The 52,343-nt window shown below is 49.8% G+C and carries 65 protein-coding genes, 1 pseudogene and 2 other annotated features; of the genes and pseudogenes, 65 read left to right on the plus strand and 1 reads right to left on the minus strand.

Annotated features, from left to right (window positions below):
• Nucleotides 1-152 precede the first annotated feature (152 nt).
• From CCE92_RS06535 to rpsI, 65 genes and pseudogenes are all read left to right on the plus strand, one after another.
• The gene (locus CCE92_RS06535; RefSeq protein WP_088006721.1) at nt 153-398 is read left to right on the plus strand and encodes a hypothetical protein; all 246 of its coding nucleotides are present in this window, start codon (nt 153-155) and stop codon (nt 396-398) included.
• Nucleotides 399-511: 113 nt separating this feature from the next.
• Entirely contained in the window at nt 512-976 is a 465-nt protein-coding gene (locus CCE92_RS06540) for a CtsR family transcriptional regulator (RefSeq protein ID WP_088006722.1), read from the plus strand.
• 19 nt (nt 977-995) lie between these two features.
• A complete protein-coding gene (locus tag CCE92_RS06545) occupies nt 996-1,535 on the plus strand; it encodes a UvrB/UvrC motif-containing protein (protein ID WP_088006723.1) in 540 nt (179 codons plus the stop codon).
• Nucleotides 1,525-2,613 (plus strand): protein-arginine kinase McsB, encoded by a 1,089-nt coding sequence (gene mcsB, locus CCE92_RS06550; protein WP_088006724.1) that lies wholly within the window; start codon nt 1,525-1,527, stop codon nt 2,611-2,613. Before CCE92_RS06545 ends, mcsB begins: the two co-directional genes overlap by 11 nt.
• On the plus strand, nt 2,610-5,063 hold the full coding sequence (clpC, locus tag CCE92_RS06555) for an ATP-dependent protease ATP-binding subunit ClpC (protein WP_088006725.1): 2,454 nt from the start codon (nt 2,610-2,612) through the stop codon (nt 5,061-5,063). The genes mcsB and clpC overlap by 4 nt, the downstream gene beginning before the upstream one ends.
• A gap of 158 nt (nt 5,064-5,221) precedes the next feature.
• The gene (radA, locus tag CCE92_RS06560; RefSeq protein WP_088006726.1) at nt 5,222-6,592 is read left to right on the plus strand and encodes a DNA repair protein RadA; all 1,371 of its coding nucleotides are present in this window, start codon (nt 5,222-5,224) and stop codon (nt 6,590-6,592) included.
• A gap of 94 nt (nt 6,593-6,686) precedes the next feature.
• The gene (locus CCE92_RS06565; protein ID WP_088006727.1) at nt 6,687-7,784 is read left to right on the plus strand and encodes a PIN/TRAM domain-containing protein; all 1,098 of its coding nucleotides are present in this window, start codon (nt 6,687-6,689) and stop codon (nt 7,782-7,784) included.
• Nucleotides 7,785-7,798: 14 nt separating this feature from the next.
• Nucleotides 7,799-8,494, plus strand: coding sequence for a 2-C-methyl-D-erythritol 4-phosphate cytidylyltransferase (gene ispD, locus CCE92_RS06570; protein ID WP_088006728.1), 696 nt, complete (start codon nt 7,799-7,801; stop codon nt 8,492-8,494).
• The gene (gene ispF, locus CCE92_RS06575; RefSeq protein WP_088006729.1) at nt 8,491-8,973 is read left to right on the plus strand and encodes a 2-C-methyl-D-erythritol 2,4-cyclodiphosphate synthase; all 483 of its coding nucleotides are present in this window, start codon (nt 8,491-8,493) and stop codon (nt 8,971-8,973) included. The genes ispD and ispF overlap by 4 nt, the downstream gene beginning before the upstream one ends.
• A gap of 61 nt (nt 8,974-9,034) precedes the next feature.
• The gene (gene gltX, locus CCE92_RS06580; RefSeq protein WP_088006730.1) at nt 9,035-10,495 is read left to right on the plus strand and encodes a glutamate--tRNA ligase; all 1,461 of its coding nucleotides are present in this window, start codon (nt 9,035-9,037) and stop codon (nt 10,493-10,495) included.
• A gap of 46 nt (nt 10,496-10,541) precedes the next feature.
• Nucleotides 10,542-10,763: a binding site (T-box leader), on the plus strand.
• A gap of 47 nt (nt 10,764-10,810) precedes the next feature.
• Nucleotides 10,811-11,458: a serine O-acetyltransferase gene (gene cysE, locus CCE92_RS06585; RefSeq protein WP_088006731.1), complete on the plus strand. Its 648-nt coding sequence runs from the start codon at nt 10,811-10,813 to the stop codon at nt 11,456-11,458.
• 11 nt (nt 11,459-11,469) lie between these two features.
• Nucleotides 11,470-12,870, plus strand: coding sequence for a cysteine--tRNA ligase (gene cysS / locus CCE92_RS06590; RefSeq protein ID WP_088006732.1), 1,401 nt, complete (start codon nt 11,470-11,472; stop codon nt 12,868-12,870).
• A gap of 4 nt (nt 12,871-12,874) precedes the next feature.
• Nucleotides 12,875-13,294: a Mini-ribonuclease 3 gene (locus CCE92_RS06595; protein WP_088006733.1), complete on the plus strand. Its 420-nt coding sequence runs from the start codon at nt 12,875-12,877 to the stop codon at nt 13,292-13,294.
• Entirely contained in the window at nt 13,291-14,040 is a 750-nt protein-coding gene (rlmB, locus tag CCE92_RS06600) for a 23S rRNA (guanosine(2251)-2'-O)-methyltransferase RlmB (protein ID WP_088006734.1), read from the plus strand. The genes CCE92_RS06595 and rlmB overlap by 4 nt, the downstream gene beginning before the upstream one ends.
• 3 nt (nt 14,041-14,043) lie before the next feature.
• On the plus strand, nt 14,044-14,553 hold the full coding sequence (locus CCE92_RS06605; RefSeq protein ID WP_088006735.1) for an NYN domain-containing protein: 510 nt from the start codon (nt 14,044-14,046) through the stop codon (nt 14,551-14,553).
• Nucleotides 14,554-14,622: 69 nt separating this feature from the next.
• Nucleotides 14,623-15,273, plus strand: a complete 651-nt coding sequence (sigH, locus tag CCE92_RS06610; RefSeq protein WP_088006736.1) for an RNA polymerase sporulation sigma factor SigH — start codon at nt 14,623-14,625, stop codon at nt 15,271-15,273.
• A 127-nt stretch (nt 15,274-15,400) separates the two neighbouring features.
• Nucleotides 15,401-15,586, plus strand: coding sequence for a preprotein translocase subunit SecE (secE, locus tag CCE92_RS06615; protein WP_088006737.1), 186 nt, complete (start codon nt 15,401-15,403; stop codon nt 15,584-15,586).
• A gap of 103 nt (nt 15,587-15,689) precedes the next feature.
• Nucleotides 15,690-16,223: a transcription termination/antitermination protein NusG gene (nusG, locus tag CCE92_RS06620; protein WP_088006738.1), complete on the plus strand. Its 534-nt coding sequence runs from the start codon at nt 15,690-15,692 to the stop codon at nt 16,221-16,223.
• Between the two features lie 136 nt (nt 16,224-16,359).
• Nucleotides 16,360-16,785 carry a 50S ribosomal protein L11 gene (gene rplK / locus CCE92_RS06625; protein WP_144390983.1) on the plus strand — a complete coding sequence of 142 codons (426 nt, stop codon included), beginning with the start codon at nt 16,360-16,362 and terminating at the stop codon, nt 16,783-16,785.
• 108 nt (nt 16,786-16,893) lie between these two features.
• Nucleotides 16,894-17,595 (plus strand): 50S ribosomal protein L1, encoded by a 702-nt coding sequence (gene rplA / locus CCE92_RS06630; RefSeq protein WP_088006740.1) that lies wholly within the window; start codon nt 16,894-16,896, stop codon nt 17,593-17,595.
• A 41-nt stretch (nt 17,596-17,636) separates the two neighbouring features.
• Nucleotides 17,637-17,777: a sequence feature (ribosomal protein L10 leader region), on the plus strand.
• A gap of 30 nt (nt 17,778-17,807) precedes the next feature.
• Nucleotides 17,808-18,311 carry a 50S ribosomal protein L10 gene (gene rplJ / locus CCE92_RS06635; protein WP_088006741.1) on the plus strand — a complete coding sequence of 168 codons (504 nt, stop codon included), beginning with the start codon at nt 17,808-17,810 and terminating at the stop codon, nt 18,309-18,311.
• A gap of 54 nt (nt 18,312-18,365) precedes the next feature.
• Nucleotides 18,366-18,728 carry a 50S ribosomal protein L7/L12 gene (gene rplL / locus CCE92_RS06640; RefSeq protein ID WP_088006742.1) on the plus strand — a complete coding sequence of 121 codons (363 nt, stop codon included), beginning with the start codon at nt 18,366-18,368 and terminating at the stop codon, nt 18,726-18,728.
• A 74-nt stretch (nt 18,729-18,802) separates the two neighbouring features.
• On the plus strand, nt 18,803-19,405 hold the full coding sequence (locus CCE92_RS06645; RefSeq protein WP_088006743.1) for a class I SAM-dependent methyltransferase: 603 nt from the start codon (nt 18,803-18,805) through the stop codon (nt 19,403-19,405).
• 208 nt (nt 19,406-19,613) lie between these two features.
• Nucleotides 19,614-23,165, plus strand: coding sequence for a DNA-directed RNA polymerase subunit beta (rpoB, locus tag CCE92_RS06650; protein WP_088006744.1), 3,552 nt, complete (start codon nt 19,614-19,616; stop codon nt 23,163-23,165).
• Nucleotides 23,166-23,269: 104 nt separating this feature from the next.
• Nucleotides 23,270-26,872 carry a DNA-directed RNA polymerase subunit beta' gene (rpoC, locus tag CCE92_RS06655; protein ID WP_088006745.1) on the plus strand — a complete coding sequence of 1,201 codons (3,603 nt, stop codon included), beginning with the start codon at nt 23,270-23,272 and terminating at the stop codon, nt 26,870-26,872.
• 290 nt (nt 26,873-27,162) lie between these two features.
• Nucleotides 27,163-27,582 (plus strand): 30S ribosomal protein S12, encoded by a 420-nt coding sequence (rpsL, locus tag CCE92_RS06660; RefSeq protein WP_077587632.1) that lies wholly within the window; start codon nt 27,163-27,165, stop codon nt 27,580-27,582.
• A gap of 41 nt (nt 27,583-27,623) precedes the next feature.
• Complete coding sequence (gene rpsG / locus CCE92_RS06665) at nt 27,624-28,094, plus strand: 30S ribosomal protein S7 (RefSeq protein ID WP_088006746.1); 471 nt, start codon at nt 27,624-27,626, stop codon at nt 28,092-28,094.
• Nucleotides 28,095-28,147: 53 nt separating this feature from the next.
• Nucleotides 28,148-30,226 (plus strand): elongation factor G, encoded by a 2,079-nt coding sequence (fusA, locus tag CCE92_RS06670; protein ID WP_088006747.1) that lies wholly within the window; start codon nt 28,148-28,150, stop codon nt 30,224-30,226.
• 116 nt (nt 30,227-30,342) lie between these two features.
• Nucleotides 30,343-31,530 (plus strand): elongation factor Tu, encoded by a 1,188-nt coding sequence (gene tuf / locus CCE92_RS06675; protein ID WP_088006748.1) that lies wholly within the window; start codon nt 30,343-30,345, stop codon nt 31,528-31,530.
• Nucleotides 31,531-31,713: 183 nt separating this feature from the next.
• Nucleotides 31,714-33,036: a Na+/H+ antiporter family protein gene (locus tag CCE92_RS06680; RefSeq protein ID WP_088006749.1), complete on the plus strand. Its 1,323-nt coding sequence runs from the start codon at nt 31,714-31,716 to the stop codon at nt 33,034-33,036.
• A gap of 237 nt (nt 33,037-33,273) precedes the next feature.
• On the plus strand, nt 33,274-33,582 hold the full coding sequence (rpsJ, locus tag CCE92_RS06690; RefSeq protein WP_088006751.1) for a 30S ribosomal protein S10: 309 nt from the start codon (nt 33,274-33,276) through the stop codon (nt 33,580-33,582).
• Between the two features lie 58 nt (nt 33,583-33,640).
• Nucleotides 33,641-34,267 carry a 50S ribosomal protein L3 gene (gene rplC, locus CCE92_RS06695; protein ID WP_088006752.1) on the plus strand — a complete coding sequence of 209 codons (627 nt, stop codon included), beginning with the start codon at nt 33,641-33,643 and terminating at the stop codon, nt 34,265-34,267.
• A gap of 28 nt (nt 34,268-34,295) precedes the next feature.
• Nucleotides 34,296-34,919, plus strand: a complete 624-nt coding sequence (rplD, locus tag CCE92_RS06700; protein ID WP_088006753.1) for a 50S ribosomal protein L4 — start codon at nt 34,296-34,298, stop codon at nt 34,917-34,919.
• The gene (gene rplW, locus CCE92_RS06705; protein WP_088006754.1) at nt 34,919-35,203 is read left to right on the plus strand and encodes a 50S ribosomal protein L23; all 285 of its coding nucleotides are present in this window, start codon (nt 34,919-34,921) and stop codon (nt 35,201-35,203) included. The genes rplD and rplW overlap by 1 nt, the downstream gene beginning before the upstream one ends.
• A 42-nt stretch (nt 35,204-35,245) precedes the next feature.
• Nucleotides 35,246-36,076 (plus strand): annotated as a pseudogene (gene rplB / locus CCE92_RS06710) (50S ribosomal protein L2); the annotation flags it as partial.
• A gap of 59 nt (nt 36,077-36,135) precedes the next feature.
• Nucleotides 36,136-36,414: a 30S ribosomal protein S19 gene (gene rpsS / locus CCE92_RS06715; RefSeq protein ID WP_077587651.1), complete on the plus strand. Its 279-nt coding sequence runs from the start codon at nt 36,136-36,138 to the stop codon at nt 36,412-36,414.
• Between the two features lie 19 nt (nt 36,415-36,433).
• On the plus strand, nt 36,434-36,778 hold the full coding sequence (rplV, locus tag CCE92_RS06720; protein ID WP_088006756.1) for a 50S ribosomal protein L22: 345 nt from the start codon (nt 36,434-36,436) through the stop codon (nt 36,776-36,778).
• Nucleotides 36,779-36,781: 3 nt separating this feature from the next.
• Nucleotides 36,782-37,444 (plus strand): 30S ribosomal protein S3, encoded by a 663-nt coding sequence (rpsC, locus tag CCE92_RS06725; RefSeq protein WP_088006757.1) that lies wholly within the window; start codon nt 36,782-36,784, stop codon nt 37,442-37,444.
• A gap of 2 nt (nt 37,445-37,446) precedes the next feature.
• A complete protein-coding gene (gene rplP / locus CCE92_RS06730; protein ID WP_088006758.1) occupies nt 37,447-37,881 on the plus strand; it encodes a 50S ribosomal protein L16 in 435 nt (144 codons plus the stop codon).
• Complete coding sequence (gene rpmC / locus CCE92_RS06735; RefSeq protein WP_077587655.1) at nt 37,871-38,074, plus strand: 50S ribosomal protein L29; 204 nt, start codon at nt 37,871-37,873, stop codon at nt 38,072-38,074. The genes rplP and rpmC overlap by 11 nt, the downstream gene beginning before the upstream one ends.
• A gap of 21 nt (nt 38,075-38,095) precedes the next feature.
• Nucleotides 38,096-38,359: a 30S ribosomal protein S17 gene (rpsQ, locus tag CCE92_RS06740; RefSeq protein ID WP_088006759.1), complete on the plus strand. Its 264-nt coding sequence runs from the start codon at nt 38,096-38,098 to the stop codon at nt 38,357-38,359.
• Nucleotides 38,360-38,411: 52 nt separating this feature from the next.
• The gene (gene rplN / locus CCE92_RS06745) at nt 38,412-38,780 is read left to right on the plus strand and encodes a 50S ribosomal protein L14 (protein WP_077587657.1); all 369 of its coding nucleotides are present in this window, start codon (nt 38,412-38,414) and stop codon (nt 38,778-38,780) included.
• A 35-nt stretch (nt 38,781-38,815) separates the two neighbouring features.
• On the plus strand, nt 38,816-39,127 hold the full coding sequence (gene rplX / locus CCE92_RS06750) for a 50S ribosomal protein L24 (protein ID WP_088006760.1): 312 nt from the start codon (nt 38,816-38,818) through the stop codon (nt 39,125-39,127).
• 27 nt (nt 39,128-39,154) lie between these two features.
• Nucleotides 39,155-39,694 carry a 50S ribosomal protein L5 gene (gene rplE / locus CCE92_RS06755; RefSeq protein ID WP_088006761.1) on the plus strand — a complete coding sequence of 180 codons (540 nt, stop codon included), beginning with the start codon at nt 39,155-39,157 and terminating at the stop codon, nt 39,692-39,694.
• A 19-nt stretch (nt 39,695-39,713) separates the two neighbouring features.
• A complete protein-coding gene (locus CCE92_RS06760) occupies nt 39,714-39,899 on the plus strand; it encodes a type Z 30S ribosomal protein S14 (RefSeq protein ID WP_088006762.1) in 186 nt (61 codons plus the stop codon).
• A gap of 29 nt (nt 39,900-39,928) precedes the next feature.
• The gene (gene rpsH, locus CCE92_RS06765; RefSeq protein WP_088006763.1) at nt 39,929-40,327 is read left to right on the plus strand and encodes a 30S ribosomal protein S8; all 399 of its coding nucleotides are present in this window, start codon (nt 39,929-39,931) and stop codon (nt 40,325-40,327) included.
• A gap of 30 nt (nt 40,328-40,357) precedes the next feature.
• Nucleotides 40,358-40,897: a 50S ribosomal protein L6 gene (rplF, locus tag CCE92_RS06770; RefSeq protein ID WP_088006764.1), complete on the plus strand. Its 540-nt coding sequence runs from the start codon at nt 40,358-40,360 to the stop codon at nt 40,895-40,897.
• Between the two features lie 34 nt (nt 40,898-40,931).
• A complete protein-coding gene (gene rplR, locus CCE92_RS06775; protein ID WP_088006765.1) occupies nt 40,932-41,294 on the plus strand; it encodes a 50S ribosomal protein L18 in 363 nt (120 codons plus the stop codon).
• A gap of 20 nt (nt 41,295-41,314) precedes the next feature.
• Nucleotides 41,315-41,815: a 30S ribosomal protein S5 gene (gene rpsE, locus CCE92_RS06780; RefSeq protein WP_088006766.1), complete on the plus strand. Its 501-nt coding sequence runs from the start codon at nt 41,315-41,317 to the stop codon at nt 41,813-41,815.
• A 13-nt stretch (nt 41,816-41,828) separates the two neighbouring features.
• Complete coding sequence (gene rpmD, locus CCE92_RS06785) at nt 41,829-42,011, plus strand: 50S ribosomal protein L30 (RefSeq protein ID WP_088006767.1); 183 nt, start codon at nt 41,829-41,831, stop codon at nt 42,009-42,011.
• 33 nt (nt 42,012-42,044) lie between these two features.
• Complete coding sequence (gene rplO / locus CCE92_RS06790) at nt 42,045-42,485, plus strand: 50S ribosomal protein L15 (protein WP_088006768.1); 441 nt, start codon at nt 42,045-42,047, stop codon at nt 42,483-42,485.
• A complete protein-coding gene (secY, locus tag CCE92_RS06795; RefSeq protein ID WP_088006769.1) occupies nt 42,485-43,780 on the plus strand; it encodes a preprotein translocase subunit SecY in 1,296 nt (431 codons plus the stop codon). Before rplO ends, secY begins: the two co-directional genes overlap by 1 nt.
• A gap of 59 nt (nt 43,781-43,839) precedes the next feature.
• The gene (locus CCE92_RS06800; RefSeq protein WP_088006770.1) at nt 43,840-44,493 is read left to right on the plus strand and encodes an adenylate kinase; all 654 of its coding nucleotides are present in this window, start codon (nt 43,840-43,842) and stop codon (nt 44,491-44,493) included.
• A 296-nt stretch (nt 44,494-44,789) separates the two neighbouring features.
• Nucleotides 44,790-45,008: a translation initiation factor IF-1 gene (gene infA / locus CCE92_RS06805; RefSeq protein WP_006828950.1), complete on the plus strand. Its 219-nt coding sequence runs from the start codon at nt 44,790-44,792 to the stop codon at nt 45,006-45,008.
• A gap of 37 nt (nt 45,009-45,045) precedes the next feature.
• Nucleotides 45,046-45,159, plus strand: coding sequence for a 50S ribosomal protein L36 (gene rpmJ, locus CCE92_RS06810; protein ID WP_088006771.1), 114 nt, complete (start codon nt 45,046-45,048; stop codon nt 45,157-45,159).
• A gap of 24 nt (nt 45,160-45,183) precedes the next feature.
• Nucleotides 45,184-45,549 carry a 30S ribosomal protein S13 gene (gene rpsM, locus CCE92_RS06815; RefSeq protein ID WP_088006772.1) on the plus strand — a complete coding sequence of 122 codons (366 nt, stop codon included), beginning with the start codon at nt 45,184-45,186 and terminating at the stop codon, nt 45,547-45,549.
• Nucleotides 45,550-45,574: 25 nt separating this feature from the next.
• Nucleotides 45,575-45,964 carry a 30S ribosomal protein S11 gene (gene rpsK, locus CCE92_RS06820; protein ID WP_088006773.1) on the plus strand — a complete coding sequence of 130 codons (390 nt, stop codon included), beginning with the start codon at nt 45,575-45,577 and terminating at the stop codon, nt 45,962-45,964.
• Between the two features lie 98 nt (nt 45,965-46,062).
• Complete coding sequence (locus CCE92_RS06825; protein WP_088006774.1) at nt 46,063-47,007, plus strand: DNA-directed RNA polymerase subunit alpha; 945 nt, start codon at nt 46,063-46,065, stop codon at nt 47,005-47,007.
• Nucleotides 47,008-47,049: 42 nt separating this feature from the next.
• Complete coding sequence (gene rplQ / locus CCE92_RS06830; protein WP_088006775.1) at nt 47,050-47,424, plus strand: 50S ribosomal protein L17; 375 nt, start codon at nt 47,050-47,052, stop codon at nt 47,422-47,424.
• A gap of 278 nt (nt 47,425-47,702) precedes the next feature.
• Nucleotides 47,703-48,542 (plus strand): energy-coupling factor ABC transporter ATP-binding protein, encoded by an 840-nt coding sequence (locus tag CCE92_RS06835; protein WP_088006776.1) that lies wholly within the window; start codon nt 47,703-47,705, stop codon nt 48,540-48,542.
• Nucleotides 48,518-49,390 (plus strand): energy-coupling factor ABC transporter ATP-binding protein, encoded by an 873-nt coding sequence (locus CCE92_RS06840; protein WP_088006777.1) that lies wholly within the window; start codon nt 48,518-48,520, stop codon nt 49,388-49,390. Before CCE92_RS06835 ends, CCE92_RS06840 begins: the two co-directional genes overlap by 25 nt.
• The gene (locus tag CCE92_RS06845; RefSeq protein ID WP_088006778.1) at nt 49,387-50,184 is read left to right on the plus strand and encodes an energy-coupling factor transporter transmembrane component T family protein; all 798 of its coding nucleotides are present in this window, start codon (nt 49,387-49,389) and stop codon (nt 50,182-50,184) included. The genes CCE92_RS06840 and CCE92_RS06845 overlap by 4 nt, the downstream gene beginning before the upstream one ends.
• A gap of 21 nt (nt 50,185-50,205) precedes the next feature.
• Nucleotides 50,206-50,940 carry a tRNA pseudouridine(38-40) synthase TruA gene (gene truA / locus CCE92_RS06850; RefSeq protein ID WP_338152463.1) on the plus strand — a complete coding sequence of 245 codons (735 nt, stop codon included), beginning with the start codon at nt 50,206-50,208 and terminating at the stop codon, nt 50,938-50,940.
• A gap of 199 nt (nt 50,941-51,139) precedes the next feature.
• Nucleotides 51,140-51,577 (plus strand): 50S ribosomal protein L13, encoded by a 438-nt coding sequence (gene rplM / locus CCE92_RS06855; protein ID WP_088006780.1) that lies wholly within the window; start codon nt 51,140-51,142, stop codon nt 51,575-51,577.
• A 28-nt stretch (nt 51,578-51,605) separates the two neighbouring features.
• Nucleotides 51,606-51,998, plus strand: a complete 393-nt coding sequence (rpsI, locus tag CCE92_RS06860; protein WP_088006781.1) for a 30S ribosomal protein S9 — start codon at nt 51,606-51,608, stop codon at nt 51,996-51,998.
• 71 nt (nt 51,999-52,069) lie between these two features.
• Here the strand turns inward: rpsI and CCE92_RS15950 are convergent.
• The coding region (locus tag CCE92_RS15950; RefSeq protein WP_479459114.1) for a glycosyl-4,4'-diaponeurosporenoate acyltransferase CrtO family protein at nt 52,070-52,343 on the minus strand (274 nt) is incomplete at its 5' end.

Consider the following 52,343-nt stretch of genomic DNA (forward strand, 5'->3'; position numbering starts at 1 on the left):
GCCGAAGCAATTTTGCTTCGGCGGCTGCTTTTTTGTATTAACTCCACCCCATTCCCACAACTTGAAAATCAAAAAGATTAATTTCTGTTAAAATTTGAAACTAGAGGTTGAATTTCATTACTTCCGGGGAAAGTAAAGATGAGGTGAGAAAAATGAGAAAAGGAAAATATAAAGTGGAAAAACTCGATGGAGACACCGCTGTTCTTCAATCATTAAAAGCCGAGCATGAAAGATTCACATTTCCGGTGGCCCAGTTTCTCCATGATCCTGCCGAAGGAGATGTAGTCGAAATATGGGAAGAGGATGGGGAATATAAGACAAGGTATATGGAAGAAGAAACAAAGTCAGTGGGCAGTCACATCAAAGACTTTATCTCCCGTATATCTAATGAACATTGATCGTCAGCAAAGTAAGCATTCTAATTGATAAAATGTATAGGTCGCGCTATAATTAAGTCAAATATAGTCAAAGTCAAAAAATGACTGCGGCATGTCTCAGTGAGGTGAGGCCTATGCGGAATATTTCAGATATAATTGAAGGATATTTAAAGCAAAGAATTGAACGTAGTGAAAGAGAGCACGTAGAAATTAAACGAAGTGAAATCGCGGAGAAGTTCCAATGCGTTCCTTCTCAAATTAACTACGTCATTAAAACCCGTTTCACCGCTGACCGCGGTTATATAGTCGAAAGTAAGCGGGGTGGTGGTGGGTATATCCGAATTAAAAGAGTTCGCCTTCACGAAAAGTCAGAATTAATCGAAGGAATTCTTGAACGCCTTCGAGAGGGAGCAGCTCAGAATATTGCTAAAGACATCATTTTTAGGCTTCTGGAGGAAGATATTATTTCAGAACGTGAGGCGAAACTCATGATGAGCGCAGTGGACCGTCAAGCGTTACTTCTGCCCTTACCGAAACGTGACGAAATTCGCGCGCGTATTTTGACAGCTATGCTTTTTACTGTTTTGTATAGAGACTGATTGTTAAGGGGGTACGGGAATGGTTTGTGAGCAGTGCCATGAGCGTCCTGCAACTGTGACAGTGACACAGAACCAGCAGGGAGAAGTGACAGAACGTCACTTATGTCACGTATGCGCAGCGGAAAATCACCATATCTTTAGCCTGTTCGATCAAAGTCCGTTTGGGATAAATGACTTTCTATCGAACTGGCTGCCGGTTCAGCATCATCCGGCGATGAGTCCGAGAAAAAGCGAGACAGTCACCTGTCCGGCATGCGGCTTTTCTTTTGCAAAATTCATGAAACTGGGTAAGTTCGGCTGCGCAGAATGCTATGAGACATTTTCTCCTCAACTCGATGATATGTTCCGACGGCTTCATAATGGCCATGCAGAACATAAGGGAAAGGTTCCGCTTTCCTTCGGAAGAACAATAAAAATCCGTAAAGAAATAGACGAGCTTCGGCGGCAGATGCAAGAAGCCATAGCTGATGAACAATTCGAAGAAGCGGCAAGCCTTCGGGATCGGATCAAGGGATTAAATGCGCAGCTCGACGCAGGGGGTGAAGCAGATGGCAATTGACCATTTCCTGAGAAACAGTGCGACAAGCTGGATGTCCAATGAAGGGGAACATTCAGACATTGTGATGAGTACGCGAGTGCGCTTGGCAAGAAACTTAGCGGAATTCAGATTTCCATATGCATTCACGGATGAAGAAGCGAAAAAAGTGGATGAGAGGGTATCTGCCATACTTAAAGAAGACAGAGAACCTCCGGAAGATTTCACTCATATCGATATTCAGGAAACTCCCGACCTAAAACGTCAGATTTTAGTTGAAAAACATCTGATCAGCCCATTACTGGCAAAAGGGGAGCATTCCGGTTCAGTGCTGCTCTCAACCAATGAAGAGTTGAGCGTCATGATCAACGAAGAAGATCATTTGCGGATTCAGAGCCTGCAACCCGGTTTCCGGCTACAGGAAGCTTATGAAAAAGCAGATTCATTGGATACATTTCTTGAAAAAAAGCTTGCGTATGCTTTCCATGAAACATATGGATTTTTAACAAGCTGTCCGACAAACACGGGAACCGGTATGCGGGCATCAGTGATGGTTCACTTGCCCGCTCTCACTATGACCCGGCAAATCGACCGTATCATTCCTGCTATTTCCCGCCTTGGTATGGTAGCCCGTGGCAGTTACGGAGAGGGCAGCGAAGCTCTCGGGAACGTTTACCAGATATCGAACCAGACAACGCTTGGTATGTCAGAACACGAGATTCTGCAGGAGCTAGAAAATATAACATTACAATTGATTGAACAAGAACGGCGTGCACGCCGAGCCATACTGGAGCAGTCGCCTTCCGCACTGGAAGACCGGATATACCGTTCCCTCGGCATACTGACACATGCCCGTCTCCTTTCGACTGAAGAGGCGGCAAAGTGCCTATCGGATGTCCGTCTTGGAATCGATCTGGATTTGATAAATGATATGGACATGTCCGTATTGAATGAATTGATGATTTTTATGCAGCCGGCTTTTCTGCAGCATTATGCAGAGCGTCCGCTGCAGCCGAACGAACGTGACCGGGCACGGGCGAAATTATTCCGTGAACGGCTTGTGAATGACCATGATAAACAAGAGGGAGAGGATTCAGCATGATGTTCAACCGTTTTACACAGCGAGCGCAAAAAGTTCTTCAGCTGGCCCAGGAAGAAGCTATCCGCTTGAAGCATGATGCGATCGGCACCGAGCATATCCTGCTTGGATTGATCCGTGAGGGCGGAGGCATCGCAGCCAAAGCACTGGAAGCCATTGGGGTGAACCCGCAACTGATTGAAGACGGCATTAAAGAATTGATCGGTGTTGGTGAAGAGGAAGTAGGCCCGATCGTACATTATACACCGCGGGCAAAGAAAGTGATTGAACTGTCGGTCGATGAGTCACGGAAACTCGGCCATTCTTATATTGGTACGGAACACTTGCTGCTGGCGCTGATTCGTGAAGGAGAGGGCATTGCAGCTCGCGTACTGGCGAATGCGGATGTCAGCTTGAATAAAGCCCGTCAGCAGGTTCTGCAGCTGTTGGGAAGCAACGAACAATCACCGTCAACGGGCGGCAGCAATCCGAATGCTTCTGCAAACACGCCGACCCTTGATGGTCTGGCACGGGACTTGACGCAGATTGCGCGGGAAGGAAGCCTTGATCCGGTGATCGGCCGCAGCAAGGAAATTACACGTGTTATTGAAGTGCTGAGCCGAAGAACGAAGAACAATCCGGTTCTGATCGGGGAACCTGGAGTCGGGAAAACAGCCATCGCAGAAGGTCTTGCCCAGCAGATTGTCAGCAATGAAATTCCAGAGACGCTGCGGGATAAACGGGTCATGGTATTGGATATGGGGACAGTCGTGGCTGGAACCAAATATCGAGGCGAATTTGAGGATCGACTGAAAAAGGTGATGGATGAAATCCGTCAGGCAGGAAACATCATCCTTTTCATCGATGAACTCCATACCTTAATCGGTGCAGGCGGCGCAGAAGGTGCAATCGATGCTTCCAATATCCTCAAACCATCACTTGCCCGGGGAGAATTGCAGTGTATCGGTGCAACAACACTTGATGAGTATCGAAAATATATCGAGAAAGATGCAGCGCTTGAACGTCGTTTCCAACCGATACAAGTGGATGAGCCTACGGTGGAAGAATCCATCCAGATCATCAAAGGGCTGCGTGACCGCTATGAGGCACATCACCGCGTGAAAATCACGGATGAAGCGATTGAAGCGGCAGCAAAGATGTCCGACCGCTATATTTCAGATCGTTTTCTTCCGGATAAAGCGATTGATCTGATTGATGAAGCAGGCTCTAAAGTACGTCTTCGTTCGTATACGGCCCCACCGAATCTAAAGGAGCTTGAACAGCGTCTGGAAGCAGTACGCTCCGAAAAGAATGCTGCAGTCCAGAGCCAGGCATTCGAAAAAGCCGCTTCTTTACGTGATTCAGAACAGAAACTGAAAGACGAATTGGAACAGACGAAAAAGCAGTGGAAAGAGAAGCAAGGAAAAGAAGAATCAGAAGTGACAGTGGAAGATGTAGCGAAAGTCGTGGCTATGTGGACCGGTATCCCGGTTTCACGTCTTGCTCAGACAGAATCTGATAAACTTCTTAATATGGAAGGCATCCTCCACGAGCGTGTCATTGGCCAGGAAGAAGCGATCAAAGCGATTGCCAAAGCGGTCCGCCGGGCCCGTGCCGGTCTGAAAGATCCGAAACGGCCAATCGGTTCATTCATTTTTCTCGGTCCCACTGGTGTCGGTAAAACAGAACTCGCACGTGCACTGGCGGAATCGATGTTCGGCGATGAAGACGCTATGATTCGGATTGATATGTCCGAGTATATGGAAAAACACTCGACTTCACGGCTTGTCGGTTCACCTCCAGGATATGTAGGGTATGAAGAAGGCGGTCAACTGACGGAAAAAGTCCGCAGAAAGCCTTATTCAGTCATCCTGTTGGATGAGATCGAGAAAGCACATCCTGATGTTTTCAATCTGCTGCTGCAGGTGCTTGAAGATGGCTGGCTTACAGATTCAAAAGGCCGCCGCGTCGATTTCCGCAATACCGTCGTCATTATGACATCCAATGTCGGGGCGCAGGCAATCAAATTCGATAAACATGTCGGTTTTAATCTCGGCGATACAAAGTCTGAGTACCGCGATATGAAGAATCGGATGATGGAAGAGCTGAAGAAAGCGTTCCGTCCGGAATTCCTGAACCGGATCGATGAAACCATCGTCTTTCATCCGCTTGAAAAAGAGCACCTTACGGACATCGTCACACTTATGTCCGAACAGCTGACAAAACGGCTGCAGGAACAGCACATTGACCTCGAACTGACAGATGCAGCAAAACAGAAAATTGCTGAGGAAGGCTACGATCCTGATTATGGTGCTCGTCCACTCCGCCGGGCTCTCCAGAAGCATGTGGAGGATCGGCTGTCTGAGGAACTTCTTAAAGGCGAAGTCCTTACCGGTCATCGTGTTGTATTCGATGTGGAAAACGATGAATTTATTATCCGCACGAAAGAAGCTGTTACTAGCAATAAAAAATAAAACGGATTATCCGCCAGAGAACATTCCCTGGCGGATTTTTTGATTGAGCTCCGACTTCTGGTGTGATGAGTAGCGGCAGGCAGATTAAATTCCAGAAGGTAGAGAACTTCTGTTCGGTTTGATACAATGAAAGATAGAGAAATTGCAAGGAGGATCCTATGGCAAAGAAAAAAACAAAGTTCATGTGCCAGACGTGCGGATACGAGTCCCCGAAATGGATGGGGCGCTGTCCGGGATGCGGAAGTTGGAATACGATGGTTGAAGAGGTGGAAGTGACCCAGACGAAGGGACCACGGGGAGCTTTTCAGCATACAGTGACGTCACAGAAAGCGACACCGATTACGGCGGTGGAGACGAAAGAAGCGCCGCGCGTGACCACTGAACTTGGGGAGCTGAACCGGGTTCTGGGCGGCGGAATTGTGCCCGGCTCACTTGTACTGATCGGCGGGGACCCTGGAATCGGAAAGTCGACGCTGCTGCTCCAAGTCTCGGCTTTACTGGCAAATAGAGGAGAACGGGTTCTTTACATTTCCGGGGAGGAATCCATCCGGCAGACGAAGCTGAGGGCAGAACGGCTTGGGGTCACGTCGCCAGATCTGTTCATTCTTGCAGAGACAAATCTGGAGATGCTGCACAACACTATCGAAGAAATGAATCCGAAATTTGTTATCGTCGATTCGATCCAGACGGTTCACCATCCGGAAGTAACTTCTGCACCTGGAAGCGTGTCACAAGTGCGGGAATGTACAGCCGAGTTAATGCGGATCGCCAAAACGAAAAACATCGCCATTTTTCTTGTTGGTCATGTAACGAAAGAAGGGCAGATTGCAGGACCGCGTCTCTTAGAACATATGGTGGATACCGTCCTTTACTTTGAAGGGGAACGGCATCATACATTCCGTATTCTCCGGAGCGTAAAGAACCGGTTTGGATCGACAAATGAAATTGCGATTTTCGAGATGCTGCAGAGCGGGTTGAAAGAAGTATTGAATCCTTCAGAGCTTTTCCTCCAAGAGCGGGCGGATGGAGCATCCGGGTCTGTCGTCGTCGCTTCAATGGAAGGGACACGTCCGATTCTTGTTGAAATCCAGGCGCTTGTTACGGAGTCGAGTTTTAATTATCCAAAACGCATGGCGACGGGACTTGAACAAAACCGGGTCTCACTTCTTATGGCGGTTCTTGAAAAGCGGGCCGGTATGCTGCTTCAGACACATGACGCTTACATTAAAGTAGCTGGAGGAGTGAAGCTTGACGAGCCTGCGATTGACTTGGCGGTTCTTGCCAGCATTGTTTCGAGTTTCCGCGACAAGCCTTCCAAGGTTGATGATTGTATTATCGGAGAAGTGGGGCTGACCGGGGAAATCCGCAGGGTTTCCCGAATTGAACAGCGTGTCCAGGAAGCGGCGAAGCTCGGCTTCCGCAGGGCGATCGTTCCGGCTTCCAATTTAGGTGGATGGGATTATCCGGAAGGGATCGACGTGGTCGGTGTCGAAAATGTGGGAGAAGCGCTGCGGGAGATCTTTTCTTGAAGAAGGAGGCGACAGCCTCCTTTTTAAGTTCAGATAGACACTGTAAGCCTTTCATTCCCAAAACGTGTATAATCGAGAAAAAGGAGGTGGAACTATGCTGAAACGGATTATTCAAGTAGTGTTTCTGTTGATTGGAGCGGCTGTCGGAATTTTATTTCTTCCTTATGCTTTTGAACTCATTACTGTTCTCGATAACCCTTGGATCAACAACCCGTATGTTGCCGCTGTAATCGGCGCAGCTGTATTTTTGCTGCTGTCGCTTCTTCTTGTCGATTACCTCGTCAATTTTATGAAGTGGATGGAAGATTGGCTCCTGCGGACACCAACCGGTGATTTGCTGTTCGGGACAGTCGGGCTGATCATCGGGCTTACTGTCGCCTTCCTGATCGGCTTTGCGCTCAGCGCAATTGACGTCCCGATAATTGAGACAGCGGCTCCGATTGTCCTGTCTGTTGTACTCGGTTATCTCGGTTTTCAGGTAGGATTCAAGAAGAAAGAGGAAATTGTAGGTGCTTTTACATCGGCAAAAGTAGCTGCAGTAAAAAAGAAGGAAACTGAAGAACCGGAATCCGCTCCGTTATATAAGTTGCTCGATACGAGTGTGATCATCGATGGACGTATCGCTGATATTTCGGCAACCGGGTTCATGGAAGGCATTCTTGTCATTCCGCAATTTGTGCTGGCGGAACTTCAGCACATCGCCGATTCTTCCGATACCTTGAAACGGACGCGCGGACGCCGGGGGCTCGATGTGCTGAAGCGCCTGCAGGATGAACGGGCAGAGAAAATCACCATTACCGATCTTGACTTCGAAGACGTGCAAGAAGTTGATATGAAATTGATGCGTGCTGCGCAAAAGATGGGCGGGCAGGTTGTGACGAATGATTTTAATTTAAATAAAGTCTGCGAGCTCCATGGAGTCCCGGTTCTGAACATCAATGACTTGGCAAACGCCGTCAAACCGGTTGTCATTCCGGGCGAAGATTTGTATACCTCGGTTATCAAGGATGGTAAAGAGCCGAATCAAGGTGTAGGTTATCTTGATGACGGAACGATGATCGTAATTGAAGACGGCAAGGGATATATCGGACAAGCGATTCATGTAACGGTGACGAGCGTCCTCCAAACATCTGCAGGCCGCATGATTTTTGCAAAACCGCGTGAAGGACAGCGGAAAACAGCCAATGGATGAAAGGTGCAGGTTAAATGAACTATACAGCCATATTGCCCGCTGCAGGAAGCGGACGACGGATGAAAGCAGGAAAAAACAAACTGCTTCTTGAACTTTCAGGCAAACCGGTGTTTATTCACACCCTAGAAGTGTTTGAACAAGACCCGGCATGCGAAGCCGTGTGGCTTGCTGTTAAACAGGAAGAACGGGACGTAATCGAATCAGAGATCCGGCGGCTTGGCTTAAAAAAGGTAGCGGGGTTTGCAGATGGCGGGACGGAGCGGCAGGACAGCGTAAGAGCTTGTCTGGAAGTGATTCCGGAATGTGAAGTCGTTCTTGTGCATGATGCGGCGCGTCCATTCGTCAGCCAGGAAGTCATTACTCGGCTCGCGGAAGCAGCCCAGGAGCAAGGCGCGGCGATTGCAGGAGTCCGAGTGAAAGACACTATCAAGAAAGAGAAAGAAGGCTTCGTCTCTGAAACTATTGATCGGGAGAGCCTGTGGATGATCCAGACGCCGCAGGCTTTCCGTTATGGCTTGCTGCTGGAAGCAGTGAAATCGGCAGCAGAGCAGGGGTTTTTGGGGACCGATGAAGCCATGCTTGCAGAAAGGATCGGTCAGCGCGTTCAGATCGTGGAAAGCAGCTATGAAAATATCAAAATCACAACGCCGGATGATCTGATCCATGGAAAAGCGATTCTCGCCAGCCGGCAGCAGGAGGAAGAAAAATGATCCGAATCGGACAAGGGTACGATGTTCATCAGCTGAAGGAAGGGCGCCCTTTTATTCTTGGCGGAATTGAGATTCCGCACAGTAAAGGTCTGCTGGGACATTCGGATGCGGATGTTCTGTTACATACCATCACGGATGCGGCACTTGGTGCAATCGGCGGAGGGGATATCGGAAAGCATTTTCCGGATACCGACCCTGCGTTCAAAGATGCAGACTCAAAAAAATTGCTATCGCATATCTGGTCCTACGTAAAAGAGCAGGGATACGTGCTCGGCAATGTGGATTGTACTGTCATAGCCCAGGCACCGAAGCTTGCGCCGTATATTGATAGGATACGGGAATCAGTTGCTCAGCTGCTGGAGGCGGATCCAGCGCAGGTCAATATTAAAGCGACCACTTCAGAACATCTCGGATTTACAGGACGGGGAGAGGGGATTGCGTCACTGGCAGTCATTCTTCTCGTGAAACAGGGCGCTTGAAGCGCCGGAGGGTCATGGTAAAATAGCAAAGAAATAAGGCGATTACAGGAGGCAGACGATTATGACACAAGAAGTAAGGGTGCGCTATGCGCCGAGCCCGACAGGCCATTTACATATCGGGGGCGCCCGCACAGCTTTGTTCAATTACTTATTTGCACGGCACAACAACGGTAAATTCATCGTCCGGATCGAGGACACGGATATCGGACGCAATATTGAAACGGGGGAACTTTCCCAGCTCGATAATTTGAAATGGCTTGGCATCGAATACGATGAGTCTGTAGATATCGGCGGGGATTACGGACCATACCGCCAGATGGAACGGCTGGAATTGTATACGAAGTATGCGCAGGAAATGCTGGAAAAAGGGTTGGCCTATAAGTGCTTCCATACTCCTGAGGAACTCGAAGCTGAGCGGGAAGCACAGCGTGCAGCCGGCAAGGCACCCATGTATGGAGGGGCGTGCCGTCACTTGTCGGCGCAAGAAGCCGCTGCAAAAGAAGCGGCCGGTATGCCTTACACGATCCGGATGAAAGTGCCGGACGAGGTGACGTACAAGTTTGACGATCTCGTCCGCGGCCCAATCAGTTTTGAATCGAAGGATATCGGCGACTGGGTCATTGTCAAAGCGAACGGTATTCCGACTTATAATTTCGCTGTAGTCATCGATGACCATCTGATGAAGATCAGCCATGTCTTCCGGGGCGAAGAGCATTTATCCAATACGCCGAAACAGATGATGGTGTTCGATGCTTTCGGGTGGGATCATCCGCGATATGGTCATATGACGCTGATTGTCAATGAGGAACGGAAGAAGCTGTCCAAGCGGGATGAATCGATCATCCAGTTTATTTCCCAATACCGGGAGCTCGGCTATATTCCGGAAGCGCTGTTCAACTTCTTCTCACTTCTCGGCTGGTCACCGGAAGGGGAAGAGGAAGTGTTCTCAAAAGAAGAGCTCATCGATCTCTTCAGTGTAGAACGCTTATCAAAGTCCCCGTCCATGTTCGATAAACAGAAGCTGATGTGGATGAATAACCAGTATATGAAAAAGTTGCCGCTTGAGGATGTAATTGCCCTTGCGCTACCGCATCTGCAAAAAGCGGGGCGTTTGCCGGAAGAGCTGACTGCGGAAAAACGCGAGTGGGCAATCCGCCTGGTTGCTCTTTACCATGAACAGCTCAGTTATGGAGCTGAGATTGTCGAACTGTCCTCTTTATTCTTCACCGATGAGCTTGTATTCGATGAAGCATCAAAAGAAGTGCTGGCAGGCGAACAGGTGCCGGAAGTGATGGAATCGTTCAGGAAGCAGTTGGAGGTGCTGGATTCATTCGGCCCCGCTGATGTGAAAAGCGCCATTAAAGCCGTCCAGAAAGAGACGGGGCACAAGGGGAAAAATCTATTTATGCCAATCCGCATAGCGGCAACGGGTCAGATGCATGGACCGGATCTGCCGGAAGCGATTTCGCTTCTTGGCCGTGATAAAGCCATAGCCCGCATTTCGCAGCAGCTATCCAGTTAAGTTGACTTCCGTGCCGGAAGGTGTACAATGGGGGTACAATCGTGGAACAAAAACGCTGACGGGAAGAAGTACGCAGAGCAAGTTCTAAAGAGAGGATCATCATTGGCTGAAAGTGATCCGTGCCGCTGGTCTGCCGAATTGCATCCCTGAGTGCTGCGCCGAATGGAAGTAAGCCAGCCGTATTGCCTGCGTTACAGGCTTATGGAGAGGGAAAAGCGAAGTTGTGCTTTTCCAATTCAGAGTGGAACCGCGCTTATGCGTCTCTGTCAGCTGATGGCAGAGACGTTTTTTAATTGTCTGAAAGGAGGAGAGGTTATGTGGGGGCGGATAAGAGAAGATGTGGAAGTCGTGTTTGAACAGGATCCTGCAGCCCGGACATTCTTTGAAGTGGTACTGACTTACTCAGGGATTCATGCAATCTGGGCTCACCGGATTGCCCACTTTTTCTTTGAAAGGGGAATGTTCTTTGTTGCCCGTGTCATTTCACAGATAAGCCGCTTTTTTACCGGGATTGAAATCCATCCGGGGGCACGGATCGGCCGCCGTTTTTTCATTGATCACGGTATGGGGGTCGTCATCGGAGAGACCTGCGAGATCGGGGACAATGTGACGATTTTTCAAGGAGTTACACTCGGCGGCACAGGGAAGGAAAAAGGGAAGCGCCATCCGACGCTTGAAGATAATGTGCTCATCGCTTCAGGAGCCAAAGTGCTCGGTTCGATTACGATCGGTGAGAATTCAAAAGTGGGTGCGGGCTCCGTTGTCCTAAAGGATGTGCCGGCCAATTCGACAGTTGTCGGCATTCCCGGCCGTGTGGTAGTCCAGGACGGCGTAAGGGTCAAGCGGGATCTGGATCATCAGAATATGCCGGATCCGGTTGCAGACCGGTGCAATATGCTTGAACGGCAAATCGGAGAGCTGAGAGAAGAACTAGAAGAATTGAAAACAAGAAGTATACGGTAAGGAGGAAGACTATGGCGCTGCAAATTTTTAATTCATTGACACGGCAGAAGGAGCCGTTTGTGCCCCTTGAAGAGGGCAAAGTGAAAATGTACGTATGCGGACCGACAGTTTACAATTACATCCATATTGGTAATGCCCGGCCTGCTATTGTATATGATACCGTTCGGCGATATTTAATTTACCGAGGGTTTGATGTAACGTATATTTCCAATTTTACTGATGTGGATGATAAGTTGATCCGGACAGCCAAAGAGCTGGGTGAAGACGTGCCGCAAGTGGCAGAACGATTCATCAATGCATATTTTGAAGATACAGGAGCGCTCGGCTGCCTGAGGGCGGATGCGCATCCGCGGGTGACGGATCACATGGAAGAGATTATTGAGTTCATTCGTGTGCTGGAAGATAAAGGGTATGCTTATGAGTCAGAAGGCGATGTTTATTACCGGACCCGGAAATTCGAAGGGTATGGCAAACTGTCCCACCAATCCATCGACGAATTGAAGGTAGGCGCCCGGATTGAAGCGGGGGATAAAAAAGAGGATGAGCTCGATTTCACTCTTTGGAAAGCGGCAAAACCGGGGGAGATCCAGTGGGAGAGCCCTTGGGGCCGAGGCCGTCCGGGCTGGCATATCGAATGCTCCGTCATGGCCCGCACTCATCTTGGAGATACGCTGGATATCCACGCGGGGGGGCAGGACCTCACCTTCCCCCACCATGAAAATGAGATCGCACAGTCGGAAGCACTGACTGAGCAAACATTTGCCCGGTACTGGATGCACAATGGCTACATTAATATCGAAAACGAAAAGATGTCCAAATCACTCGGCAATTTCGTGCTTGTTCATGATATTTTAAAGCAGCTTGATCCGATGGTGCTCCGCTTTTTCATGCTGTCTGTTCATTACCGGCATCCGATCAATTTTTCACAAGAACTAGTCGATGATGCGGCAGCTGGTCTCGAACGGCTTCAGACGGCCTGCTTCAACCTCCGGCACAGGCTTGGAGTATCGGCGGATATGGGAAAAGACACTGAAAATTGGCTGAAAGAAATTGCGGGGATCAGAACGGAATTCACTGAGGCCATGGATGATGACTTCAATACAGCAAAAGCGATTTCAAGTCTTTTCGATTTAGCGCGCCTTTCGAATACGTACCTGAAAGAGGAGCAGACGGCAAGTGAAGTGCTGCAAAAATTCCTCGATCTATTTGAAGAACTTTCCGATGTGCTCGGGTTTTCTTTCGGTCAAGAAGAAGAACTGCTGGATGCTGATATCGAAGCGCTTCTTGAAGAGCGCGTGGAAGCCAGGAAGAACCGGAATTTCCAGCGTGCGGATGAAATCAGGGATCTGCTCAAGGAAAAAAACATTGTCCTCGAAGACACCGCGCAAGGCACGCGCTGGAAGAGGGGATGAGTGGATGGAGAAGTTGCGGAAGCAGGACGTTGATCAGTTGAACGCCCTTGCCCTTGCCTACATGGGGGATGCTGTCTATGAACAGGCAGTGCGGGAACATTTGATCCGTACCGGCAATATTCGGCCGAATCAGCTGCACCGTGCCGCGACAGCGTTCGTCTCTGCTAAGGCACAGGCAGCAGTGCTTAAGCGCTTTGTTGATGAATCGACTCTGACCGAACAGGAATTGGCGGTCATGCGGCGGGGCCGCAATGCGAAATCGGGTACTGTCCCGAAAAACACGGATGTACAGACGTACAATTTTAGTACAGCTTATGAGGCGGTACTCGGCTGGCTTTATTTAAAAGAAGAGTACAGGCGTCTTGAAGAGCTGATCGGACTTTCGATCCGCTATGCCGATGAAAGGAGAGGAACAGCGACATGAGGAATGAGACGCCTGAAATCATTGCCGGCAGGAACCCTGTGCTCGAGGCTCTCCGGTCCGGCAGGGAAATGAACAAAATCTGGATAGCAGAAGGTGTGCAGAAAAAAGGAATCGGTGAACTTCTATCGCTTGCAAAAGAGCAGGGGGTTTTGGTTCAGTATGTACCGAAGAAAAAAATCGATTCCCTGACGGATGCAGCTCACCAGGGAATCGCCGCGTCCGTTGCGGCATATGACTATGCGGAACTTGAGGATCTGTTCGATGCAGCGGCAAAACGGCAGGAAGACCCGTTTTTTATTGTGTTGGATGAACTCGAGGACCCCCATAATCTCGGTTCCATTTTGAGGACGGCGGACGCTGCGGGTGTCCATGGCATCATTATCCCGAAGCGGCGATCGGTCAGTCTGACGGCGACAGTAGCAAAAGCGTCGACGGGCGCAATCGAGCATGTTCCTGTCGTCCGTGTCGGAAATTTGGCTCAGACAGTGGATGAACTGAAAGCGCGCGGTGTCTGGATTGCCGGCACCGACGCCAAAGGTGCGCAGGATTACCGGCGGATGGACGCGGGTCTGCCGCTTGCTGTCATTATCGGGAGTGAGGGAAAAGGAATGGGGCGGCTGCTGCGGGATAAATGCGATTTCCTGTACAAGCTGCCGATGTCAGGGCATGTCACCTCCCTCAATGCTTCTGTGGCTGCCGGTCTGCTGATCTATGAAGTTTACCGGAAACGGAATCCGCTGGGGTGAGCCATGGATATCCTGCTGGTGGACGGCTACAACATCATCGGTGACTGGAAGGAATTGAAACAGCTGAAGGATTCCCGGCTGGCGGACGCCCGGGACCGGTTACTTGACCGGATGGCTGAGTATGCGAGCTACAAAGGGTGGCGGGTCATCGTCATTTTCGATGCCCATCTTGTTCCGGGTCTGGAAAGCAAAAACAGCAGGCACCGGGTGGAAGTGATTTATACACGGCAGAACGAGACGGCGGATGAACGGATTGAGAAGCTGGCCGCCGCTCTCCGGAACCGCCGGGATCAAATTTATGTGGCGACTTCGGATAATACGGAACAGCGGGTCATCTTCGCTCAGGGGGCGCTTCGCATTTCTGCGCGGGAATTCGAAATCGAAATGGAAGAAATCGAAAAGCGGATTTCGAAAAGGGTGAAGGAGATCCAGGACAGCCGGGCTATTTCTAAAATCCAGCTATCGGATGAAGTAGCTGAAATTTTCGAAAAATGGAGAAGAGGCGGTCAATGAGTGGTTGACGCTTAATTTTTCTATCCTGTATACTAAGGCAAAGAGCTCGCGTGACCGGAGGGAAAGCCCGTGGGGAATCAGGAGCAAGTTCAGCAGCAGCGTTTAGCGGTTTTCACAGATGAAGAACTTGTCGGCCTGGTCCATAGCGGTGACACCGAGGCGCTGGACTTTCTGATTACAAAGTTCAGACCCATTGTCCGGATGAAAGCGCGATCCTATTTTTTGATCGGAGCCGACCGTGAAGATATCATTCAGGAAGGCATGATCGGTCTCTACAAGGGCATACGCGATTACCGGGGAGATAAACTTTCCTCATTCCGAGCCTTTGCAGAGCTTTGCATTGTCCGTCAGATCATTACGGCCATCAAGACGGCGACCAGACAAAAGCATATTCCGCTAAACTCTTACGTATCGCTCGATAAACCGATTTACGATGAGGAATCCGACCGCACGCTTCTTGATGTATTGGCCGGCGGAATTCTGGAAGATCCTGAAGAACTGATGATCAATCGGGAGGAGTTTTCGTATATCGAAGAGAAAATGGAGGAAGTGCTGAGCAGTCTTGAACGGGAAGTGCTGTCCCTTTACTTGGAAGGGGAGACGTACCAGGAGATATCAGAAAAGCTGAATAGGCATGTCAAGTCGATTGATAATGCACTTCAGCGCGTCAAACGGAAACTGGAGCGCCATCTTCAGGCAGACTGGACAGGAACGACTTGACAGGATGTTGACAGCCTGCTTTCCGGATGGTAATCTGAGGAAAGGTCCATACTGACTGACATACGGAAATGATGGAAATCGCTTGCTTGCGCAGGGCGGTTTTGGAGTTCGGAGGTTTATGACAGACATGGGTAAGATCAGTAATTTCTTCAGTAAAGTCGTTTCGGAAATGCGGAAAGTCAGCTGGCCGAAACGGAAAGAACTCACGCGCTATACCGTGATCGTTCTGACAACAGTCATTTTCATGGCCGTTTTCTTTGCGGCGGTGGATACAGGCATTTCAGCGCTGTTCCGCTGGTTCTTAAGCATCTAGTGTCCGGCATCGTGAATAATGCGTAAAAAATAGCCCGTCATGATTACCATACGGGTTTTTTCATTTGGAAAAAAGGAGGGACGGACGCTAAGTCCTAACACCGATGGAGAAAAATTGGTATGTGGTCCATACGTATTCAGGTTATGAAAATAAAGTAAAGGCGAACTTGGAAAAGCGCGTCGAAACAATGGGGATGCAGGATAAGATTTTCCGGGTGATTGTTCCCGAAGAACAGGAAACCGACTTCAAGAATGGCAAAAAGCGGACGGTCATGCGGAAAACGTTCCCTGGCTATGTGCTCGTGGAATTGGTGATGACGGATGATTCCTGGTACGTCGTGCGGAATACGCCGGGGGTTACAGGTTTTATCGGATCATCCGGGGGCGGTGCTAAACCGACACCGCTTCTGGAGGAAGAAGTCGATTTCATCCTCCGTCAGATGGGTATGAAGGAAAAGAAAGTGGAAGCGGACTTTGCTGTCGGTGAAACGGTGGAAGTCGTGGAAGGTCCATTCGAGCATTTTCAGGGGAAAGTCGAAGAATTGGACGAGCCAAAAGGGAAAGTCAAGGTGTCGATCGATATGTTCGGCCGTGAGACGAAAATGGAACTCGATTTCAGCCAGGTGCGGAAAATCTAGTTAAGACTTGCTATTTTCTTTGTCGAGTGGTACTATTCATAAGTCAGACTGTTAATTGCTCAAGCAAGAACAGACGGATATTTGAGTGGGAGGGGCGACCCTGTGACCACATCACGAACTTAAGGAGGTGTGTTTCGTGGCTAAAAAAGTTATTAAAGTTGTGAAACTGCAAATCCCTGCAGCGAAAGCGAACCCAGCACCGCCGGTAGGTCCTGCACTTGGTCAGGCCGGTGTAAACATCATGGGATTCTGTAAGGAGTTCAACGCACGCACTGCTGAGCAGGCGGGCCTGATCATCCCTGTAGAGATTACAGTATTCGAAGACCGTTCGTTTACATTCATCACAAAAACTCCGCCAGCTGCTGTTCTGTTGAAAAAAGCAGCCGGTATTGATTCCGGTTCAGGCGAGCCGAACCGCAATAAAGTGGCGACTGTGAAGCGCGACAAAGTTCGTGAAATCGCAGAAACAAAAATGCCGGATCTGAATGCGGCTTCTGTTGAAGCGGCTATGCAGATGGTTGAAGGTACTGCCCGCAGCATGGGTATCGTGATCGAAGACTGATCGGCAGAACAAAGCTTTCTGAAGAGGGTTGTGTGATCGTAAGGATTGCGCAGCCCTTAATCGTGGGAGGTTCATTCCGCTATACCACAATGAGGAGGACGTTTTAAAATGGCAAAAACAAGCAAAAAGCAGCAAGAAGCTGCGAAATTGGTTGACCGCACACAGCTGTACAGCGTACAGGAAGCGGTCGCTCTCGCAAAACAGGCAAGCAAAGTGAATTTCGACGCTACTGTTGAAGTGGCTTTCCGCCTCGGCATCGACACGCGTAAAAACGATCAGCAGATCCGCGGCGCGGTCGTGCTTCCGAACGGCACAGGCAAGACGCAGCGCGTACTCGTTTTCGCAAAAGGCGACAAGCTGAAAGAAGCGGAAGCAGCTGGCGCAGATTATGCGGGAGATACTGAATATATCCAGAAGATCCAGCAGGGCTGGTTCGACTTCGATGTAATCGTTGCGACTCCTGACATGATGGGCGAAGTCGGGAAAATTGGCCGGATCCTCGGACCGAAAGGCCTTATGCCGAACCCGAAAACCGGCACTGTTACTTTCGATGTAACGAAAGCTGTTGAAGAGATCAAAGCAGGTAAAGTGGAATACCGGGCTGAAAAGAACGGGATCGTCCATGCGCCAATCGGAAAAGTTTCATTCGAAGATGAAAAACTCGTCGAAAACTTCCGTACCGTTTTCGATACTCTTCAAAAAGCGAAGCCGGCAGCGGCTAAAGGTGTCTTCATGAAGTCTGTCCACGTGACAACGACTATGGGGCCTTCCGTTAAAATCGATACGAACTCAGTAACTGCCAAAGGTTAAGGTTGACACATGACCTCGTCTCTGCTAAGATGGCTGAGTTGAGCAATCACATATTTGTACCGCAGACAGCAGGGGCCAAGTGCTTAATCATCCTGCCGAGGTCATGATCATTCCGGATTAACCTTTGAATGAGACTGATTCGCGCCTCCGTGTCTGTGACCGGAGGCTTTTCTTATGGCGGTATAAGTAATAATCCTACAGGAGGTGCCAAAATGAGCGTTAAAGCTATCGAAACGAAAAAAGTTAAAGTTCAGGAAATCGCAGACAAGTTCGCAGCTGCTGCCTCAGTTGTGGTCGTAGACTACCGCGGTCTTGACGTGGCTGAAGTGACAGAGCTCCGTAAACAGCTCCGCGACGCAGGCGTTGAGTTCAAAGTGTACAAAAACACGATGACACGGCGCGCCACTGAAGCGCAGGGCTTCGAAGCGATCAATGAATTCCTGACTGGACCGAATGCGATTGCATTCTCGAACGAGGATGTCGTTGCACCGGCCAAAATCATCAACAACTTCGCGAAAACTCACGAAGCGCTTGAAATCAAAACGGGCATCATTGAAGGCAACGTTGCAACGGCCGCTGAAGTGCAGGCACTGGCAGATCTGCCATCCCGCGAAGGCTTGCTTTCCATGGTTCTCAGCGTACTGCAAGCTCCGATGCGCAACTTCGCTCTCGCTACGAAAGCAGTTGCAGATCAGAAAGAAGAACAGGGCGCTTAATCCGGCTGACCGGCTGACAGCGTAAAAAATATAACTTACCAGGAGGAACTAAAAATGAACAACCAGCAAATCCTTGATGCAATCAAAGAAATGACAGTTCTCGAACTGAACGATCTCGTAAAAGCAATCGAAGAAGAATTCGGTGTAACTGCTGCTGCACCTGTGGCTGTAGCTGCTGGCGGCGGAGCTGCTGCTGAAGAAGAAAAAACTGAATTCGATCTCGTCCTCGCAAGCGCTGGCGATCAGAAGATCAAAGTCATCAAAGTGGTTCGTGAAATCACTGGTCTCGGCCTGAAAGAAGCGAAAGCGCTTGTTGACGAAGCTCCTAAAGCACTTAAAGAAGGCGTTTCGAAAGAAGAAGCTGAAGAAGCGAAAGGCAAACTTGAAGAAGTTGGCGCTTCTGTAGAAGTGAAGTAATTCACGAATATGAATGGAACAAAAGCTCGTCATTAACACGGCGGGCTTTTTTTCTCATTCAAGGGAGGACCAGCATGTCACAGCACTACTATTCCAAAAACCCTCAAGCAAAAAGCCGCCCTCAAGAATGGACATACACACTCCGCGGCACAGCCTTCCGCTTTCGGACGGATTCGGGTGTTTTTAGCCGACAGGAAGTGGATTTCGGGTCGAAGCTTCTGATTGAAGCATTCGACTTTCCGGAAGTCCCCGGTCCCTTGGCGGATCTCGGATCCGGCTATGGACCGGTCGGTCTTTCGCTGGCAAAAAGTTTTCCGGATCGGCTCGTCCATCTCGTTGACATAAATAACCGGGCGCTGGAACTGGCCCGTGTGAACGCTGAACTTAATGGCATCGGGAATGTTTCCATTTATGAAAGCGATGCACTGCTTGCAGCGGAAGATACAGAGTTCGCTGCAATCCTCACTAATCCGCCGATACGGGCAGGAAAAGAAACGGTTTTCCGCTTTTATGAGGAAGCCCATATGAAGCTGGCGCAAGGCGGTTCTCTTTGGGCAGTGATCCAGAAAAAGCAGGGAGCACCTTCCACTGAAAAAAAACTGACAGAACTGTTCGGCAATGTGCGGACGGCAGTTAAAGAAAAAGGCTATTTTGTTTTCTGTTCGATAAAAAATTGACTTGACAAATCAGCTGTGATATTATAATTAAATGCTAAAAACTTTATTCTGAGATCGTTTGCCCTTTTTTAGCCAGGGGAAACGAAGCACATACGCACAAGGTAACCGAAAATGAGTGATCCAAACTCGTTTTCTTTTTGTCTTCCGGTGCCCTTACGTTTTAAAGTGCCGACAAGACGCATAAATGCTTTATTGAGGGGTGAATGAGTTGGCAGGTCAACTAGTTCAGTACGGACAGCATCGTCAGCGCAGAAGTTTTTCAAGAATCAATGAGGTACTTGAACTTCCGAATCTCATTGAAATCCAGACAGCATCCTATGACTGGTTCCTGGAGGAAGGGCTGCGCGAAATGTTCCGTGATATTTCGCCGATTGAAGATTTCACAGGAAACCTTTCCTTGGAATTCGTCGATTACAGCTTGGGTGAGCCAAAGTATTCAGTCGATGAGTCGAAGCAGCGCGATGTGACATTCGCTGCACCGCTCCGCGTTAAAGTACGGCTGCATAATAAAGAGACGGATGAAGTGAAAGAGCAGGATGTCTTCATGGGGGATTTCCCACTCATGACAGAAACCGGCACATTCGTCATCAATGGAGCGGAACGCGTCATCGTGTCGCAGCTTGTACGTTCGCCGAGCGTTTATTTCCATGATAAGACTGACAAGAACGGGAAACGCGGCTTCGGAGCCACTGTTATTCCAAACAGAGGAGCTTGGCTTGAATATGAGACCGATGCCAAGGATGTCGTGTACGTCAGAATTGACCGGACTCGAAAACTGCCGGTGACAGTACTGTTGCGTGCCCTTGGATTCGGATCAGACCAAGAAATCATCGACTTGATCGGCGATAATGAATTTCTCCAGAACACCCTTGAAAAAGATAATACGGAAAGCACAGAAAAAGCGCTCCTCGAGATCTACGAGCGCCTCCGTCCAGGGGAGCCTCCGACTGTAGAAAGCGCAAAGAGCCTGTTGTATTCACGGTTCTTCGACCCGAAACGCTATGATTTAGCGAACGTCGGACGTTATAAAATGAATAAAAAACTCCACATCAAGAATCGGCTGTTCAATCAGACAGTAGCTGAAACCCTGGCTGATCCGGAAACAGGCGAGATTCTTGCGGAAGCAGGAACGGTCATCGACCGGCGGACGCTCGACAGACTGATTCCTAATTTGGAAAATGGCATCGGATTCCGCACGATCTCAGAAGTGGGCGGCGTGCTGGATGAGGACATAACGATCCAGTCCATTAAGATTTATGCGCCGAATGATGAATCGCAGAAAGAAATCAATGTCATCAGCAATGCATATATTGAAGACAAAGTGAAGCATATTACGCCTGCGGATATCGTCTCTTCCATCAGTTATTTCTTCAATCTGCTCTATGGCGTCGGCAATACCGACGACATCGACCATTTGGGGAACCGGCGACTTCGGTCTGTCGGGGAGCTGCTGCAGAACCAATTCCGTATCGGGCTTTCCCGTATGGAACGTGTCGTGCGTGAGCGGATGTCGATCAACGACACGCAGACAATCGTGCCGCAGCAACTGATCAATATCCGTCCGGTCATTGCATCGATCAAAGAGTTCTTCGGAAGCTCTCAGCTTTCGCAGTTCATGGACCAGACGAACCCGCTTGCTGAACTGACGCACAAACGCCGTCTCTCGGCTCTCGGACCGGGTGGACTGACGCGGGAACGTGCCGGGTTCGAAGTTCGGGACGTCCATTATTCCCACTATGGCCGCATGTGTCCGATTGAAACGCCGGAAGGTCCGAATATCGGTTTGATCAACTCACTTTCTTCATACGCGAAAGTGAATAAATTCGGTTTCATCGAAACGCCATATCGCCATGTCGATCCGGAGACAGGGAAAGTCACCTCTCAAATCGACTACTTGACTGCAGATGAAGAAGACAACTATGTTGTAGCACAGGCGAATGCGCCGCTTAACGAAGATGGCTCTTTCCAGAACGAAGAAGTGGTTGCCCGTTTCCGCGGAGAAAACACCACTTTCAAACGGGAACGTATTGATTACATGGATGTATCACCGAAACAAGTTGTTTCGGCTGCTACAGCGTGTATCCCGTTCCTCGAGAACGACGACTCCAACCGTGCGCTCATGGGTGCGAACATGCAGCGGCAGGCAGTCCCGCTCCTTAATCCGGAAGCCCCGTTTGTCGGCACCGGAATGGAACATGTCAATGCGCGTGATTCAGGAGCGGCTGTCACTGCAAAGTATGATGGGATCGTCGAACATGTGGAAGCAAAAGAAATCCGGGTAAGGCGCATTGAGGAAGTTGGAGGAACCGAAGTCAAAGGAGACCTCACGACGTACCGGCTGCAGAAATTCATCCGTTCTAACCAAGGAACCAGCTATAACCAGCGGCCGAACGTAAAAGTCGGAGACCGCGTGAAAAAACGCGATATTCTGGCCGACGGCCCGTCGATGGAAAAAGGCGAGATGGCGCTTGGCCGGAACGTCCTTGTCGGCTTCATGACATGGGAAGGTTTCAACTACGAAGATGCCGTCATTATGAGTGAACGACTTGTAAAGGACGACGTCTACACTTCTGTTCACATTGAGGAATATGAATCGGATGCCCGTGATACGAAACTCGGACCTGAAGAAATTACACGCGACATTCCGAACGTCGGCGAAGATGCCCTCCGGAATCTGGATGACCGTGGGATCATCCGCATTGGTGCGGAAGTGAAAGACGGTGATATCCTCGTCGGTAAAGTCACACCGAAAGGGATGACGGAACTGACAGCGGAAGAGCGGCTCCTTCACGCGATTTTCGGTGAAAAAGCGCGTGAAGTCCGGGATACTTCTCTCCGTGTGCCGCATGGTGCAGGCGGTATTGTATTGGACGTCAAGATCTTCAATCGGGAAGATGGCGATGAACTGCCGCCGGGTGTCAACCAGCTTGTGCGTGTCTACATTGTTCAGAAACGGAAAATTTCAGTCGGTGACAAGATGGCCGGCCGTCACGGGAATAAAGGGGTCATCTCCCGGATTCTTCCTGAAGAGGATATGCCATTCCTGCCTGATGGAACACCGATTGATATTATGCTCAATCCGCTCGGGGTGCCTTCGCGGATGAATATCGGTCAGGTACTTGAACTTCATCTCGGCATGGCCGCCCGCTCGCTCGGTCTTCATATGGCTTCTGCAGTATTTGATGGAGCGAATGAAGAAGATGTATGGGAAACAATGGAAGAAGCCGGCATGTCACGTGACGGAAAGACGGTCCTTTACGACGGCCGTTCCGGTGAACCGTTCGATAACCGTGTTTCGGTCGGAGTGATGTACATGATCAAACTGGCGCACATGGTTGATGATAAACTTCATGCGCGTTCAACAGGTCCTTATTCACTTGTTACACAGCAGCCGCTCGGCGGTAAAGCCCAGTTTGGCGGGCAGCGTTTTGGAGAGATGGAGGTATGGGCGCTTGAAGCATATGGAGCGGCCTACACACTCCAGGAAATTCTGACAGTGAAATCGGATGATGTTGTCGGACGTGTGAAAACGTACGAAGCGATCGTCAAGGGTGACAGTGTGCCGGAGCCAAGTGTTCCGGAATCGTTCAAGGTGTTGATCAAAGAGCTCCAGAGCCTTGGTATGGACGTGAAGATGCTGACGGCTGACGACGAAGAAATCGAACTCCGTGATCTGGATGATGAAGAGGATCTCCAGCCGGCGGACTCATTGAACATCATGCCTGCAGCGGAAGAAGAACCTGCAGGACTGGTTGACTGATCTGAGGAAGATGGACTGCTTTTGCAGTCCTCTTCCCATCTGTTTTTTGCAAAACAAGAGGAAAAGCCGGACAGAAACTCGACATAAAAAGGGAGGCAGGCTCCTTGATAGATGTTAACAACTTTGAATATATGAAGATCGGTTTAGCTTCACCGGATAAAATCCGTTCGTGGTCTTACGGGGAAGTCAAAAAACCGGAAACAATCAATTACCGCACCTTGAAGCCCGAGAAAGACGGCCTGTTCTGTGAGCGCATTTTCGGACCGACGAAAGACTGGGAATGCCATTGCGGAAAGTACAAGCGAGTCCGCTACAAGGGCGTTGTCTGTGATCGCTGTGGTGTTGAAGTCACCCGCGCAAAAGTCCGCCGCGAGCGGATGGGCCATATTGAACTGGCTGCCTCTGTATCGCACATCTGGTACTTTAAGGGCATTCCGAGCCGAATGGGTCTCATCTTGGATATTTCACCGCGGTCTCTGGAAGAAGTTATTTATTTTGCTTCTTACGTAGTCATTGACCCGGCAGATACCCCGCTTGAGAAAAAACAGCTTCTGTCTGAAAAAGAATACCGGGCTTACCGCGAGAAGTACGGCCGTAAATTCCAGGCAGCTATGGGCGCGGAAGCGATCAAGCGTCTTCTCCAGGAAATCGATCTTGAAAAGGAAACCGATATCCTGAAAGAGGAACTGAAAACCGCACAGGGACAGCGGCGCACCCGGGCAATCAAGCGTTTGGAAGTTGTGGAGTCATTCCGCAACTCGGGTAACCGGCCTGAATGGATGGTGCTCGACGTACTGCCGGTCATTCCGCCGGAACTCCGCCCGATGGTACAGCTCGACGGTGGGCGTTTCGCGACATCTGACCTGAACGATCTGTACCGCCGCGTAATCAACCGGAACAACCGTCTGAAACGCCTGCTGGATCTCGGGGCGCCGAGCATTATTGTTCAGAACGAAAAACGGATGCTGCAGGAAGCGGTTGATGCACTGATCGATAACGGACGCCGCGGCCGTCCAGTCACAGGGCCGGGTAACCGTCCGCTCAAATCCCTCTCTCACATGCTGAAAGGGAAACAGGGCCGTTTCCGTCAGAACCTTCTCGGAAAACGGGTCGATTATTCCGGCCGTTCTGTTATTGTTGTCGGACCGAACTTAAAAATGTACCAGTGCGGGCTTCCAAGGGAAATGGCGATCGAACTGTTCAAGCCGTTCGTCATGAAAGAATTGGTCGAACGCGGACTTGCGCATAACATTAAGAGCGCAAAACGTAAAATCGAGCGTCTTCACTCGGAAGTATGGGATGTCCTCGAAGAAGTCATCAAGGAGCACCCGGTTCTCCTGAACCGTGCACCGACGCTCCACCGTCTTGGTATCCAGGCATTCGAGCCGACGCTTGTCGAGGGACGCGCAATCCGTCTGCATCCGCTCGTCTGTACGGCATACAATGCCGACTTCGACGGTGACCAGATGGCTGTCCACGTGCCGCTCTCTTCAGAAGCGCAGGCAGAGGCCCGTCTTCTGATGCTCGCAGCCCAGAACATCCTGAACCCGAAAGACGGGAAGCCGGTTGTTACACCGTCACAGGATATGGTTCTCGGTAACTATTACCTGACGCTTGAGCGCAAAAATGCAACAGGCGAAGGTTCAGTGTTCTACGGGCCGGATGAAGTAATGATTGCGTACCGGAACGGTCATGTTCACCTGCATTCGCGGATCGCGATTAAAGCTTCATCTGTGAACAATCCGACATTTACAGAAGAGCAGAATAAGATGCTTCTCCTGACGACGGTCGGGAAAGTAATCTTTAATGAAATTCTGCCGAAATCGTTCCCGTATATTAATGAACCGACCGATTTCAACTTGCAGGAAGAAACACCGGCTAAATACTTCGTATCGCCTGATACAGATGTACGGGCCCATTTCGAAAATGCCGAACTCGTCCAGCCGTTCAAGAAGAAAATCCTTGGAAACATCATCGCAGAAGTGTTCAAACGGTTCCATATCACGGAAACGTCCCGGATGCTTGACCGCATGAAGAACCTTGGGTTCAGCTATTCCACAAAAGCGGGTATCACCATCGGTATTTCAGACATTGTGGTATTGCCGGATAAAGGCGAGATTCTTGAAGAAGCGCAAGATAAAGTGGATAAAGTGACGAAGCAGTTCCGCCGCGGTCTTATTACAGAAGAAGAGCGCTATGAACGCGTTATTTCTTACTGGAGCCAAGCGAAGGATGTCATTCAGGACAAGCTGATGGCGTCACTTGACAATTTGAATCCAATCTTCATGATGAGCGATTCCGGTGCGCGTGGTAACGCATCGAACTTCACACAGCTCGCAGGTATGCGCGGTCTCATGGCCAACCCGGCCGGCCGGATCATCGAACTTCCGATCAAGTCGTCGTTCCGTGAAGGCCTTACGGTACTCGAGTACTTTATTTCGACGCACGGAGCGCGTAAAGGTCTTGCCGATACAGCTCTGAAAACGGCTGACTCCGGTTATCTGACCCGCCGTCTTGTTGATGTGGCACAGGATGTCATCGTCCGGGAAGACGATTGCGGAACAGATCGGGGCCTGCTTGTCGGCTCCTTGATGGAAGGCACAGAAGTGATTGAGGAACTCGAGGAACGGATTGTCGGCCGCCACACGAAAAAGACGATCCGCCATCCGGAGACGAAAGAAGTGCTCCTTGCGAGAGATGAACTTATCACGGAAGATGCCGCACGTACAATTGTCGAAGCGGGAATAAAGGAAGTTACCATCCGTTCGGCATTCACATGTAACACAAAGCATGGTGTATGTAAGAAATGCTACGGTACGAACCTGGCAACGGGTGAAGAAGTCGAAGTGGGCGAAGCGGTCGGTATCATCGCTGCCCAATCAATCGGCGAACCGGGCACACAGCTGACGATGCGGACATTCCATACAGGCGGAGTGGCAGGCAGCGATATCACGCAAGGTCTTCCGCGTATCCAGGAGATTTTTGAATCCCGGAATCCGAAAGGTCAGGCAGTCATCAGTGAAATCACCGGGACTGTCACGTCAGTCGATGAAATCCGCGAAGGCCAGAAGGAGATCACAATCCAAGGTGACGTGGAAACCCGGAAATATTCGACTCCGTATAACGCACGGCTCCGGGTAGCTGAGAATGATCAGATCACGCGCGGACAAGTGCTAACGGAAGGATCGATTGATCCAAAAGAATTGCTGCGCGTGAAAGATGTCGCTTCTGTGCAGGAATACCTGCTTAAGGAAGTACAGAAAGTCTACCGGATGCAGGGCGTTGAAATCGGCGATAAACACGTCGAGGTCATGGTCCGTCAAATGCTCCGCAAAGTGCGCGTCATTGAAGCGGGGGATACGGATCTCCTGCCGGGGTCCCTCCTGGATATCCATCAGTTCACCGAAGCGAATGCGAAAGCGGTCACGGAAGGCAATATGCCGGCAACAAGCCGGCCGGTCATCCTCGGGATCACCAAAGCATCGCTGGAGACAGAATCGTTCCTTTCTGCTGCTTCTTTCCAGGAAACCACACGTGTCCTGACAGATGCAGCGATCAAAGGCAAGCGGGATGAACTTCTCGGCCTTAAGGAAAATGTCATCATCGGCAAGCTGGTTCCAGCCGGAACAGGCATGCAGCGCTACCGTCAGATCGAACTTGACGGTGTCGAGGAAGAAACGGCGGAAGAAGCGGTCAGCGCCGAGTAAGCGGGAAACCGTACCATATACATTCCGGGGAATCCACAACGGAGTTCCCCGGAACATTTTTTGATTATCAGTTGACACTGGAATCGAAGGATGATAACATGTTGAAGGTTGATAATTAACGGTCCCTGAACAAAAAAGGGCTGTACTATCATTGGCGGAAAACAGAACAGCGAGCGCAATGCGCAGCTGATGCAGTTTTTGTGTGCAAAACACAAAGACTTTGTTTTTGCCCAAAAAATGAACCACCTGGATGTGTGGTATTAAGAATTAAATGAGAGGAGGACCTATCGATGCCTACAATTAACCAATTGGTACGTAAGCCTCGTAAATCCAAAAGCAGCAAATCTGACTCACCGGCTTTGAACAAAGGCTATAACAGCTTCAAGAAAAGCCAGACAGACGTGAGCTCACCGCAGAAGCGCGGAGTCTGCACACGTGTCGGAACAATGACACCGAAGAAACCAAACTCGGCACTCCGTAAATACGCACGTGTCCGTCTGACGAACCAGATTGAAGTGACAGCTTATATCCCGGGTGAAGGACACAACCTGCAGGAACACAGCGTCGTGCTGATCCGCGGCGGCCGTGTAAAAGACCTTCCGGGTGTGCGTTACCATATCGTGCGCGGTGCGCTTGATACTGCCGGTGTTAACAACCGTATGCAAAGCCGTTCCCTTTACGGTACGAAAAGACCGAAAGAGAAAAAATAAGTATCACCATAGAAGTGAACTAACTGAAAGGAGGATACCCCATGCCTCGTAAAGGTCCTGTATCCAAACGTGATGTGCTGCCAGATCCGATTTATAACTCGAAACTGGTTACACGTCTGATCAATAAAATGATGGTTGACGGTAAAAAAGGAACTTCCCAGAAAATTCTCTACGGAGCATTCGAACTGATTCGTGAACGCAGCGGCAAAGAGCCGATTGAAGTTTACGAGCAGGCATTGAACAATGTAATGCCAGTACTTGAAGTGCGTGCACGCCGTGTCGGTGGTGCAAACTATCAGGTGCCGGTCGAAGTGCGTCCGGAACGCCGTACAACTCTTGGTCTTCGCTACCTTGTGAATTACTCGCGTCTGCGCGGTGAAAAAACGATGGAAGAGCGTCTGGCTAACGAAATTCTCGATGCGGCCAACAATACTGGTGCGTCTGTGAAGAAACGTGAAGACATGCACAAAATGGCGGAAGCAAACAAAGCATTCGCTCACTACCGCTGGTAATCTTTATTTCCTTTTACTAGCATCTCAAAACGAAACGGAAGGAGAAAGACCACATGCCAAGAGAGTTCTCCTTAGAAAGAACGCGTAATATCGGGATCATGGCTCACATCGATGCCGGTAAGACGACAACTACGGAGCGTATCCTTTACTACACTGGCCGAATCCATAAGCTTGGTGAAACACACGAAGGTGCTTCCCAGATGGACTGGATGGAGCAAGAACAGGAACGCGGAATCACCATCACATCCGCTGCGACAACAGCTGCCTGGAATGACCATCGGGTAAACATCATCGATACTCCAGGACACGTCGATTTCACGGTGGAAGTTGAACGTTCACTCCGTGTATTGGATGGCGCCGTTGCAGTGCTTGACGCGCAGTCCGGTGTTGAACCGCAGACAGAAACGGTTTGGCGCCAGGCAACAACATACGGAGTTCCGCGTGTTGTATTCGTAAACAAAATGGATAAAATCGGAGCGGATTTCCTGTACTCCGTTAAAACAATGCATGACCGCCTCCAGGCGAATGCACATCCGATCCAGTTGCCGATCGGTGCCGAAGACGAGTTTGAAGCGATCATTGACCTTGTCGAAATGAGAGCGATCTTCTACGGGAACGATGAGGGAACGGATATCCAGATCCGTGAAATTCCTGCTGAGTACCAAGAACAGGCAGAAGAATGGCGCGAAAAACTGATTGAAGCTGTTTCGGAACTCGATGAGAACCTCATGGAGAAATACCTGGGCGGCGAAGAAATCACGAACGATGAATTGAAAGCAGCAATCCGCAAAGGCACTGTCAATGTGGAATTCTATCCGGTTGTCTGCGGTTCCGCGTTCAAGAACAAAGGAGTTCAGCTCATGCTGAACGCTGTCATCGATTATCTTCCTTCTCCGCTCGATGTGCCGCCGATTACTGGCCATGTCCCGGATACGGAAGAAGAAGTAGTGCGTAAAGCTGGCGATGATGAGCCATTCTCGGCGCTGGCATTCAAAGTTATGACTGACCCGTATGTCGGGAAACTTACATTCTTCCGGGTGTACTCAGGTGTCCTGAACTCGGGGTCGTATGTACAGAACTCGACAAAAGGGAAGCGTGAACGTGTCGGACGTATCCTTCAGATGCACGCGAATTCCCGTGAAGAAATCGCACAGGTTTATTCCGGAGATATCGCAGCAGCAATCGGTTTGAAAGATACAACGACAGGCGATACGCTCTGTGATGAGAAAAGCCTGGTAATTCTTGAGTCTATGGAGTTCCCTGAGCCGGTTATTTCCCTTTCGGTTGAGCCGAAATCGAAAGCCGACCAGGATAAAATGACACAGGCACTCCAGAAATTGCAGGAAGAAGATCCGACTTTCCGTGCGCACACTGACCAGGAGACTGGACAGGTCATCATCGCGGGTATGGGTGAACTTCACCTTGATATCCTTGTCGACCGTATGCGCCGTGAATTCAAAGTCGAAGCGAACGTGGGTGCTCCTCAGGTATCTTACCGTGAGACATTCCGCAGCTCTGCACAAGTAGAAGGGAAATTCGTCCGTCAGTCCGGTGGCCGCGGTCAGTTCGGACACGTATGGATCGAATTCTCTCCTAACGAAGAGGGCGCAGGTTTCGAATTTGAAAATGCGATCGTCGGCGGTGTCGTTCCGCGTGAATATATCCCGGCTGTTGAAGCTGGTCTCCGCGATTCACTCGATAACGGTGTTATTGCCGGATATCCGCTCATCGACATCAAAGCGAAACTTTATGACGGTTCTTACCATGACGTTGACTCCAACGAAATGGCGTTTAAAGTTGCAGCTTCCATGGCACTGAAAAATGCGATTTCCAAAGTTAACCCGGTTATTCTCGAGCCGATCATGCGCGTCGAAGTTGTTATTCCTGAAGAATACCTTGGGGATATCATGGGTGATATCACGTCACGCCGCGGCCGCGTAGAAGGTATGGATGCCCGTGGTAACGCACAGGTAGTCCGCGCGATGGTTCCGCTTTCTGAAATGTTCGGCTATGCGACTTCACTGCGTTCCAACACGCAGGGGCGCGGAGTGTTCTCTATGCACTTCGACCACTATGAGGAAGTGCCGAAATCGATTTCAGAAGAAATCATCAAGAAAAATAAAGGCGAATAATTGAATTTTGCCTTTGCATCAAGTATAAATAATTTGTAGCCCGGAGCCGCAGGGCCCTGCCGCTCCGGAAGCTGTAAATTATGAGATAAACATTAACTTTGAGGAGGATTTTTCTAATGGGTAAAGCTAAATTTGACCGCTCCAAAACACACGCGAATATCGGTACAATCGGACACGTTGACCATGGTAAAACGACGCTGACTGCTGCAATTGCGACAGTTCTGTCCAGAGCATCAGGCGGGGAAGCCCGTTCTTACGATCAGATCGATAACGCGCCTGAAGAAAAAGAGCGTGGAATCACAATCAATACTTCTCACGTAGAATATGAAACAGAAAAACGCCACTACGCACACGTCGACTGCCCAGGTCACGCTGACTATGTTAAAAACATGATCACTGGCGCTGCGCAGATGGACGGCGGAATCCTGGTAGTTTCTGCTGCTGACGGCCCAATGCCGCAGACTCGTGAGCACATCCTCCTTTCCCGTCAGGTAGGCGTGCCTTACCTCGTCGTATTCCTCAACAAATGCGACATGGTAGACGATGAAGAGCTTCTTGAACTCGTTGAAATGGAAGTACGCGACCTTCTTTCGGAGTATGACTTCCCTGGCGACGATGTTCCTGTCATCAAAGGTTCTGCTCTGAAGGCTCTCGAAGGCGAGGCTGAATGGGAAGAAAAAATCATGGAACTGATGAACGCAGTGGATGAGTACATCCCGACTCCGGAACGCGACACTGACAAGCCGTTCATGATGCCGGTTGAGGACGTCTTCTCAATCACTGGCCGTGGTACTGTTGCGACTGGCCGTGTAGAACGCGGGCAAGTCAAAGTCGGCGATACAGTTGAAATCATCGGTCTTACTGAAGAGCCGAAAACAACAACGGTTACAGGCGTAGAAATGTTCCGTAAACTTCTTGACTATGCAGAAGCTGGCGACAACATCGGTGCTCTGCTCCGTGGTGTAGCTCGTGAAGACATTCAGCGCGGACAAGTTCTGGCAAAGCCAGGCTCGATCACACCGCACACTGAATTCAAAGCGGAAGTTTATGTTCTTTCAAAAGAAGAAGGCGGACGTCATACTCCGTTCTTCTCAAACTACCGCCCGCAGTTCTACTTCCGTACAACTGATGTAACTGGCGTCATCAGCCTTCCTGAAGGTGTCGAAATGGTTATGCCTGGCGATAACATCGAAATGAATGTTGCGCTGATTTCACCAATCGCACTTGAAGAAGGTACAAAGTTCTCCATCCGTGAGGGCGGGCGTACAGTAGGCGCAGGCGTCGTAGCTTCAATCTCGAAGTAAACGGCTGCTCCTGACTCCATCTCATTATTGAGGTGGAGTTTTTTTTATTGTCCTGAAATCTCGTAGCTTTACTGAGTTCGAACAAACTGAAACGCTTTTTTGCTGCGTTGACATTTGTGCCGACATTTGCTATTTTTGAAATCGTGCGCTTTACCGATTTAGCATAGTAAAGGAGAAAAAGGAATGAATGCTGTAATTGTAGCTGTCCTGGTGATGCTCGTACTGAGCTTACTGCGTGTAAATGTTGTGTTTGCCCTGCTCCTTGGAGCGATTGCCGGAGGACTTGCCGGGGGGCTTTCTTTTATGGAGTCAATTACTTCGTTCACCGGAGGTTTAGGGGCGGGAGCTGAAGTTGCGCTTAGTTACGCCATGCTCGGCGGATTTGCGGTCGCTGTTTCGAGAACCGGTATCCCGGAATGGCTTGTAGGATTGTTTTTAAGAGTAATCAAAAAAGAAGAGCGGGAGACACGAACCGGACTGGCGAAGGTGCTCTTGATCTTAGTGCTGCTGCTGATGGCGATATTTTCACAGAATCTTATTCCCATCCACATCGCTTTTATTCCTCTTCTGCTTCCTCCGATTCTCCATATCTTGAATGAACTGCAGATTGACCGGAGATTAATTGCATCTGTGCTGACGTTCGGTTTGGTAGCTCCGTACATGTTACTGCCTTATGGATTCGGCCTCATCTTCCATGAAATCATTGCAACCCAAATGGGACTTGCGGGCATGGAAGTGGAAATGTCGGACATACCGAAAGCCATGATTCTGCCGACAGCTGGTCTGTTTGCCGGTTTGCTGATTGCCGTATTTATTTCTTACCGAAATAAACGCCAGTATCGGCAGATTGGAAATAACAAAGATACGGCAGAAATCCGGCCGGTCACCCGAAAGGATCTGGTAGCGACAGCTGCGGCGCTGGTTGCGGCTCTGGTGCTGCAAATCTACACAGATTCTATGGTTGCAGGCGCACTGGCTGGAATTCTTGTTCTGTACGGTTCGGGGGCTATGAAATGGAAGGAGGCAGACTCCGTTTTAACAGAAGGCATGCAAATGATGGCTTTCATCGGCTTTGTAATCATTGCCGCGAACGGATTTGCTTCTGTGATCCAGGAGACTGGAGCCATCACGCCGCTTGTGGAAACAGCCTCTGACTTATTCGGGAACAGCCGCCTGCTCGCATCGCTGGTCATGCTGCTGGCTGGACTGTTTGTCACGATGGGGATCGGCTCTTCTTTTGCTACGATTCCTGTCATAGCTGCGATATTCGTACCGCTTGCAACAGAGTTCGGGTTTTCAGAATTGGCGACTATTGCGCTCATCGGCACTGCAGGGGCCCTTGGAGATGCTGGATCACCAGCCTCCGATTCCACACTGGGTCCGACGGCCGGGTTGAACGTGGATGGGCAGCATAACCACATTTGGGATACTTGTGTGCCGACATTCCTCCATTATAATGTCCCGCTCGTCCTGTTCGGCTGGCTGGCGGTAATGGTGCTTCCATAGAAGGTTTTTGTTTGAAAAAGCGGACGTCAGCATTTATAATAATGAAGGTTGTGTACTGGAAAAGGGATTTCGTGAAAATGCTTGCGAAATTCCTTTTCTTTCTGTATAATGTTGAATGTTGGTCTTTGACTGCGATGAAGCGAGAGGTTACCGACACACCCGGCCGCTTTGCCATGGCGAGTGTACGGAAAATTTTCGTGGAGAAGTCTAGAAAATAGGCGAAAAGGAGGGAAAATAATGGCAAAACAAAAAATTCGTATCCGTTTAAAAGCGTATGATCACAGAGTTCTGGATCAGTCAGCGGAGAAAATCGTGGAAACAGCGAAGCGTTCAGGTGCAAATGTATCCGGTCCGATTCCGCTTCCGACGGAGAAAACTGTTTACACAATCCTGCGTGCTGTCCACAAGTACAAAGATGCTCGTGAACAATTCGAAATGCGCACTCACAAACGTCTGATCGATATCGTCAATCCGACGCCACAGACAGTCGATGCGCTCATGAAACTGGACTTGCCGTCCGGTGTCGACATTGAAATCAAACTTTAATCGGTAAACGAACATATAAGCCATTATTTTATTTATCAATCACAGGAGGTGTGACGACATGACCAAAGGAATCTTAGGCAGAAAAATCGGCATGACGCAGGTATTTGCGGAAAACGGTGACCTGATCCCTGTAACTGTCATTGAAGCGACGCCGAACGTCGTTCTTCAGAAAAAGACAGTGGCAACGGATGGCTATGATGCAATCCAGCTCGGTTTTGAAGATAAGCGGGAAAAGCTTTCGAACAAACCGGAAAAAGGACACGCTGTAAAAGCAAACACTGCACCTAAGCGCTTCGTTCGCGAATTTCGCAATGTAAATGCTGCCGATTTTGAAGTTGGTCAGGAAGTCGGAGTAACAGTTTTCGCTGAAGGCGATACAGTAGATGTAACAGGAACAACAAAAGGGAAGGGATTCCAGGGTGTTATCAAGCGCCACGGACAGTCCCGCGGACCGATGGCTCACGGTTCACGCTATCACCGCCGCCCGGGTTCAATGGGACCGGTTGCGCCTAACCGCGTATTCAAGCAAAAGAAATTGCCGGGCCAGATGGGCGGAAACACAGTAACAATCCAAAACCTCGAAATCGTTCGGGTGGACGCAGACCGCAACCTGCTTCTCATTAAAGGGAATGTACCAGGCGCGCGCAAGTCACTCATTCGTGTACGGGCTGCTGTAAAAGCATAAGAACTGCTGAAGGAAGGAGGAAAAAAGAATGCCTAAACTTACTCTTTTAAACCAATCAGGCTCTCAGGTTGGCGACATCGAACTCAGCGACTACGTCTTCGGGATTGAACCGAATGAAGCGGTCCTGTTCGATGCGGTGATCGCACAGCGCGCATCACTTCGTCAGGGAAACCATAAAGTAAAAAATCGTTCTGAAGTAGCGGGCGGCGGGAAAAAGCCGTGGCGCCAAAAAGGAACTGGACGTGCGCGTCAGGGATCGATCCGTTCACCGCAATGGCGCGGAGGCGGTACTGTATTCGGGCCGACACCACGCAGCTATAGCTACAAGTTGCCGAAGAAGGTACGCCGTTTGGCACTTCGTTCTGCACTGTCTTCCAAAGTGGCGGACAACAGCATGACTGTGCTTGAAGGCCTTGCTTTCGATGCACCAAAAACAAAAGCATTCGTTCAGCTGACGAAAGATCTGTCAACAGCAAGAAAGACATTGTTCGTAACAGCGGACCTCGATGAGAACGTAGCACTTTCTGCACGCAACATCCAGGGAATCACTGTATTGCCGGCAAGCGGCATCAATGTCCTCGATCTGGTTGCGCATGATCAGGTCGTCATCACGAAAGCTGCAGTAGAAAAAATTGAGGAGGTGCTTGGATAATGGAAGCACGTGACATTCTGAAGCGTCCGGTCATTACTGAGCGCTCTTCTGAATTAATGGCTGAGAGAAAGTACACCTTCGAAGTGGACACTCGCGCCAATAAAACACAAGTTAAAGACGCAGTCGAAGAAATTTTCGGCGTGGATGTTGAGAAAGTCAACATCATGAACTACAAAGGCAAGTTCAAGCGCATGGGACGTTTCGGCGGATATACAAACAAACGCCGCAAAGCGATCGTGAAGCTGACAGCCGACAGCAAAGACATCGAAATTTTTGAAGTGTAATTTCCTATAGAATAGGAACAATAAACGAAGGAGGGAACAACCATGGCGATCAAAAAGTATAAACCTACCTCCAACGGCCGTCGTAACATGACAAGCTCTGATTTCGCGGAAATTACAACGAATAAACCAGAGAAGTCCCTTTTGCAGCCGACAAAGCGCAAAGGCGGCCGTAACAACCAAGGTAAGTTGACTGTACGCCACCAGGGCGGCGGACATAAACGCCAGTACCGTGTCATCGATTTTAAGCGTGATAAAGATGGCATTCCAGGACGCGTTGCTACAATCGAGTACGATCCGAACCGTTCTGCCAACATTGCACTTATCCACTATGTGGACGGAGAAAAACGCTACATCTTAGCTCCTAAAGGACTGACTGTGGGAACGCAGATCATGTCCGGTACGGAAGCTGACATCAAAGCAGGAAACGCACTTCCGCTTTCCAGCATCCCGATGGGCTCCATCATCCACAACATCGAACTGAAGCCAGGCGCTGGCGGACAGCTCGTCCGTTCCGCAGGGACTTCCGCTCAAGTCCTCGGCCGTGAAGGCAAATATACGATTGTACGTCTGCAGTCCGGAGAAGTCCGTATGGTTCTCTCTACTTGCCGCGCTACGATCGGACAGGTCGGAAACGAACAGCACGAACTGATCAACATCGGTAAAGCCGGACGCTCACGCTGGTTGGGCAAACGTCCGACAGTCCGCGGTTCCGTCATGAACCCGAATGATCACCCGCACGGCGGTGGTGAAGGGAAAGCGCCAATCGGACGCAAATCACCAATGTCGCCTTGGGGCAAACCGACACTCGGTTACAAAACACGCAAAAAGAAAAACAAATCCAATAAATTCATCGTACGCCGACGCAAAAATAAAGAGATACCGCTGCGGTTCGTCAACAGAACCGTGGTGGAATCACGAAGGGAGGATCCCAAATGGGTCGCAGCTTGAAAAAAGGACCTTTTGTCGATGACCATCTCATGAAGAAAGTCGAAGCACAAAAGGACAACGAGAAAAAACAAGTGATCAGAACTTGGTCCCGCCGTTCCACTATCTTCCCGTCTTTCATCGGGCAGACGATTGCGGTATACGACGGACGCAAACATGTACCGGTTTATGTGACTGAAGACATGGTTGGCCATAAACTCGGTGAATTCGCACCAACGCGCACGTACAAAGGCCACGGTGCAGATGACAAGAAAACAAGACGTTAATTGAGAGGAGGTTTCCCTTATGCAAGAAGCAAAAGCTGTTGCCAGAACAGTACGTATTGCTCCTCGTAAAGTTCGCCTAGTAGTCGATTTAATCCGAGGCAAGCAAGTCGGCGAAGCTGTAGCAATCCTGAAGCATACGCCTAAAGCGGCATCCCTCGTGGTGGAGAAGCTTCTGATGTCTGCTGCTGCCAACGCTGAACATAACTATGAAATGGACGCGAATAACCTCGTAATCAGCAAGGTTTTCGTTGACGAAGGACCGACACTGAAGCGTTTCCGTCCGCGTGCTATGGGACGTGCGAGCGCAATCAACAAACGTACAAGCCACATCACGATCGTGGTATCTGAAAAGAAGGAGGGATAATTCGTGGGTCAAAAAGTACATCCTAATGGGTTGCGTGTAGGAATCATTCGTGACTGGGAATCGAAATGGTATGCTGAAAAGGATTATGCGACACTTCTCCATGAAGATCTGCGTGTCCGTGAATATATCGACAGCCGTCTGAAAGACGCTTCTGTCTCAAAAGTGGAGATTGAGCGCGCTGCAAATCGCGTGAATATCACCGTTCACACTGCGAAACCGGGTATGGTGATCGGGAAAGGCGGTTCAGAAGTTGAAGCGCTCCGCAAATCTCTGAATGCCCTTACTGGTAAGAGAGTCCACATCAACATCGTAGAAGTGAAAAGAGCTGACCTGGATGCGAAACTGGTTGCTGAAGGAATTGCACGTCAGCTGGAAAACCGTGTGTCTTTCCGCCGTGCACAGAAACAAGCGATCCAGCGTACGATCCGTGCAGGTGCACAAGGGGTCAGAACACAGGTTTCAGGCCGTCTTGGCGGTGCTGATATTGCCCGTGCAGAACATTACAGTGAAGGAACTGTTCCGCTCCATACACTCCGTGCTGACATCGATTATGCACATGCTGAAGCAGATACCACTTATGGTAAGCTCGGCGTTAAAGTATGGATCTACCGCGGTGAAGTCCTTCCTACTAAGAATAAGAAGAACTCTGAGGAAGGAGGCAAATAATTATGTTGATGCCTAAGCGCGTGAAACACCGTCGAGAGCACCGCGGAAAAATGCGCGGAGAAGCGAAAGGCGGCAAAGAAGTAGCATTCGGCGAGTTCGGTCTGCAGGCAACTGAAGCTGCATGGATCACCAACCGTCAAATTGAGTCTGCCCGTATCGCGATGACACGTTATATGAAACGTGGCGGTAAAGTGTGGATCAAGATTTTCCCGCACAAGCCATATACAAAAAAGCCTCTTGAAGTCCGGATGGGTTCCGGTAAAGGTTCTCCTGAAGGCTGGGTAGCAGTTGTAAAGCCGGGTAAAGTCATGTTTGAAATTGCCGGCGTATCGGAAGAGGTCGCACGTGAGGCGCTCCGTCTCGCTTCCCACAAACTTCCAATCAAAAGTAAGTTCGTAAAACGCGAAGAAATTGGTGGTGAATCGAATGAAAGCTAATGAAATCCGTGACTTGACCACTGCTGAAATCGAACAACAAGTGAAATCACTGAAAGAAGAGCTTTTCAACCTTCGCTTCCAATTAGCGACAGGGCAGTTGGAGAACACCGCCCGCATCCGTGAAGTTCGCAAAGCGATCGCACGAATGAAAACTGTAATTCGTGAAAGAGAAATCAACGGCAATAACCGATAAAACGAGAGGAGGTTTGCAAGTATGACTGAGCGTAACAAACGCAAAGTATACACAGGCCGCGTTGTATCCGACAAAATGGACAAAACTGTCACAGTAATGGTCGAGACACATAAAAAGCACAAGCTTTACGGCAAACGCGTGAAGTACTCCAAAAAGTTCAAGGCTCATGACGAGCAGAATGAAGCACGGGTAGGGGACGTAGTACGTATCATGGAAACTCGCCCGCTGTCCGCTACAAAGCGCTTCCGCCTTGTAGAAGTTGTAGAAAAAGCGGTTATTATCTAAACCAAACTAATCTATTTCGGAAACGATTTTTTTCCGGAGGGAGGTAACGCAGATGATTCAACAGGAAAGCCGTTTGAAGGTGGCTGATAACTCCGGTGCTCGTGAGGTGCTGGCAATTAAAGTGCTGGGCGGATCCGGACGGAAGACAGCCAATATCGGTGATGTAATCGTATGTACAGTGAAGAAAGCAACACCTGGCGGCGTTGTCAAAAAAGGTGATGTGGTGAAAGCTGTAATCGTACGGACAAAAAGCGGTGCCCGCCGTAAGGATGGCACATACATCAAGTTCGATGAAAATGCATGTGTAATTATCCGTGAGGACAAAGGACCGCGCGGAACTCGTATTTTTGGACCTGTGGCACGCGAACTTCGTGACAATAACTTCATGAAAATCGTTTCACTTGCTCCTGAAGTTCTTTAATAAATTCCAGTGCCATATCAAGGAGGTGCGACAGAATGCATGTTAAAAAAGGCGATAAAGTAATGGTCATCTCCGGGAAAGATAAAGGGAAGACCGGTGAAGTGCTGACTGCTTACCCGAAAAATGACCGTGTCATCGTAGAAGGCGTCAACATCATCAAGAAACACACGAAACCGAATCAGGCAAACCCACAGGGCGGAATCGTCAATCGGGAAGCTGCAATCCATGTTTCAAATGTTATGGTCGTTGACCCTAAATCCGGCGAGCCGACTCGTGTAGGATACAAGATTGAAGATGGCAAAAAAGTTCGTGTTGCAAAAAAATCCGGAACTGTTCTGGATAAATAATTTTTCTGAATGAAGGGAGGTATACACATGAACCGCCTCAAAGAGAAGTACAACAAAGAAATCACTCCTGCTCTCATGAGCAAGTTCAATTATGAATCTGTCATGCAGGCACCGAAAGTTGAAAAGATCGTAATCAACATGGGTGTCGGTGAAGCAGTCCAAAATGCGAAAGCGCTCGATACAGCAGTTGAAGAACTGCAGACGATAGCTGGTCAGAAACCAGTAGTTACAAAAGCGAAGAAATCCATCGCCGGTTTCCGCCTGCGTGAAGGTATGCCAATCGGAGCGAAAGTCACACTGCGCGGCGAGCGTATGTACGATTTCCTCGACAAACTGATTGCAGTTGCCCTTCCACGTGTGCGTGACTTCCGCGGTGTATCGAAAAAATCATTCGACGGGCGCGGCAACTACACGCTTGGCGTGAAAGAACAGCTGATCTTCCCTGAAATCGATTATGATAAAGTATCTAAAGTGCGCGGAATGGATATCGTAATTGTTACAACAGCGAACACGGACGAAGAAGCCCGCGAACTGCTGACACAATTCGGAATGCCGTTCCAAAAGTAAATCAAAGGGAGGCGTAAACGTGGCTAAAAAATCGATGATCGTGAAACAGCAGCGCCCGCAGAAGTTTAAAGTGCAGGAGTATTCCCGCTGTGAACGTTGCGGACGTCCACACTCAGTGATACGCAAATTCAAACTTTGCCGTATCTGTTTCCGTGAACTTGCATACAAGGGACAAATTCCTGGCGTTAAAAAAGCCAGCTGGTAATCCCCTATATTGGGAAGGAGGTAAATGTAATGACAATGACTGATCCGATTGCAGATATGCTGACACGCATCCGCAACGCCAACATGGTTCGTCACGAGAAATTGGAGCTTCCGGCTTCTAACCTGAAAAAAGACATCGCTGAAATTCTGAAGCGTGAAGGGTTCGTCCGTGATGTTGAATATGTTGAAGATGACAAGCAAGGCATCATCCGTATTTTCCTGAAGTACGGTTCAAACAACGAACGTGTAATCACTGGACTGAAGCGTATTTCGAAACCAGGTCTTCGTGTTTACGCCAGAACAAACGAAGTGCCACGGGTCCTTAACGGCCTCGGAATCGCACTTGTATCCACATCACAAGGTCTGCTTACAGATAAAGAAGCCCGCGCGAAGCAAATCGGCGGCGAAATCGTAGCTTACGTTTGGTAAGAAGCGACAAACGAACGGAGGTGTAACAGAATGTCACGTGTAGGTAAAAAACCAATTGAAGTTCCGGCTGGCGTAACAGTTACTGTCGGAGACGAGAATGTAGTGACAGTCAAAGGCCCGAAAGGTGAATTGACTCGCACATTCAATACAGATATCACAATTCAGCAGGAAGATAACATCATCACATTGGTGCGTCCTTCTGAATCAAAAGAACATCGCACAATCCATGGAACAACCCGTGCATTGCTTGCGAACATGGTACATGGTGTATCAGAAGGCTTTGAACGTGCGCTTGAACTGGTCGGTGTCGGTTACCGTGCGCAGCTGCAGGGCAAAAAACTGATTCTGAACGTCGGTTACTCTCATCCGGTTGAATTCACTCCGGAAGAAGGGCTCGATATTGAAGTCCCGGCAAACACACGCGTAGTTGTAAAAGGTATCGATAAAGAACGTGTCGGTGCACTTGCTTCCAATATCCGCGAAGTACGCCCGCCAGAGCCTTACAAAGGCAAAGGAATTCGTTACGAAGGCGAACGTGTACGCCGTAAAGAAGGTAAAACAGGGAAATAATGCCGCGCAGGCAAGCTGAAAGGAGTGACCCCCAGTGATTACGAAACAAGACAAAAACGAAACGCGTAAGAAACGCCATGCCCGTGTCCGTTCGAAGATTACCGGCACTGCTGAACGTCCTCGTCTGAACGTATTCCGTTCAAACAAGCACATTTATGCACAGCTGATCGATGACACTCGTGGTGTAACGCTTGTGAGCGCTTCAACAGTCGATAAAGAATTCGAAAGCGATTCGAACAGCAATGCAGAAGCAGCTGCGAAAGTCGGCGAAGCAATTGCAAAGCGGGCAGCTGAACAAGGTCTGAAATCTGTTGTTTTCGACCGTGGAGGCTACCTCTATCACGGACGCGTAAAAGCTTTGGCTGAAGCAGCACGCGAAAATGGACTGGAATTTTAAAAGAAGGAGGGAATCATTTCATGCGTCGTAATGACCCAAGAGATCAAGAATTTGAAGAGCGCGTAGTTACGATCAACCGTGTCGCGAAAGTCGTGAAAGGCGGACGCCGTTTCCGTTTTTCTGCATTGGTTGTCGTAGGCGATAAAAATGGCCGCGTCGGTTTCGGTACTGGGAAAGCACAGGAAGTACCAGAAGCAATCCGAAAAGCGGTGGAAGATGCGAAAAAACATTTGGTTGAAGTTCCAATGGTCAAAGGAACGACTCCTCACGAAGTTATCGGTCACTTTGGTGCCGGCAGCATCCTTATCAAACCTGCTTCGGCTGGTACAGGAGTAATCGCAGGCGGCCCGGTACGTGCGGTACTCGAACTTGCCGGGATCACTGATATCCTGTCCAAGTCACTTGGCTCCAACACGCCGATCAACATGGTCCGTGCTACAATGGACGGCTTGAAACAGCTGAAACGAGCTGAGGATGTCGCGAAACTCCGCGGCAAATCAGTGGAAGAACTGTTAGGATAAGGAGGGAATCACAATGGCGACTACACTGGAAATTACCCTCACTAAAAGCGTAATCGGTTCAAAACCGGCACAGCGCAAAACTGTGCAGGCACTCGGACTGCGCAAAATGCACCAGACAGTTGAGCACAGCGATAACCCGGCTATCCGGGGCATGATTGAAAAAGTTGCTCACCTTGTAACTGTCAAAGAAGTTTAATCGTATATTCTCAATAAAGGAGGTGCCAATTCTATGAAACTGCATGAATTAAAACCGGCTGAAGGATCCCGCGGAGTAAGAAAGCGTGTAGGCCGCGGTATTGCATCAGGTAACGGGAAAACAGCAGGAAAAGGTCATAAAGGACAGAAAGCCCGCTCTGGCGGTGGCGTACGTCCTGGTTTTGAAGGTGGTCAGAATCCTTTGTTCCGCCGTTTGCCGAAACGCGGCTTTACCAACATCAACCGCAAAGAATACGCGGTCGTGAACCTCGAAACGCTGAACCGTTTTGATGAAGGGACGGAAGTGACTCCTGCTCTCCTGATCGAGACAGGTGTGGTCAGCAATGCGAAAGCCGGAATTAAAATTCTCGGTAATGGCAATCTGGAAAAGAAACTGACGGTGAAAGCCAACAAGTTCTCTGGATCTGCTAAAGAAGCAATCGAAGCTGCCGGCGGCCAAGCCGAGGTGGTTTAATGTTCCAGACAATCTCCAATTTTATGCGCGTGCGTGATATTCGAGACAAAATTATTTTCACTTTACTGATGCTCGTCATTTTCAGGATCGGGACATTCATTCCGGTTCCGAATGTCGACGCAGAGGTCCTGCAGGCGACCGACCAGGCAAGCCTAATCGGTTTCCTTAATACATTCGGCGGTGGGGCTCTCATCAACTTCTCAATTTTGGCGATGGGGATCATGCCTTACATCACCGCCTCCATTATCGTTCAGCTCTTGCAAATGGATGTTGTTCCGAAGTTCACCGAGTGGGCAAAGCAAGGGGAAGTCGGAAGGCGGAAGCTTGCTCAGTTCACACGTTACTTCACCATCGTCCTTGCCTTTCTGCAGGCTTTGGGTATGTCTTATGGATTCAACCGCTTATACGGCGGAACACTTATCCAGGACGATACGATTCTGACATACATTGTTATTGCAATCGTACTCACGGCCGGAACTGCGTTTCTGATGTGGCTCGGTGAGCAGATCACTGCAAAAGGCGTCGGAAATGGAATTTCCATTATCATTTTCGCCGGTCTTGTCGCGGCTGTGCCGAATGCCATCAATCAATTGTATGCCCAGCAGATTGAAGGGGCGGAAGACCAGCTGGTGATCAATCTTGCGATTTTGGCATTGTTGGCATTGGCGGTCGTTGCCATCACTGTATTCGTAATTTACGTTCAGCAGGCGCTGCGTAAAATCCCGATCCAGTATGCAAAACGTGTAGCAGGACGCGGTCAGACGACCGGCGGCCAAGCAACACACCTGCCATTGAAAGTAAACGCGGCGGGAGTTATCCCGGTAATCTTCGCGGTGGCTTTTATCATCACTCCGCAGACCCTTGCCACTTTCTTTGGATCCAATACATTTACTGATGCGATTCAGCGGACGTTCGATTATACGGAGCCGGTCGGCATGCTGATCTATGTGGCTCTTATTATCGCCTTTACGTATTTCTATGCGTTTATCCAAGTGAATCCTGAAAATGTAGCGGACAATCTGAAAAAGCAGGGGGCTTACATTCCGGGAATCCGGCCGGGTAAAAATACGCAAAACTATTTAACATCTGTGCTTTACCGGCTGACATTCGTCGGTGCTATCTTTCTGGCGGTCATTTCCATCCTTCCGATTTTCTTTATTAATTTCATGGGGCTGCCGCAATCCGCCCAGATCGGCGGTACGGGCCTTCTGATTGTAGTCGGGGTGGCGCTGGAAACGATGAAACAGCTCGAATCGCAAATGGTGAAGCGTCATTACAAAGGCTTTATGAAATAAGTGAGTGGACAGGGCGGCGCACCGGCGCCCCTTGTTCAGTTGTCTGAGGGGGCAAACGTATGAACATCGTATTAATGGGTCTGCCAGGTGCCGGGAAAGGCACGCAGGCCGATAAGATCATTGAAAAGTACGACATCCCTCATATTTCAACAGGCGATATGTTCCGTGCCGCGATGAAAGAGGAGACGGAACTTGGCTTGAAAGCAAAATCATTTATGGACAAAGGTGAACTGGTCCCGGACGAAGTAACAATCGGCATTGTCCGTGAGCGTCTGAGTAAACCGGATTGCGAAAAAGGCTTTTTGCTGGACGGCTTTCCGCGAACAGTTCCTCAAGCTGAAGCGCTTGAAGCTCTTCTTGCTGAAATGGGGAGAAGAGTTGAGCATGTCGTAAATATCCAAGTTGACCAGGATGAATTGGTGACCCGTTTGACGGGCCGCCGGATCTGCCAGCAGTGCGGTGCAACGTATCACGTCGTTTTCAATCCGCCAAAAGTGGAAGGAATCTGCGATCGTGACGGCGGAACACTTTACCAGCGGGCAGACGATAATCCGGAGACGGTGAAGAACCGCCTTGAAGTGAATATCCAGCAGACACAGCCGCTGCTCGATTTCTATGCAAGTAAAGGCGTTCTGGCGAATATAAACGGGCAGCAGGATATCCAGGAAGTGTTTGCTGACATCGATGCTCTTCTGACAAGCGGCCGGAACTGATTCTTCAGATTACCGGGCAGCAGCTAGGCTGACGCCGCTTGGGGTAAGGGGATTGAAGCGATTTCTCCGGGAGCTGCAAAAGCGTAGGTTGTGCCCGGTATATGAGACCGTGCTGTTTGGGGCTGCATGCCGTGTCTGAGCCGTGCAATTCGGTAGTGAGGCAGGTATAATGGGTTTCGCGGAAGCATCTGTGTAACAGATTTGGAACTCATCCAAATTGCATGTTATGCTTATCAATCAGCAAATACCGTTTGACGATGAGAACCTGATTTGTATACAGAAGGGAGACTGAGTCGATGGCAAAAGACGATGTAATCGAAATTGAAGGGACAGTCGTAGAGACGCTCCCCAATGCGATGTTCAAAGTGGAACTGGAAAATGGCCATACGATTCTTGCGCATGTTTCAGGCAAGATCCGTATGCACTTTATCCGAATTCTGCCGGGAGACAAAGTGACTGTGGAACTTTCTCCTTACGATCTGACGCGCGGCCGAATCACATACCGTTTTAAATAATCTTTTGCACTCCGGACTATTAAGGAGGTTGGGTTAGATGAAAGTGAGACCATCGGTTAAGCCTATCTGCGAGAAATGTAAAGTCATTCGCAGACGCGGCAAAGTTATGGTAATCTGTGAAGTTCCTAAACACAAACAAAGACAAGGCTAAACTTAAAGGAGGTGCATGGCGCACATGGCACGTATTGCTGGTGTTGACATTCCGCGCGATAAACGCGTAGTCATTTCATTGACGTATATTTATGGAGTTGGGAAAACGACTGCACAGAAAGTTCTGGCGGCTGCAGATGTATCGGAAGATACGCGTGTACGCGATCTGACGGACAATGAGCTTGACCGCATCCGTGAACAGCTGGACCAGTACAGAATCGAGGGTGACCTCCGCCGTGAAGTTTCAATGAACATCAAACGCCTGATGGAAATTGCAAGCTTCCGTGGAATCCGCCATCGCCGCGGGCTTCCTGTTCGCGGACAGAACACGAAAAACAATGCACGTACCCGTAAAGGGCCGCGTAAAACTGTTGCAAACAAGAAAAAGTAATCAGTAAAGGAGGTTTCATTTTAGTATGGCACGCAGACAACAAACTCGTAAGCGTCGTGTGAAAAAGAATATCGAGTCCGGTATTGCTCACATCCGCTCAACTTTCAACAACACTATTGTCACAATCACTGATATGCAGGGGAATGCCCTTTCATGGTCAAGTGCCGGAGCACTCGGATTCCGCGGTTCCCGTAAATCCACTCCGTTCGCTGCCCAGATGGCTGCTGAAACTGCTGCAAAAGCTTCCATGGAACATGGCCTGAGAACACTTGAAGTAACAGTGAAAGGTCCCGGGTCCGGACGAGAAGCTGCAATCCGGGCACTGCAGGCTGCAGGTCTTGAAGTAACAGCGATCAAAGACGTTACACCTGTACCGCACAATGGTTGCCGTCCGCCGAAACGCCGCCGCGTATAGTCGTTTGTCTGGACCGGATTGCGGATCGCTTAATCAGTCAGCTCCGAAAAGTCTTGAGAAACGAACTATTACCGACGTTTTGAAGGAGGGTAAACTGAATGCTCGAAATCGAAAAACCAAAGATTGAAACGGTTGAAACCAGTGACGATTCCAAATTCGGCAAATTCGTCGTCGAGCCGCTTGAGCGCGGATATGGTACGACATTAGGAAACTCCTTGCGTCGGATCCTGCTGTCTTCTCTGCCAGGCGCTGCTGTCACCTCCATTCAGATTGAAGGCGTACTTCATGAATTCTCCGCTATTGAAGGTGTAGAAGAAGATGTGGCTTCCATCATTCTGAATGTAAAGAAACTTGCACTGAAGATTTACTCTGACGAAGAAAAAGTCATTGAAATCGACGTGAAAGGTGATGGGATTGTAACGGCTGCAGATATCACACATGATAGTGACGTGGAAATTCTGAATCCGGATCTGTATATCGCAACACTCGGCAAGAATGGTCACCTGCGCATGCGTATGTATGCCGGACGCGGACGCGGTTATGCACGTCCTGACCAGAACAAGCGTGAAGATCTTCCGATTGGCGTCATTCCGATCGACTCTATTTACACTCCGGTGTCGCGCGTGAATTTCCAGGTGGAAAACACCCGCGTCGGTCAGCTGTCGGATTTCGACAAACTGACTTTTGATGTGTGGACAGATGGCAGCATCGGCCCGAAAGATGCAATTGCACTCGGTGCAAAAATTCTTACGGAACATCTGAACATTTTCGTCGGACTTACCGATGAGGCACAGACGGCTGAAATCATGGTGGAAAAAGAAGAGGATCAGAAAGAGAAAGTGCTCGAGATGACCATCGAAGAGCTCGATCTGTCTGTCCGTTCTTATAACTGTCTGAAGCGCGCTGGCATCAACACGGTGCATGAGCTCGCGAATAAGTCAGAAGAAGACATGATGAAAGTACGCAACCTCGGCCGCAAGTCTCTCGAGGAAGTTAAAGTGAAACTTGAAGATCTGGGACTCGGACTGCGCAAAGAAGATTGAGCAAACCGATACCGGAGATAACTATAAAGGAGGGAAACTTCGATGAGAAAGCTTGGACGTACAAGTTCTCAGCGGAAGGCACTTTTGCGTGACCTGACAACAGACTTGATCGTACATGAGCGCATTCAGACGACGGAAGCCCGTGCAAAAGAATTGCGTTCGACTGTCGAAAAAATGATTACGCTTGGTAAGCGCGGAGACCTTCATGCTCGCCGTCAAGCAGCGGCTTATATCCGCCGTGAAACTGTTACAACAACAGACGACGCCGGAGAAGAGAACACTGTTTTTGCACTGCAGAAACTGTTCGATGACGTTGCCCCGCGTTACGCAGACCGCCAGGGCGGATACACACGTATCCTGAAATTGGGCCAGCGCCGCGGCGATGGAGCACCGGTAGTCATTATCGAATTGGTTTAATCGATGAGAAGGAGGGCTCGGAACGGCATCGTGCCTGCCAGCCCTCTTCTTTTCAAAGCAAGGTATTTATACGACGACAGAAAAGCTGAGCGTTATGATGAACGGGCCATAAGGCAGCGTTTCGTCTAGCTCTCCGCACCCCATTCACTGGCCGGCTTAAGCAACCGGTCAGCCATAGACAAAAAGCGCATTTCGTGAATGGGGTGCGCGCTTTTTTTATTTGTTTTACAAATCAGAGCTTGGTTGAGTAGAGTGGAGAATAGAAGGAGGCGAGCTGAGTGAAAACGGATATTTTGTCATTTGAACATGTGACATTTACATATAATCGCGAAAGCGCTCCGGCCCTTGAAGACGTTTCCTTTTCGGTGCAGGATGGGGAATGGATCGCCATTGTCGGCCATAATGGTTCCGGAAAATCGACTGGAGCTAAATTGATGAGCGGGTTGCTGTTTCCGCAAGAGGGCAGGGTCTCTGTGCTGGGGGATGAGTTGACCGAGCAAAATTTGTGGGATAAGCGCTCAAAAATGGGGATGGTGTTCCAGAATCCGGACAACCAGTTTGTCGGTGCTACCGTACAGGACGATGTCGCTTTTGCGCTTGAGAATAATGGGGTGCCGCACAATGAAATGGTTGAACGGGTGCAAGGCGCTCTGCAGAAAGTGGGCATGGCGGATTACTTGAACCATGAACCGCATCACTTGTCGGGCGGGCAGAAGCAGCGTGTGGCTATTGCAGGCGCACTTGCTCTGCGGCCGCGTCTGCTGATTCTGGATGAAGCGACTTCCATGCTGGATCCCCGGGGCAGGGCGGAAGTGATCCAGACTATACAGGAACTCCGTACAGACAGCCGGCTGACGGTTCTGTCCATTACCCACGATTTGGAGGAGGCCTTGCTGGCCGACCGGATTCTTGTGCTGAATAAAGGAAGGAAATATAAAGAAGGCACACCGGACGAGGTGTTTTCCGCCGGAAGCCGTCTAGAGGAAATGGGTCTCGATCTGCCGTTTGCAATGCGGATGAGCCGCCTCATAAGTCGGGAAGGGATTCCGCTTCCGGGGGAACCTATGTCAGAGCAGGAGCTGATAGAAGCGCTATGGAAATTGAACTTCAGCAAGTAGCATACAGCTATGCGAAAGATACACCGTTTGAAAAACAGGCGCTCGCCGATGTGTCGCTGAAAATCCCGTCCGGATCTTACACGGCGATCATCGGTCATACCGGTTCCGGCAAATCAACGGTGCTCCAGCACCTGAATGCCCTGCTCCGGCCGACAGCCGGCAGAGTGGTCATCGGCTCCCAAACGATTGAGGCAGGCACGAAAGCGAAAAACTTGAGGGAGATTCGCCGGAAAGTCGGCATTGTCTTTCAGTTTCCGGAACAGCAGCTGTTTGAGGAAACAGTCCTGAAGGATATCATGTTCGGACCGCTTAATTACGGCGTTCCGGAAGATGAAGCCGAACAGCGGGCGGTCCGGCTCATTCATCAGCTGGGTCTTCCCGAAGAGACGCTGTTGAAATCCCCGTTTGATTTATCAGGCGGTCAGATGCGGCGTGTGGCAATCGCCGGAGTGCTGGCAATGGAGCCGGAAGTGCTGGTCCTGGATGAGCCGACAGCCGGGCTGGATCCGAAGGGACGCCAGGAAATCATGGATTTGTTTTATAAGCTTCACCAGGAGAAAGGGCATACGACCGTGCTCGTCACTCACAGTATGGAAGATGCCGCCCGCTATGCGGATCAAGTAGCGGTTATGCACAAAGGCACCTGTGTGCTCACAGGGCAGACAGAGGAAGTGTTCGCGTCGGCAGCGCAGCTTGCGGAATTCGGTTTAGAACAACCGCGTCCAGTTCAGATGCAGCACCGATTTGAGGCAAAAGTCGGCAAGAAACTGCAGGGGATTTGCCTGACCGAGGAGAGCCTGGCGGAAGCGATCGCTTCTGCGCTCCGTAATGGAGGGAATACGCCATGATGGAAAAAATGATCTTCGGGCGTTATATTCCGGGCGACTCTTTCGTACATCAGCTGGATCCCCGTGCGAAGATTCTCTTTGTGTTCCTGTTCATCGCTGTCGTTTTTATCGCCAACAATGCAGTGACATACGCCTTGCTTCTTGCTTTTACACTGCTGGTGATCGTGTTATCGAAAATTCGGCTGTATTTCCTGATTAACGGATTAAAACCTGTCCTCATCCTTTTGATTTTCACTTTCCTGCTGCATATCTTCTTTACCAGAGAAGGGGACGTGCTGCTGGAAATCGGATTTATTGAAGTGTACGAAGAAGGGCTCCGGCAGGGAATTTTCATTTCCATCCGCTTTCTCGTACTGGTGTTCATCACCAGCATCCTGACGCTGACAACATCCCCGATCTCAATCACGGATGGCACAGAAGTGCTGCTTCATCCGTTCAAACGGCTGAAACTTCCGGTCCACGAATTGGCGCTGATGATGTCGATATCGCTCAGGTTCATTCCGACACTGATGGATGAGACGGGTAAAATTCTAAAGGCACAGACAGCCAGGGGGTCGGACATCAGTTCAGGACCGCTGAAAGAAAGGCTGCGCGCCGTGACTCCGCTGCTGATTCCGCTGTTTGTCAGCGCATTCAAGCGGGCGGAGGACTTGGCGACGGCAATGGAAGTGCGCGGTTATCGGGGAGGCGAAGGGCGCACCCGGTACCGCCAGCTCGAATGGGCGGGCCGGGATACCGCTGTTCTGCTCGTGCTCGCCGTATTTGCCGGCCTGCTCTGGTATTTCCGTACTTAAGGAGGGATATAATTGCAGCGAATGAAAGCTGTGATCACTTATGACGGCAGTGGGTTTTCAGGATTTCAAGTGCAGCCGAAAAAACGCACAGTCCAGTCGGTACTGAACCAAGCGCTTGGAAAAATGCATAAAACCTCATCCTTTAATGTGACTGCAAGCGGCCGGACAGATGCCAAAGTCCATGCGCTCGGTCAAGTGATCCATTTTGACACGGAACTTGAAATCCCGGCTGATCGCTGGCCGGTTGCGATCAATACGCTCCTTCCGGCAGATATCCGGGTGCTTTCAGTGGAAAAGGCGACGGCAGATTTCCATGCCCGCTACTCCGCAGTCGGCAAGACGTATCGCTACAAATGGAAAATCAGCAGCATCATCAGTCCGTTCACCCGGAATTTTTTCACTCATCTGCGGGAAAAACCGGACATCCCGGCTATGCGGCAGGCAGTAACAGCCTTCCAGGGGACGCATGACTTTTCGAGCTTCTGTTCCGCAAACACACCCGTTGTCAATAAAGTCCGGACAGTCCATGGAATTTCAATTGAAGAATATGCGGATGAAATCCATTTAGTGATCAGCGGTTCCGGCTTTCTCTACAACATGGTCCGCATTATCGCCGGCACGTTGCTGGAGATTGGAACGGGTGAACGCCGGCCGGAAGAGGCTGCCCGTATTCTCGCCGCTAAGGACCGGGATGCTGCCGGAAAAACAGCCCCGCCGCACGGGCTGTACCTGGAGCGGGTGGAATATAAGGGCTGAAACAACTTTTCCAGGTGTTTTCAGTAAAATGCTTGACTTTCCAACCGGTGTATTATACGATGATATATGGTATTTTATACCCATCCACGATGAGCCCCGGAAACTTATCAGCGAATGGGTCACTGAAAACAGAGCATGATTCAACGGAACTGGATCAGCTTGCACGAGTATTTGAGATGATTATTAGGAGGACATATACATGCGTACAACATTCATGGCTAAAGGTCACGAAGTCGAGCGCAAATGGTACGTAATCGACGCAGAGGGACAGACGCTTGGCCGTCTTGCTTCTGAGGTCGCTTCAATCCTGCGCGGCAAAAACAAACCGACATTCACACCGAACGTTGACACTGGTGATCACGTCATCATCATCAACGCGGAGAAAATCGAACTGACAGGCAAAAAACTGACAGACAAAATCTATTACCGCCACTCACAGCACCCAGGTGGTCTGAAACAGCGGACAGCGCTTGAAATGCGCACCAAGTACCCGACACAGATGCTTGAACTCGCAATCAAAGGCATGCTTCCGAAGAATTCCCTCGGACGCCAGACGTTTAAAAAGCTCCATGTCTATGCTGGAAGCGAGCACAAGCACCAGGCACAGCAGCCGGAAGTTTACGAACTTCGCGGATAATCTTTAAAACCTAGAGGAGGATAAAACCTTGGCACAAGTTCAATATATCGGCACAGGCCGTCGCAAAAGCTCCGTTGCCCGCGTACGTCTCGTACCAGGCGATGGCACTATCACAATCAATAACCGCAGCGCGGAAGACTATATCCCATATGCATCGCTTCGCGAAGTCATCAAGCAGCCGCTTGCAGCTACTGAAACGCTCGGGAGCTATGACATCTTCGTCAATGTGAACGGCGGTGGCTTTACAGGCCAGGCCGGCGCTATCCGTCACGGAATTGCACGCGCACTTCTGCAAGTGGATCCGGATTTCCGTCCGGCACTGAAATCTGCAGGACTGCTCACACGTGATGCCCGCATGAAAGAACGTAAAAAATACGGCCTCAAAGCGGCACGCCGTGCACCACAGTTCTCAAAACGTTAATTCAAAAAACAGCATGCAGGCTGTCCCATCATTCATGGGACAGCCTGTTTTTTTTATGACTGCCTGAACAGTCAAATCAGTGGGCGGTCCGTTCCTTCAAGGGAATTCCGCTTTTCCCGAATGCGGAGTCTTTGGAAACGGGGACGGTTGTAGCGCTGGATCAGGATGAAGGGGATATTGGCCATAAGCGCATAACCTACCATGAACCAGCCCGCCCAGGCCGGATTCCAGAGGAAAAACAAAAAAGATGGCGGAATCAGAAGCCAATGCGTCAGCTCAGCCCGCCGGGATTCAGTGGTGAACCGGTCAAAGTAATCCGCTGAATGTCCCAGGAGCCGCTTTTTT

The sequence above is a fragment of the Indiicoccus explosivorum genome, from assembly GCF_002167005.1.
In the GTDB taxonomy this organism is placed as follows: Bacteria; Bacillota; Bacilli; order Bacillales_A; family Planococcaceae; genus Indiicoccus; species Indiicoccus explosivorum.

Bases quoted from the DNA above. Each gene is read 5' to 3' on its own strand.
- tuf (WP_088006748.1), top strand. From the start codon at position 30,343: ATGGGTAAAGCTAAATTTGACCGCTCCAAAACACACGCGAATATCGGT.
- CCE92_RS06535 (WP_088006721.1), top strand. From the start codon at position 153: ATGAGAAAAGGAAAATATAAAGTGGAAAAACTCGATGGAGACACCGCT.
- rplJ (WP_088006741.1), top strand. From the start codon at position 17,808: ATGAGCGTTAAAGCTATCGAAACGAAAAAAGTTAAAGTTCAGGAAATC.
- CCE92_RS06825 (WP_088006774.1), top strand. From the start codon at position 46,063: ATGCTCGAAATCGAAAAACCAAAGATTGAAACGGTTGAAACCAGTGAC.
- mcsB (WP_088006724.1), top strand. From the start codon at position 1,525: ATGGCAATTGACCATTTCCTGAGAAACAGTGCGACAAGCTGGATGTCC.
- infA (WP_006828950.1), top strand. From the start codon at position 44,790: ATGGCAAAAGACGATGTAATCGAAATTGAAGGGACAGTCGTAGAGACG.
- rplD (WP_088006753.1), top strand. From the start codon at position 34,296: ATGCCTAAACTTACTCTTTTAAACCAATCAGGCTCTCAGGTTGGCGAC.
- rplO (WP_088006768.1), top strand. From the start codon at position 42,045: ATGAAACTGCATGAATTAAAACCGGCTGAAGGATCCCGCGGAGTAAGA.
- radA (WP_088006726.1), top strand. From the start codon at position 5,222: ATGGCAAAGAAAAAAACAAAGTTCATGTGCCAGACGTGCGGATACGAG.
- rpsK (WP_088006773.1), top strand. From the start codon at position 45,575: ATGGCACGCAGACAACAAACTCGTAAGCGTCGTGTGAAAAAGAATATC.
- rpsH (WP_088006763.1), top strand. From the start codon at position 39,929: ATGACAATGACTGATCCGATTGCAGATATGCTGACACGCATCCGCAAC.
- CCE92_RS06545 (WP_088006723.1), top strand. From the start codon at position 996: ATGGTTTGTGAGCAGTGCCATGAGCGTCCTGCAACTGTGACAGTGACA.
- rplL (WP_088006742.1), top strand. From the start codon at position 18,366: ATGAACAACCAGCAAATCCTTGATGCAATCAAAGAAATGACAGTTCTC.
- rpmD (WP_088006767.1), top strand. From the start codon at position 41,829: ATGGCGACTACACTGGAAATTACCCTCACTAAAAGCGTAATCGGTTCA.
- secE (WP_088006737.1), top strand. From the start codon at position 15,401: ATGGGTAAGATCAGTAATTTCTTCAGTAAAGTCGTTTCGGAAATGCGG.
- CCE92_RS06540 (WP_088006722.1), top strand. From the start codon at position 512: ATGCGGAATATTTCAGATATAATTGAAGGATATTTAAAGCAAAGAATT.
- rplX (WP_088006760.1), top strand. From the start codon at position 38,816: ATGCATGTTAAAAAAGGCGATAAAGTAATGGTCATCTCCGGGAAAGAT.
- rpsQ (WP_088006759.1), top strand. From the start codon at position 38,096: ATGACTGAGCGTAACAAACGCAAAGTATACACAGGCCGCGTTGTATCC.
- rplM (WP_088006780.1), top strand. From the start codon at position 51,140: ATGCGTACAACATTCATGGCTAAAGGTCACGAAGTCGAGCGCAAATGG.
- nusG (WP_088006738.1), top strand. From the start codon at position 15,690: ATGGAGAAAAATTGGTATGTGGTCCATACGTATTCAGGTTATGAAAAT.
- secY (WP_088006769.1), top strand. From the start codon at position 42,485: ATGTTCCAGACAATCTCCAATTTTATGCGCGTGCGTGATATTCGAGAC.
- clpC (WP_088006725.1), top strand. From the start codon at position 2,610: ATGATGTTCAACCGTTTTACACAGCGAGCGCAAAAAGTTCTTCAGCTG.
- rplP (WP_088006758.1), top strand. From the start codon at position 37,447: ATGTTGATGCCTAAGCGCGTGAAACACCGTCGAGAGCACCGCGGAAAA.
- CCE92_RS06680 (WP_088006749.1), top strand. From the start codon at position 31,714: ATGAATGCTGTAATTGTAGCTGTCCTGGTGATGCTCGTACTGAGCTTA.
- rpmJ (WP_088006771.1), top strand. From the start codon at position 45,046: ATGAAAGTGAGACCATCGGTTAAGCCTATCTGCGAGAAATGTAAAGTC.
- rlmB (WP_088006734.1), top strand. From the start codon at position 13,291: ATGAGGAATGAGACGCCTGAAATCATTGCCGGCAGGAACCCTGTGCTC.
- rpsE (WP_088006766.1), top strand. From the start codon at position 41,315: ATGCGTCGTAATGACCCAAGAGATCAAGAATTTGAAGAGCGCGTAGTT.
- rpsS (WP_077587651.1), top strand. From the start codon at position 36,136: ATGGGTCGCAGCTTGAAAAAAGGACCTTTTGTCGATGACCATCTCATG.
- fusA (WP_088006747.1), top strand. From the start codon at position 28,148: ATGCCAAGAGAGTTCTCCTTAGAAAGAACGCGTAATATCGGGATCATG.
- rpsL (WP_077587632.1), top strand. From the start codon at position 27,163: ATGCCTACAATTAACCAATTGGTACGTAAGCCTCGTAAATCCAAAAGC.
- CCE92_RS06565 (WP_088006727.1), top strand. From the start codon at position 6,687: ATGCTGAAACGGATTATTCAAGTAGTGTTTCTGTTGATTGGAGCGGCT.
- CCE92_RS06605 (WP_088006735.1), top strand. From the start codon at position 14,044: ATGGATATCCTGCTGGTGGACGGCTACAACATCATCGGTGACTGGAAG.
- CCE92_RS06595 (WP_088006733.1), top strand. From the start codon at position 12,875: ATGGAGAAGTTGCGGAAGCAGGACGTTGATCAGTTGAACGCCCTTGCC.
- rplE (WP_088006761.1), top strand. From the start codon at position 39,155: ATGAACCGCCTCAAAGAGAAGTACAACAAAGAAATCACTCCTGCTCTC.
- rpmC (WP_077587655.1), top strand. From the start codon at position 37,871: ATGAAAGCTAATGAAATCCGTGACTTGACCACTGCTGAAATCGAACAA.
- cysS (WP_088006732.1), top strand. From the start codon at position 11,470: ATGGCGCTGCAAATTTTTAATTCATTGACACGGCAGAAGGAGCCGTTT.
- rplC (WP_088006752.1), top strand. From the start codon at position 33,641: ATGACCAAAGGAATCTTAGGCAGAAAAATCGGCATGACGCAGGTATTT.
- rplW (WP_088006754.1), top strand. From the start codon at position 34,919: ATGGAAGCACGTGACATTCTGAAGCGTCCGGTCATTACTGAGCGCTCT.
- rpsG (WP_088006746.1), top strand. From the start codon at position 27,624: ATGCCTCGTAAAGGTCCTGTATCCAAACGTGATGTGCTGCCAGATCCG.
- rpsJ (WP_088006751.1), top strand. From the start codon at position 33,274: ATGGCAAAACAAAAAATTCGTATCCGTTTAAAAGCGTATGATCACAGA.
- CCE92_RS06800 (WP_088006770.1), top strand. From the start codon at position 43,840: ATGAACATCGTATTAATGGGTCTGCCAGGTGCCGGGAAAGGCACGCAG.
- CCE92_RS06845 (WP_088006778.1), top strand. From the start codon at position 49,387: ATGATGGAAAAAATGATCTTCGGGCGTTATATTCCGGGCGACTCTTTC.
- ispF (WP_088006729.1), top strand. From the start codon at position 8,491: ATGATCCGAATCGGACAAGGGTACGATGTTCATCAGCTGAAGGAAGGG.
- CCE92_RS06645 (WP_088006743.1), top strand. From the start codon at position 18,803: ATGTCACAGCACTACTATTCCAAAAACCCTCAAGCAAAAAGCCGCCCT.
- rplA (WP_088006740.1), top strand. From the start codon at position 16,894: ATGGCAAAAACAAGCAAAAAGCAGCAAGAAGCTGCGAAATTGGTTGAC.
- rpsM (WP_088006772.1), top strand. From the start codon at position 45,184: ATGGCACGTATTGCTGGTGTTGACATTCCGCGCGATAAACGCGTAGTC.
- cysE (WP_088006731.1), top strand. From the start codon at position 10,811: ATGTGGGGGCGGATAAGAGAAGATGTGGAAGTCGTGTTTGAACAGGAT.
- ispD (WP_088006728.1), top strand. From the start codon at position 7,799: ATGAACTATACAGCCATATTGCCCGCTGCAGGAAGCGGACGACGGATG.
- rplQ (WP_088006775.1), top strand. From the start codon at position 47,050: ATGAGAAAGCTTGGACGTACAAGTTCTCAGCGGAAGGCACTTTTGCGT.
- rplV (WP_088006756.1), top strand. From the start codon at position 36,434: ATGCAAGAAGCAAAAGCTGTTGCCAGAACAGTACGTATTGCTCCTCGT.
- gltX (WP_088006730.1), top strand. From the start codon at position 9,035: ATGACACAAGAAGTAAGGGTGCGCTATGCGCCGAGCCCGACAGGCCAT.
- rplF (WP_088006764.1), top strand. From the start codon at position 40,358: ATGTCACGTGTAGGTAAAAAACCAATTGAAGTTCCGGCTGGCGTAACA.
- CCE92_RS06840 (WP_088006777.1), top strand. From the start codon at position 48,518: ATGGAAATTGAACTTCAGCAAGTAGCATACAGCTATGCGAAAGATACA.
- truA (WP_338152463.1), top strand. From the start codon at position 50,206: ATGAAAGCTGTGATCACTTATGACGGCAGTGGGTTTTCAGGATTTCAA.
- rplN (WP_077587657.1), top strand. From the start codon at position 38,412: ATGATTCAACAGGAAAGCCGTTTGAAGGTGGCTGATAACTCCGGTGCT.